Raw genomic sequence first — 56,668 nt, forward strand, 5'->3', positions numbered from 1 at the left:
ATAATCGTTATCAGCGTAGGCTCTCACTGTTGCGAATAACTCCAAGGTTGGGGAGCGCGAGTGGGTGGTAGAGTGTCTTCCGGGACCGTCAAAAGCCATGGATGGCTTTTGCCGAGCGTACAGGGACCTATTTACAGCGTGTCCCGGAAGTCACTACCACCCACTCGCGCTCTACCCGGATGTATGATAGGTCCTGTTGGAGAACAAATCGTATGGTTGCCAGAGTCTACAGCAGCCGGCACTCAGGAGGCACATCATCAGAACCCGTCACCGCAAGGCCCTGAAACTGGTTATTGGATTTATCAGCCCCTACCGCCGAGCCGTGGCCGGTGCTCTGGTGGCGTTGATTTTCACTGCGGGAATTACTCTGGGTCTTGGTCAGGGTTTACGAATCCTTGTGGATCAGGGATTGGCCACCGAATCCCCTGAGAATCTGGCAAAAGCTATCGGTCTGTTCTTTGTGCTGGTGCTGGGCCTGGCATTCGGCTCGTTTACCCGGTTCTATCTAGTGTCGTGGATCGGCGAACGGGTGGTGGCGGACATTCGCAAGAAGGTATTCAACCACCTGATTGATCTTCATCCCGGCTTCTTTGAGCAGAACCGTGCCCTGGAAATCCAGTCGCGGTTTACCGCGGATACCACGGTGCTGCAGTCGGTGATTGGCTCCACTGTGTCCATTGCCCTGCGCAACGCCCTCATGCTGGTTGGGGGTTTGCTGCTCCTGTTCATTACCAACGCCAAACTGGCCAGTATCATTCTGCTGGGGTTTCCCCTGGTGATCGCACCGATCCTGTTTTTCGGCAGGCGGGTGCGGGCGCTGTCCCGTCTCAGTCAGGACCGGGTCGCGGACGTCGGCAGCTACGTGGGCGAGAACCTGACCCAGATCAAGACCGTTCAGGCCTTCAATCACCAGCCCCATGACCGGCGCTTTTTTGCCGGGGTTTCGGAAAAGGCCTTCGAGATTGCCCGGCAGCGTATCCGTCAGCGCGCCTGGCTGACCACTCTGGCCATTTCCCTGGTGATGGGGGCCGTGGGCATCGTCATCTGGATTGGCGGGCTGGATGTCATTCATGGCCGCATCAGCCCCGGTGAACTGGCGGCGTTTGTATTCTACAGCCTGCTGGTGGGGGTGGCGGCAGGCGCCATCAGTGAGGTGATTGGTGAACTTCAGAGAGCAGCAGGCTCGGCGGCGCGGCTGTTCGAACTGCTGCAAACGGAGCCGGAATTTGTTCGAAAGAATGCGGGCAAAGCCCTTCCGGATCCCATCAAAGGCGAGATCCGCATTGAGCACCTGGGCTTCAGTTACCCTGGGCGTCCGGAGCAGCCTGCACTCTCTGACTTTACCCTGGAGGTGAAAGCCGGAGAAACCCTGGCACTGGTGGGCCCGTCTGGCGCGGGCAAATCGACCCTGTTCGATCTGTTACTGCATTTTTACCAGCCCGATCAGGGCCGGATTCTGATTGACGGGATAAATACGGCTGACCTGTCTCTGGAATCCTTGCGCCGGTGTTTTGCCCTGGTGCCCCAGAACCCGGCGCTGTTTCATGGCACGGTGGCGGACAACATCCGCTATGCCCGTCCGGATGCGAGCCAGGGGGATGTCGAGCAGGCCGCACGGATAGCCTACGCCCATGACTTTATCCAGAGCCTGCCCAAGGGCTACGGGACATCCCTGGGGGATGCCGGCCTGGGATTGTCCGGCGGGCAGAAGCAGCGCCTTGCCATCGCCCGGGCCTTGTTGGCCGATGCCCCGATTCTCCTGCTGGACGAAGCCACCAGTGCGCTGGATGCGGAGAGTGAAAATCTCATTCAGCAAGCCATGCCAGCACTCACAACCGGGCGCACCACGCTGGTGATTGCCCATCGACTGGCGACCGTCAGAGACGCAGATCGCATCGCGGTTCTCGATCAGGGCCGCCTGCTGGCCGTGGGTACCCACGACGAATTAATGCGCCATAATGGTCTCTATCGGCGGCTGGCAAAACTGCAGTTTCGGGAAAACGCCGCCTGACAGCGACAATAGTCGGTTTGTTTCCTGTCACCGTACTACTTACACTGGTAGGTGAAACTTCTGAACCTGAACCCAGGGAGAATGGCAAAGTGAGCAATAAAGAATTGCAGGCACTCAAAGAACGCTACGTTGCAGCGGGCGCGGCAAGTCCCAATGAACAGTTTGCCGACCATGCAACGAATGCGGAGCTGTGGGATGCAGACGGCAAACGCATGATCGATTTTGCCGGCGGCATCGGCGTACTTAACATCGGCCACCGCCACCCGAAAGTGGTAGAGGCGGTAAAGGCCCAGCTGGACAAGCTGATGCACACCTGCCAGACGGTGATGCCCTATGAGGGCTACGTAAAGCTGGCGCAGAAGCTCAGCGAAGTGGCTCCGGTCAAGGGCCACGCCAAGGTTATGCTGGCCAACTCCGGTGCGGAAGCCCTGGAAAACGCAATGAAGATCGCCCGGGCAGCCACTGGCAAAACCAACGTGATCTGCTTTGATGGTGGTTATCACGGCCGTACCTTCTACACCATGGCCATGAACGGTAAAGCGGCGCCCTACCAGACCGATTTCGGGCCGATGCCAGGCACGGTTTACCGCGCACCATACCCGGTGCCGTATCACGGGGTCAGCGAAGACGAAGCACTTCGTGGTTTGAAGATGACCATGAAAGCGGACTCACCGGCCAACAATACGGCGGCCATCGTGATTGAGCCGGTACTGGGCGAGGGCGGTTTTTACGCCGCACCGACCAGTTTCCTGAAGGAAATCCGCAAGATCTGCGATGACAACGACATCCTGATGATTGTGGACGAAGTTCAGAGCGGCTTTGGCCGTACCGGCAAGATGTTTGCCATTGAACACAGCGGTATTGAGCCGGACCTGATAACCATGGCCAAGAGTATGGCCGACGGTATGCCAATTTCGGCCATCGTGGGTACGGACAAGCACATGGATGCTTCCGGACCAAACTCTCTGGGCGGTACCTACACCGGCAGCCCGACCGCCTGTGCTGCAGCTTTGGCGGTATTCGATGTGTTCAAGGAAGAGGACATCCTTGGCAAGGCCCAGGCACTCGGCGAAAAGCTGAACAAGCGTTTCAGCCAGTGGCAGGAGCAGTTCGAGCATGTGGATAACGTCCGCAACCTCGGTCCCATGGCGGCTTTTGAGCTGGTAGAAAGCAAATCCAGCCATACGCCGAAGCCGGAATTGGCGGCTGCGGTGACCAAGAAGGCCAAGGAGAAGGGGCTGATTCTGCTGAGTTGTGGTATGTACGGCAATACCTTGCGGTTCCTGATGCCGGTGACCATTGGGGACGATGTGCTGGAAGAAGGGCTCGCGATTGTGGAAGAGAGCCTGAAGGAAGTTGGGGCTTAAAACCCTTTAGACTTTCTGTGAAGATCAAAGCCGGGCTCAAGGGCCCGGCTTTTTTGTGCGCCTACGCAAGCCTTCGGATTCATCGTATACTGCGGTGAGTTCTCCGGCAGTGCCGTTCGGCCTGCTGTTGTTTCACCAACCAGGCTAAACCATGACCTCTCCGAGTTCCTCCAACATTCCGGACCACAAACCAAGGCCCTGGGTCGATCTGCTGGTCAGTATCATTATTCCTTCCGTGATCCTGATGAAACTCAGTGGCGATGAGCACTTGGGCAGTGTGAATGCCTTGCTGATCGGGCTCGCCTTTCCCCTGGGCTGGGGGCTGTTCGAGCTGGTTAAGTACCACAAGAAGAATTTTATTGCAGTGCTGGGTCTGATCAGTGTGGGGCTCACAGGAGGCATCGGATTACTGGAGCTGGATGCCGGCTGGCTCGCCATCAAGGAAGCAGCGATTCCTGCCATCATTGGTCTGGCCGTACTGATATCCACATGGACGAAGTACCCGCTGGTCCGGACCCTGCTGTATAACCCGAACGTACTGGATGTTGAGAAGATCCAGCGCTCTCTGGAAGAACACAATCAGGTCGACGAATTCGAACAACGGCTACAGAAGGCCAGCTACTTTTTTGCAGGCACGTTTCTGTTCTCGTCGATCATGAATTACGTGCTCGCCAAGTGGATCGTGGTCAGCCCCTCCGGGACCGAGGCCTTCAACGAAGAGCTTGGCCAAATGACGCTGGTCAGCTATCCCATGATTGCCGTTCCCTCGATGGTGATGATGGTGCTCATTTTTTACTACCTGTGGCGCACCATTCGCCGACTGACCGGGTTTACCCTGGAAGAGGTTATGGCGCCGCACCTTGCTGAAAAGGAAAAGTCCGCGGAATCGACATCAAGGAAATAGAACAACGCTGATAACGGTAAATCCTGGACGAAAAAAAGCGGCGAAGGTTAGTAACCTTCGCCGCTTTTTTTATTCATCAGAACGTTGACGAATCAAATGTCCAGGTTGGTGACTTCCAGAGCGTTGGTCTGGATAAAGTTACGCCGCGGCTCCACATCGTCACCCATCAGGGTGGTGAATATCTGGTCGGCCGCGAAGGCATCTTCAATGGTCACTTTCATCATGCGACGGGTTTCCGGATCCATGGTGGTTTCCCACAGCTGATCCGGGTTCATTTCACCGAGGCCCTTGTAACGCTGAATACTCAAGCCACGCTGGGCTTCCTTCATCAACCAGTCCAGAGCGCCTTCAAAGGACAGAACCGGCTGCTTGCGCTCACCACGCTGGATATAGGCACCCTCTTCAATCAGGCCATCCAGGGTTTCGCCCATGCGGGCAATAGCGCCGTAGGAAGACGACTCAAAGAATTCATGGCTGAAGACGTGCTCATGGGGAATCCCGTGAACATAGATGGTGACCTTCGGCAGGTACAGATCCCGCTCGGGATCCTTAGTGACCGAGAACGTGTACTTGGTGCCGGTACGGGTATCCAGATCCAGCCCCTCGCCCAGGCGTGCGACCCAGCGGGTCACCGTTTCTTCATCCTTCAGGTGCTCTGACTTGAGAGTGATGTTCTGAAGCATCTGTTCCAGCACCTTGGCGGGATACGCCCGGGACAGCCTTCCGATCATGGCCATCACGGCCTGATAGTCCTTAACCATGGTTTCCAGCGCGGAGTCCTTGATCGCCGGTGCTTCAGGGTTTACGTACAGCTGTGCGCCTTCCAGAGCCGTCTGGGTGAGGTAGGCCTCCTTGGCTTTCTCATCCTTCAGGTACTGTTCCTGTTTACCTCGCTTGACCTTGTACAGCGGCGGCATGGCAATAAAGACATGGCCACGTTCGATGATTTCGCGCATCTGGCGGAACAGGAAAGTCAGCAGCAGGGTACGGATGTGGGAGCCGTCCACATCCGCATCGGTCATGATGATGATGGAATGGTACCGAAGTTTGTCCGGGTTGAATTCCTCCCGGCCGATTCCGCAGCCAAGGGCGGTGATCAGGGTACCGACCTCTGCTGAGGACAGCATCTTGTCGAACCGGGCTTTCTCCACGTTCAGGATCTTGCCCTTCAACGGCAGGATCGCCTGGGTCTTGCGGTCCCGGCCCTGTTTGGCACTGCCACCGGCCGAGTCACCCTCCACAATGTACAGTTCTGAAAGTGCCGGATCCTTCTCCTGACAATCCGCCAGTTTTCCAGGCAGGCCGGCAATATCCAAAGCGCCCTTGCGACGGGTCATATCACGGGCCTTGCGCGCCGCCTCACGGGCCCTGGCCGCTTCAATCATCTTGTTGACGATCAGCTTGGCTTCGTTGGGCTGTTCCTGAAGGTAATCGGCGAAGCTCTGATACAGCTCCTGTTCGACCGCAGTTTTCACTTCCGACGACACCAGCTTGTCTTTGGTCTGGGAAGAAAACTTCGGATCTGGGACCTTGACGCTGACAATCGCGGTCAGGCCTTCCCGGGCATCATCACCAGACGTAGCGACCTTCGCTTTCTTACCGAGGCCTTCGTGCTCGATATAGTTGTTCAGGGACCGGGTCAGGGCGGCGCGGAAACCGGCCAGGTGAGTACCACCATCCCGCTGGGGAATGTTGTTGGTGAAACAGTAAAGGTTTTCCTGGAAGGCATCGTTCCACTGCATCGCCACTTCCACGGCGATGCCGTCTTCACGCTCACGGTTGAAGTGGAACACCCGGTTAATCGGCGTCTTGTTGGTGTTCAGATGCTCAACAAATGCCCGCAAACCGCCTTCGTATTCAAACACTTCTTCTCTGCCGCTGCGCTCGTCTGTGAGACGAATGCGCACACCACTGTTCAGGAACGCAAGCTCCCGCAGGCGCTTGGCCAGAATGTCGTAGTGGAATTCGATATGGGTGAAGGTCTCCGGTGACGGAATGAAGTGAACCTTGGTACCGGATGCGTCGGTTTCACCAACGGGGCCCAAAGGGGCGTCCGGTACACCGTGGGTATAGGTTTGCTCGTAGACCTTGCCATCGCGACGAATGGTCAGGGTCAGGGTAGAGGACAAGGCATTAACAACCGACACGCCTACGCCATGCAGACCACCGGAGACCTTGTAGGAATTATCATCAAATTTACCACCGGCGTGCAGAACCGTCATGATAACTTCGGCGGCGGAGACGCCTTCTTCCTCGTGCAGGTCCACCGGAATACCACGACCATTGTCTTTTACCGTTACCGATTCATCGGGGTGAATAACAACGCCGATCTCGGAGCAGTGGCCCGCCAGCGCTTCATCGATGGAGTTATCCACCAATTCAAAGACCATGTGGTGCAGGCCTGTGCCATCATCGGTATCACCGATGTACATGCCGGGCCGTTTTCGCACCGCATCCAGTCCCTTCAAGACTTTGATACTGGAGGAATTGTAGTTCGATTCACTCATTCGGAAACTCCTGAAGCGTGATTAGGCCGGGGCATCTTAGCGTTCCGCACCGGTCTTATTCTTCCATCAATTTGCCATGTTCCACGTGGAACATTCTGTATTCTGGTGCCTTCCCGTCCGGCCAAAGCTGACCAACCCGAGGCCGTTCGATCGACGTAATAAACACCTGACAACGCAATGCCTGTAACCTGCGGGCCAACATCGCCCTGTGCCCTTCATCCAGCTCGGCATTAATATCGTCAAGCAAAAAGGTCACCTGTTTGCCCATGTCACTCAACACCATGCCTTGGGCAATCTTCATCAAAATTACCAGGGTTTTCTGCTGGCCCCGGGAGAAGGTTTCCGCAACGGGCCGTCCCTGAAACCTCAACCGGATATCCGCGCGGTTGGGCCCATAAAGGGTGTGCCCCATTTTACGCTCCTGCTCCCGATGGCCTACCAGTACGTCCACCAGGGATTGAGTGGCATCCCACCCGGCGTAAAATTCGAGCTTCAACCCTTCGGTCCACTGCACTTCAACTTCCCTGACCAGCGCTTCGAATGCGGCCTTGAAGCGGACAAACGTATTGATTCGGGCGTCATTGATCCGGTCACTCAAGGCAGCGTACTGGCGGTCCCAGACCCGCAATAAGGATTCGTCCAGTCTACCATTTCTGAGCGTTTGATTCCGCTGTGATGTCACTCTCTGACATTGCTGCCACACTGACGCAAATGAAGGTTCCACGTGGAACACTGCCCAATCGAGGAACTGCCGTCGTTTCCCCGGCCCCCCGGCAACGACATCGAAAACGCCCGGATCAATCACCGATACCGGTAAATGCATTGCAAGCGAGGACAAACTACGAACGCCTTCGCCGTCGACCCGCAACGCAGTCTCTTTCTGCACCACATCGCGGGAGATACCCAACCGATGTACCAGACCATTACCGCTTTTCCTGGCATCGTCCGTCAGTCCGTGATCGAGTCCGCCAAACACGGTGAATCGCTGCTCACCATGGTGCACTACCGCCTGATGCCGATTTACCCGGAACGATCTCCCCAACCCCAGATAACCAATAGCTTCCAGAACGCTGGTTTTGCCACTGCCGTTCTCTCCATACAGGAGGTTAAAGGAAGGAGAAAAGGTCACGGGCGCCGACGACAGATTGCGGAAGTTTTCAGTCTGGAATTTAACTAACGCCATAGACAAGAGAACTCGAAGCGGAAAGGAAGGAGCCGAAAAAAGAATCCGCACAATGAAAAAGGCAGCGTTACCGCTTCCGGTAACGCTGCCTTAGTGTACAAAAGCCAATGCCTGAAGGCGACCGCCTCAATGAAGCATATTCAGCCGCTCATCCATGAACACATCCATTTCCGGCGCGAGGATGTGCACATAGCGATCAAAATACAAAAACTGTTTCAGTAACAAGGCAAATTCCCGGGGGAAGTGGAGTCCATGGCTTTCCCCGATTTTTACCATATCCATCAGAATATGATTCACATCGTCTTCGGCCTTATCGGCCTCGTAAGGAACCTCGTCGGGTACCATCTTGTCCATCTGTTGGTAGAGCCTGCGAAGATCGCCGGCAAGCTCGTCCACCCGGACAGTCTTATGGGTAATTCCAATACGGATCATGGCGTCGGCCATGCCCTCGAAATTTCCAACCATCACCGCAGAAATAAAATCACTGACCGCCTGCCAGGTATCCGGCTTTATCCGGCCCACGATTCCGAAATCGATAAACCCGACTCGCCCATCTTTCAGGACCATCAGGTTTCCGGCATGAACGTCCGCGTGGAAAAATTCACACTGGGTCAGACTCGCAAACCAGGTGTTCATCGCCGTGATCAACGTCCGCTCCGGATCCCGGGCATAACCCCTGATGCTTTCCAGATCGGTCAACGGCACCCCGTGAAAACGTTCCATGGTCAGGATTCGACGGGTACTGCAATGTTCGAAAACCCGGGGGACGGCCGCATCCTGGTTATGAGTATCGTGCAGAAATTCCCGGAACACCTTCAGGTTGTTGGCTTCCTTGATGAAGTCACATTCCTCCATCATGGTCCGCTGGATTTCTTCGACAATCCCGGACATGGAGGTCCAGGACAATTTCGGCGCCAGTGTTTCCAGAATCCGCGCAGACAGATACAGAAAGTTCAGATCCGTCAGCAGGATATTCTCAACACCCGGCTTCTGTACCTTGATGACCACGTCTTCACCGGTCACCAGTCTTGCGGCATGTACCTGCGCAATAGAGGCGGACGCCAGGGCTACAGGATCAATGTCCAAATAGACTTCGTCCAGCGGACGCCCCAGTTCCTCAGTAATGATCTTCCGGATCACGCCAAAGGGGAGGTTGGGTGTCTTATCCAGGCAGTTCTGGAATTCCTCAACGTACTCCTTGGGGAAGAACGTCGGTGAGCTGGCGATAAATTGCCCGAGCTTTATGTAGGTGGCACCCAGTGATTCAAATGTCTGCCTCAGCAGCCGGGGTGTCGGGGGACGATCTCCCCGAACCCAGTTGATCCCTGTGCGCCCGAGTACCGACACAGTCTGCCCAATCCGGAAAGCTCCTTTGATTCCATTCGTTACGGCACTCATCAGTCTCATCCTCCTACAGCCTCATGGGCATAACCACGTAAAGACAACGGGCATCGTTCTGCGCTTCGATCAACGCACTGCTGTTGGGGTTGGACAGGGTCATCTTTACCTGATCCTCATCCAGTGCGTTCATCACGTCCACCAGGTAGCCTACATTAAAACCGATCTGCAGGGATTCGCCCTGATAATCCACAGGCAGCGCGTCTTCGGCCTGTTCCTGATCCGGATTATTGGCGAATACCTGGAGTTCGTTAGGGGCAAGATTCAGGCGCACACCCCGAATATTCTCGTGAGACAGAATCCCCGCCCGTTGCAGCGTATTCCTGAGCGTGGCGCGGTCTGCCAGTACCACTTTGTCGCCGCCCCGGGGAATCACCCGGTTATAGTCCGGGAATTTGCCCTCAATCAGTTTTGAGGTGAAGGTGTAAGCGCCCACGGTCGCGCGCAGGTGATTATCGCCAATCACCAGGGTGACCGGTGATTCCACATCCTCAAGCAACCGTGCCAGTTCCAGCACGCCTTTACGGGGCACAATAACCTGGCGAAGTTCCGGACAATTCGTCGGCAGGTCCAGGTGAGCCATAGCCAGACGGTGACCATCGGTGGCAACCGTCCGCACATGATCCTTATCCACTTCCAGCAGCAACCCGTTCAGGTAGTAACGAACGTCTTGCTGAGCCATGGCAAAGGCGGTTGTATCCAGCATTTGACCCAACTCTTTTTGGGGCAGTTCCAGCCGGAAACTTTCCGCTTCGTCTTCCACATTGGGGAAGTGCTCAGCTGGTAACGTGGACAGAGTGAAATGACTTGCACCACAGCGCAGATGCAAACGATCGCCTTCCAGCGACAGCTCCATCGGTGCCTCATCACCCAGGGCCCGGCAGATGTCGGACAGCTTGCGGGCCGGAACAGTAATCCGGCCAGGCTGATCCACATGCACCGGTGTTACCCGGGCAACCAGTTCCACTTCCATGTTGGTCCCGGTCAGGGTCAGGGTATTGTCTTCCGCCACCAGCAATACGTTGGACAGCACGGGCATGGTCTGTTTCTTTTCCACGACGCCCGCAATGCTTTGCAGCGGGATAAGCAGGGATTCACGGCTGATCGTCAGTTTCATGGCACTCAGCTTTCTTTATGTTGGAAGGGTGAATGTTGTTCGCCAACGCCCGGCATCAGGTTGTCAGCAGTCTCATAAAATTCTGATAATCCTCGCGGATGCCCGGATCAGTCTCCTGCAACTCCACGATTTTCTTACATGCATGCAGCACGGTGGTGTGGTCGCGACCGCCGAAAGCATCACCAATCTCCGGGAGGCTGTGATTGGTCAGCTCCTTGGACAGAGACATGGCAACCTGCCGTGGCCGGGTCACTATGCGGGTCCGCCGTTTCGACAGCAGATCCGCCACCTTGATCTTGTAATATTCCGCGACGGTGCGCTGAATATTATCAATACTCACCTGCTTCTCATGAAGTGCCAACAGGTCTTTCAGACTTTCACGGATAAACGGGGGAGTGATTTCGGAACCCGTGAAGTGAGCATTCGCTATCACCAAACGCAGCGCTCCTTCAAGCTCCCGAACATTCGATCGGATTTTCTGGGCAATAAAAAAGGCCGCTTCACTGCTCAGCTTGACGTTGGCCTGCTCCGCCTTTTTCATCAATATGGCTACCCGGGTTTCAAGCTCCGGAGGCTCCACCATGACCGTTAACCCCCAACCAAACCGGGATTTAAGCCGTTCTTCCATGTCGACGATTTCTTTCGGGAAACGATCACAGGTCACAATGACCTGCTGGCCGCCCTCAAGCAACGCATTAAAGGTATGGAAGAATTCTTCCTGGGAACGCTCCTTGCGGGCAAAAAACTGGATATCATCGATGAGCAGGGCATCCACCGACCGGTAATAGCGCTTGAATTCATTAATGGCATTGAGCTGTAACGCCTTGACCATATCGGCCACAAAACGCTCTGACCTGAGGTATGCCACTTTTGCCTTGGGATTGCGACGGACAATCTCGTTCCCAATCGCATGCATCAGGTGGGTTTTACCCAGACCCACGCCACCGTAGAGGAAAAGAGGATTGTAGGCGCCACCCGGATTTTCAGCCACCTGCATGGACGCCGCCCGCGCCAACTGGTTGGACTTACCCTCTACAAAGGTTTCAAAGGTGAAGCCTTCATTGAGAAAACTCTGGTGCTTGATATCCCCTTCAATCTGAACCGGCCGGCGCTCACTATAACTTTTGGGTCGCACAGACGTTGATCCGGGCACCGTCGCGGCGACGCCTCTTTCCTCTTCCGTGACCCGACTCCCGGCTTCCTCCAGCACCTGGCCGTTCAGCCGGGCAGGCATTTCCGAGCGCTTGACCGGATCACTTTCCCGGGGCGCCGATCCCACCTTCATGTTAACCCGGGGCGCCTGACCACCGTTCAGATCCTTGAGAACCTCTTCAATGCGCCGAAGGTACTTTTCGTTTACCCAATCCATCACAAAGCGGTTGGGCGCGAACAACATCAGCTGCCCCTCCCGGTGATCGGATTGCAGGGGCCTGAGCCAGGTATTGAACTGTTGTGCGGGAAACTCGTCCCGAAGTACTTCAAGACATTGATGCCACATACTATTTGGCACGACAGCCTGCTCCCGATAACCCTGAAATGTCGCTGAACGGATAAAGGACATCCTGTCCAGAGAGATGACCCCGGATTCTAACCCGCCAGGGCCCGCAGTGAAAGTGCTAAAGCCAGTTCATGAACAGCCTGTGGAAATTTATTCCCTTATATTTCAATTTTGTACGAACTTACCTACAACCTTGTGTACAGAAAATTTCCGCTTCCAGGGTTATACACAGCCCTGTGTGTACAAGCATGGACGAACCCTGTTAGGAACCATGGGACGCAACCGGGGATAACTCGATCGGATTCAACAATACCGTGTTACCCACATTCCGCCCTTGCGTCGTCCACAGACTTCAGGGCCCATTGTCAATACCCTTGTCAACCAACCAACATGTTGTTTTTTCGGACTTAGTTTTGCTTATCCACAGAAAACGTCGTCTCTAATAACAGTAATAATTAATCCTTAAAGAAATTCTAAAAAGACTTACTGAATTTATTACCTGGTCGAACCTGTTCCGGATTTCAGCCATTGGCATAACCCCGTAGCAATAAACATTGAATTCCCGCCGCTATTTGCATAGAATGCCGCTCCTGTTTCGGCTGTACAATTTCCGGCCAGTTACTGAATTTCCAACTTACGAATTGTGAGACCATCACCATGAAAAGAACGTTTCAACCAAGCGTCCTGAAGCGTAAGCGCGTTCACGGTTTCCGTGCCCGTATGGCAACTGCCAACGGCCGCAAGGTTATTTCCCGTCGTCGTGCCAAAGGCCGCGCACGTCTGTCCGCGTAAGCTTTGTCCGCCGAATGAAGGCTTTGGGTTTCCCGAAATCAAATCGTCTCCTGCGACCTGCTGATTACGGTAAAGTCTTCGATGACGTGCAGCTGAAAGTTCCGCACAGGAATTTTCTGATCCTGGCGACACCGAATAATCTCGGTCACGCCAGGATCGGTTTGATTTTTTCCAAGAAAAATCTGAAGCTCTCGGTCCAGAGAAACCGGATAAAACGCCAGGTCAGGGAAAGCTTCCGACTTCAGACGGACCTCCCGGGGCTTGACGTTGTGGTACTGGGAAGACAGGGCCTTGTTTCCCTGGACAACCCAACCGTTCGCGCATCCATGGACGACCTCTGGCGACGGCTCAGGAAAAAATACACTCAATCTCAGCCATCCCGGGCAGCACCATCGGAGACTGCCGGTCGAGGAACGGGTTAATGCGCAAACTTTTGCTCCTGCCCATCCGCTTCTACCAGTATGCCATCAGTCCCATGATGGCCAGCCATTGCCGCCATTACCCCACCTGCTCACAATATGCCGTTGAAGCCATTACTCATCATGGCGCCCTGAAAGGGTTATTTCTCGCAATCCGGCGTCTGTTAAGGTGTCATCCCTGGGCGGAAGGCGGGTATGATCCGGTGCCGGGCACGGAAAAATCCGTGGGCCTGGAATCCGGAACACCCTGCGTGCACGCTGATCATCCCCACACAACAACCCAGACCAGACAGTAACTCTATGGATATTCAACGCATCGTATTATTTGCCGGCCTGGCTATTGTCAGTTATCTGATGGTGCTTGCCTGGAATGAGGATTACCACCAGCAACCGGAGGCCGCCCAGGTTTCTCAATCCGCTCCGTCACAAACCACGGTTGGCCCGGGCAATCCAGATGATATGGTGCTGCCGGAAAACAGTACTGGCTCATCCGTGCCAAACCCTGGCTCTGAAGAATTTGCCACTCCCGAAACCGGAAAGTCCGTTGTCAGCCAGACCGAAGCTGGTACCACCGTCACGAATCAGTTCGTTAAGGTTCGGACTGATGTTTACGAGCTGACGATTGACCGTGTCAGTGGCAATCTTGTCCGCGCCCAGCTTCTGGATTACGACAAATCACTCCACAGCAAAGAACCTCTGACACTGCTCAATAACACCGAAAACCGGTTGTATGTTCTTGAGAGTGGGCTTATTGGCCGTGACGGTCCGGACAGCCGTAAAAACGGCACAGCCCCCCTGTACCAGACCGAAGCGTCGAGCTATGAACTGGCCGAAGGTGATAATCAGCTAACCGTCGACCTGACCTTCACAACCGACAAGGGCGTCCGGATCACCAAGCGCTATCAGTTCGAACGCAACAGTTACGAAATTGCTGTGAAATACCTGGTTGAAAACCAGTCCAGTGAGAACTGGCAGGCCAATTTCACCGGAAAAATTGTACGTGACCAGTCTCCCGACCCCACATCCCAGGCCAGCATGGGTATTAAGGCCTTCCTCGGTCTGGTTGTCAGTTCTCCGGAGGATCCGTACCAGAAATTCAAATTCGACGATCTTCAGGAAAACCAGCTCAACCGGTCCGTCACCAACGGCTGGCTGGCCTTCCTCCAGCACTACTTCATTTCAGCGTGGGTTCCCGAGCGCGACCAGGCTGCCCAGTTCCAGACTACCCGTCGCGGGCCCTATTACGTAATGGGCTTTGTCTACCCGGCGACAACCGTTGAGCCTGGCCAGACCGCTGAAATCGGTGCCCGTGCCTACGTTGGGCCTAAAATTATTGATCGTCTGGAAAACATGGCGCCCAATCTGGATCGCACCGTCGACTTCGGCTGGCTGTTCTTTATTTCCCTGCCACTGTTCGTCATCCTGGAGTGGTTTCACAGCATTGTCGGGAACTGGGGTGTCTCCATTATCCTGCTGACCGTTCTGGTGAAAGCCGTGTTCTTCCATTTGTCCGCCACCAGCTACAAGTCCATGGCCAAAATGCGTGCGGCGGCGCCGCAACTGACCCGGCTCAAGGAACTCTATGGCGATGATCGCCAGCGCATGTCCCAGGAAATGATGGCGCTGTACAAGCGTGAAAAAATCAACCCGCTGGGTGGCTGCCTGCCAATCCTGGTGCAGATGCCGGTGTTCATATCCCTGTACTGGGTTCTGTTTGAGAGCGTACAGCTGCGACATTCCCCCTTCGTGCTGTGGATAAATGATCTTTCTCAAATGGACCCGTACTTCATCCTGCCGATCCTGATGGGTGCAAGCATGTTCCTGCAGATGCACCTGAACCCGACGCCACCGGATCCGATGCAGGCCAAGATCATGAAGCTGATGCCGCTGGTCTTTACCGTGTTCTTCCTGTGGTTCCCGGCAGGTCTGGTGCTGTACTGGCTGACAAACAACATTCTGTCGATCAGTCAGCAGTGGTACATTACCCGCAAAATTGAAGCAGACGCGGCAGCCAAAAAGCACTGACCCGTGCAATTGATCTGACCCAAACAGAGGCTCCTTCGCGGAGCCTCTGTTGTTTCCGCCCCGAGGAACAACCAACATGAGCCAGAATTCTGACACCATCGCCGCCATTGCCACGGCACCCGGCCAGGCCGGTGTTGGCATTGTCCGGGTATCCGGCCCGAAGGCTTCGGAGATTGCCGGACAGATGTTGGGTTTCCGCCCCAAACCACGCTATGCCCATTACGGCCCCTTCCTGGACAGCGACGGTGAACTGATCGATGAAGGAATAGGACTGTTTTTCCCCAATCCCCACTCCTTTACCGGAGAGGACGTGTTCGAGTTGCAGGGCCATGGTGGCACGGTGATCCTGGATCTCCTGCTCCGTGAAGTCTGTAGCCGGGGCGCAAGACTGGCGAGGCCCGGTGAATTCTCCGAGCGGGCGTTCCTGAACGACAAGCTGGATCTGGCCCAGGCCGAGGCGATTGCCGATCTGATCGAGAGCAGTTCGGAACAGGCCGCCCGCTGTGCCGTGCGTTCCATGCAGGGGGTGTTTTCCCGGCAGATTGAGGACCTGGTGGAGGCGGTAACCCACCTGAGGATCTACGCTGAGGCGGCCATCGATTTTCCGGAAGAGGAAATCGATTTTCTCGCCGATGGCAAGGTGGCCAGTGACCTTCAGGCCCTGCTTGACCGGCTTGAGCGGATTCTTGCCGACGCCCAGCAGGGCACCATTTTACGGGACGGCATGAAAGTAGTGATCGCCGGGCGGCCAAACGCGGGCAAATCCAGTCTGCTCAATGCCCTGGCCGGTCGCGAAGCGGCGATTGTAACGGCCATTGAAGGTACCACCCGGGATGTCCTCAGGGAACATATCCACATCGATGGCATGCCGCTGCACATCATTGATACCGCTGGCCTGAGGGATAGCCCGGATGAAGTGGAACAGATCGGGATCGCCCGGGCGTGGGATGAGATCCGTCAGGCCGATCGCATCCTGCTGATGGTGGATGCGACCACCACCGATAAAACCGAGCCCCATGAAATCTGGCCGGATTTTATCGACCGGTTGCCAGCGAACGCTCCGGTTACGGTCATCCGCAACAAGGTGGATCTTTCCGGTGAAGGGGTTGGTATCAGCGCGGAGCCTCACCAGAGTGCTCCGGTCATCCGTCTGGCAGCGAAATCTGCCGGAGGGCTGGAGATTCTCCGGGACCATCTCAAGCAATGCATGGGGTTTGCCAGTACCACCGAAGGCGGATTCCTGGCCCGCCGCCGGCATCTGGATGCCCTTGAGAGAGCTCTGGAACTGCTGGTTCAGGGCCAGAGTCAACTCGAGGGCTTCGGTGCCGGTGAATTGCTGGCCGAAGACCTGCGCGCTGCCCAGGATGCCTTGGGCGAGATTACCGGGCATCTGACACCCGATGAATTGCTCGGCAAGATCTTCAGCAGTTTCTGTATTGGCAAATAGTTTCGGTTCTACCCATGATGTTTAGCATGCAGGCAATAACTGCGGAGATTTTTCACCATGCGTATAACGGCAACTCATCTCGCACAGTGGTCAGACAAGCGTGAAGCCCAAGGAACGCTTCCTGTATTTGTGAGAAGGTTGATCTCGGCAACAGCTCGCACCACGGCGCTTGCCATGCCGGGCGGCGACTCGGTGAACCTACCAGGCTGGGATGGCGTTATAGAAACGGTGGAGGGAAATCCTTGAAGCCTGGCTGGAAACTTCTCCTGCAACCGCTTTGTGGTTGGGCATTCAGTTGGGTATCGCCGGTCACGGCATAGAGGCTGTAGAGAATCACTGGGCGCACTGGAGCAACCAATCCAAACCGGCCGTAACAGCCTCTAAGTTGTTTGCCGGGCGAGAGGAATCCAGGGGTTCACTCAAGAACAGCATTCAGCAGCGCGAACCTTTGATTTCCATTATGGCAGACAGCCAGTCCGAAGCTGTTGCCTTTGTATGCGCACTATTGATTGAAGAAGGCTATTCTCCACGCGCCGCCTGCGTGACCTCAGAAGAGGGCTGGCAGTTTGTGGATGCCAACCCTGGCATTGACTTGGTGGTCATCACCGATAACCGACTTGGCAACCGTCGTTCTCCCCGTGAAGGAATCAGCCTATACAATTCACGAGGTGTTACTTCTCGCATGCCATACGATGGCGGGAAGCAGGAACGCAAGGTTTCAGACGAATTCAGGCGTTTTTCTACCCATTGGAAAGACTCGAAACCCAACCTTGCGGCAATGATCGAAGACCTTGCGAAATCTTACGAGCTAGACGCCCGAAGACAGGATGAAGACGGCTTATGGGCTCAAGAGTGGTGACGATGTATGGATGCTCGCTATCCCAGCACAAACTGGGCTTCTAGCTGATTCAAGAGCTGGAAAGTGGTGATATAGGGTACACCGAAGACGTCGCAGATATTTGGAATTTTGACCTTGGTACTGTTTTGGGGAACTGGTATTTCGTGAGTAACGACAGTACCACCGACAACAGCCGCAGTTGCTATCAGCCAAGGATCAGCCTTGCTGAGGAACTCCGCTACAAATTCTTGCTTTTTTCCTTCCAGCTCAGCTACATGCTGAGCTACTTCTGCGAACTTTTTCTGGATATCGTCGTCTGAAACCGGGATGAACTGGTCCTTCCTATCCTTTACCCAATCCGAAAGCTCGTCATCTCCATCAGACAATTCGTCATAGACTGTGCGGATGCTCGCCAGCGCTGACATCGCGTACTGTTGGTCGAGCCACGCCCAGTAAGCCGGACAGAATGACATTTGGTAGTGGAGATTCTTTGCCTGGATATAGGTGTTGGCGTCCAGCAAATACATCAGATCCCTAATTCTTTGGCATAGTTGGTTATTTTGTGGGGTTTCATATTCAGTAAGCTACCCGCATCCCGAAGAAGAACGCGCCCACTGAGAGCTTCACTGACCAGAGCCTTAGAGAAGGTTTCGCTGATCTGCCCTCGTTGAGTTCTGTAGAACGTAGGGCCACCTTGAGTTCGTTCACGGTTCCGGTAACGTTCCTGAAGATCGTCGACGTAATTCCGGTACTCATCCCGGGAGATTTTCCCGAGTGTCAGTGCCCGCCTTGCGATTACCCATGTGCTGACGCGGAAATGAGCTTCCAATACTGGAAGGTTTTCTTTCCAATCTTCCGCATCTTGCCAGTGGGTATCAAATTCCGCCTCAGGAACCAAAAATTCCGCCGCTACAGCGTTACAGAAAATCTCTTCTCTTTGGTGAGTATCGGGACTTGCGTCAGAAACCCCGCTTTTGCCAAGCCAGATATGCACCAATTCATGGATCAAGGTGAACAATCGTGCGGCCGGGGCGTCGGCTTGGTTGACGAAAATCACCGGTGCCAGAGGATCGGAAATCGCAAAGCCGCGAAATTCTTGAACAGACAGCGGGCGAGAGTGATGACGGATGAATCCCTGCCGCATGACCAGGATGCCCGCCTCTTCGATCTTGCGGATGAGTAGGCGCCAGTAATCTTCCCAGTTACCTCGCTCGGGATGAGCTGGTATGCCGAGCACCTGCCGCATGTTCTGAACCACATCCAGGATATTGGAACGAGCAGTGAACCGACCAACATATGGGTTGCGCTCCACACCTTGGTCTCGGAGATACTCCGCGTACCATTCCTGCCGTCGCAGAACGATCTGGGCCATTTCGATAAGCTCGGAAGAAGGTCGGTTAGGATGATGCCCCCCGACCGTTCGAAGATCTGGTAGCGGTAACGTCTCTTCCGGCGGCTGCTTCAGATAAAGATAGCCAAACGGAATATGGGTTTTGGCGGCAAAGTCTTGAGCCTGCTTGAAGGTCGGTGGTTTCTCCGCTCGCTCCCAGGCGTCAAGTTTATCGTTTGGCACCCCCAGTTTGGATGCCAGAGCAGACACACTAAGCTGTGCCCGCTCCCGGGCCCAGGTTAGGATATCTGCATTGATTCTGGCGTAGGTGGTGGCCATGACTGCTGCTCGGAACAAAATTTATCAGGGCGTAGTGTAAGCTTAGACGGTTTAGGAGCCAACTGATGCCCTTGGCCGTGCGTGCGTCGAACTATCGGCAAGTGAAACGCGAAAAGGCGCAAAATTTACGATTTTCTGCACATTCCCCGAGCGAACCCCGGAAAGCTATTATATGATTGATAACGAAGGGTAGTAGCCACCTAGTGTAATCAGTGTCTGCTGTCCCAGCACGTCCTGCTCCACTTGAGCACGCAATGCCAGAATCTCCCGGAACAGATCACGCCCACGAGTGGCGGTTTCCGACACCCCATTCAGGAAAAACCGCAGCATTATTATTGGTTCGTACCTGCATCAGCGCATCGTAGTAACTGGCGCGGTTGCGCTCAAAAAAGTCCGACAGGTACAGCGATGGCTTATTCAGCAAGCCATGACTTACCAGGTAAAGTGGAATCAGCAAGCGCCCGATACGGCCATTACCATCAAGAAACGGGTGAATGGTCTCAAACTGGTAGTGGCTCAAGCCAATACGGATCGGTTGGGGCACCTGAATCTGATCGTTATGCCAGAACAATTCCAGATCGCCCATCATTGCCACCACACCTTCATAATGGGGTGGGATGAAACTGGCATCGGCTAGGCTGGAACCACCAATCCAGTTCTGGCTGCTCCGAAACTCCCCGGGCAATTTGTGTTCGCCATGCACCCCTTGCAGCAACAGTTCATGAGTATGTTTCAGCAGACGATTGGAAAGGGGGGGGGTACTGGCAAGTTGGGTAATCGCAGAGTTGACGGCCTCGATGTAATTACGCACCTCTTGCCAGTCATCACGTTTTCCGGAGAAATCTGCTCTGCTGGCAGGAGGACTTCATCAATGGCGGTCTGCGTGCAGTTTGGCCATTCCGAGCAGCAAACCCGGCTACTGTAGATTTTGAGAAGAACAGGGAAAACACGTCAGCCCGAGATGTTCTTCAGGCCTGCTTCAGCGGCAGCACGTGAGGCTTCACGCGCTGAACTTTTTGTTGAGCGATCACTCAATAACCGATAGAGTACTGGACAGGTAAAAACCAACAGCAATTGTCCAGGAGTCGAAAGCGATGAGTCCCAGGATTGATTATTACTTCACCAGCATTTCACCGTTCACCTACCTTGGACATCAGGCATTCCTTGAGACCGCCGGGCAGGCGGGGGCTGAGGTCAACTTCAAGCCAGTAAAACTGGCAGAGGTGTTTGCCAACTCCGGCGCGAAACCCGTCCCTGAACGCCCGGCATGCCGTCAGGCGTACCGCCTGCTTGAGATTGAACGATGGGCCAGGAAACGCGGTTTGGCCGTCAACCTCAAACCTGCGCATTTTCCGACAGACCCCGGCTTGGCAGATCGTTGTGTTATTGCACTGCAGCAGGCCGGCCACAATCCTGGCGAGTTTGTGCAGCGGGTGCTGGCAGCCTGTTGGGCCGAGGAGAAAAACATTGCGGATGAAGCGGTGATTCGTGACATTCTGAACGCCCTTGAACTGGACGCCGACGGGTTGATCCAGGCCGCCCAGTCAACGAATATTACGGACCAGTACGACCGCAACAGCGAGGATGCCGTCCGGCAGGGCGTTCTCGGTGCTCCTGCCTATGTGTTGAATGGCGAGCAGTTCTGGGGTCAGGATCGGGTGGAGTTGTTGGCCGAGACTCTGGAATTAATGCCTGGAGCTGAATGATGATCGATCTCTATTATTGGCCGACGCCCAATGGCCACAAGATCACCATTTTTCTGGAGGAGACCGGCCTGGATTACCGGATTCATCCGGTGGATATCAGCGCTGGAGACCAGTTCAAGCCGGAGTTTCTTGCCTTCTCACCCAACAATCGCATGCCGGCCATCATCGACCACGACCCCGGCGATGGTGATGGACCGATCACAGTGTTCGAATCCGGCGCCATCCTCCTCTACCTGGCGGAAAAAACCGGGCGGCTCCTGCCTGTTGATCTGCGCGGGAGAAAAACGGTCATGGAATGGCTGATGTGGCAGATGGGAGGGCTGGGGCCGATGGCGGGGCAAAACCATCACTTCGCGCAGTACGCACCGGAACAGATCCCTTACGCGATCAATCGTTACGTCAATGAAACCAACCGCCTGTACGGTGTACTCGATCGCCGCCTGAGTGGTCGGGACTGGGTTGCCGGCGATTACTCCATTGCCGATATCGCCATCTATCCCTGGATCGTCCCTCATGAGCGGCAAAAGCAAACCCTGACTGACTTCCCCCACCTCGAGCGCTGGTTCCGCTCGATGCAAGAGCGTCCGGCGGTGATTGCTGCCTATGAAAAAGGCGCGCCTTGGTCTGGTCGCCCGACGGTCACCGACGAAGGAAAAAAACTGCTGTTTGGCCAAACAGCAGGTGGCGACAAACAGGATGGCGCCGATTCGTGACGCGTTCGACCAAAGCTTACAAAGCAATCATTAGGCACTGGCGCCTATGGAGCCTGTACCAAAAAAAGGAAGCCAGCCGACTTCCCTCGTCTGGAGAGCTTATCCGGTAAAGGCCAGATCCTCGGCATCCAGTTGCATCAGGTTCTTGCTGGGGCTGAGCATGCTGGCCCCGTGGCTCTGGGCCCGGGGCAACAACCGCTGGAAATAGAACTCGGCGGTGGCCAGCTTGGCCTGGTAGAACCCGGCCGATTCCTCGCCGCCGCTATCGAGCCTAGCCACAGCCACGGCGGCCTGGCGTAGCCAGATATAGGCCATGGTGACGTAACCGCTGTACATCAGGAAATCGTAGGCGGCGGAGCCGACCACATCCCGGTCCTTGCGGGCGGCCAGCATGATCCGCACGGTCAGCAGATTCCATTGGCCAGTCAGCTTGAGCAGCTCCAGGGCATAGGGCCGCAGCCGTTTATCGGTCAGGTGCTTGCGGGCAAAGTTGGCAATGTTCAGGGTGAATTCACGCACCGCGCCGCCCCGGGTCATGAGCAAGACCTTGCGGCCAAGCAGGTCCAGGGCCTGGATGCCGGTGGTGCCTTCGTACAGGGTGGCAATGCGGGTATCCCGGACAATCTGCTCCATGCCATGTTCACGGATATAGCCATGGCCGCCGAACACCTGCACGCCCAGGTTAGCCGCCTCGTAACCGAGTTCGGTCAGAAAACCCTTGAGGATCGGGGTGAGGAAACCGAGTTTGTCGTCGTACTTCTCCGCCTTTTTGTGATCCCCATCGGTAAAGCCCTCCACCATATGATCCGCCAGACGGGCGGCGTAGTAGAGCATCGCCCGTCCGCCCTCGGCAATGGCCTTCTGGGTGAGCAGCATCCGGCGTACATCGGCGTGGTGGATCAGGCGGTCGGCTACCTGGTCCGGTTCCTTCTTGCCCGAGAGCGCGCGCATGGAGCGGCGCTCCTTCGCGTAGGCCAGGGCCCACTGATAGGACAGCTCCGCGGGCCCGACACCCTGAATCGCGGTGCCGATGCGGGCGGTGTTCATGAAGGTGAACATGCAGTTCAGGCCTTCGTTCTCCGGCCCAATCAGAAAGCCGGTAGCCTCGTCGAAATTCATCACGCAGGTGGCGGAGGCCTTTATGCCCATTTTCTTTTCCAGGCTGCCGCACACCACAGAATTGCGTTTGCCTGGGCCACCCTCGTTGTCTGGCAGGAACTTGGGAACGATAAACAGGCTGATACCCCGTGTTCCTTTCGGCGCGTCCGGCAGTCGGGCCAGCACGATATGAACAATATTCCCGGTCAGGTCGTGGTCGCCGGAAGAGATGAATATCTTGGTGCCGGTGAGCCGGTAGCTGCCATCGGCCTGGGGTTCGGCTTTGGTTTTCACCTGTCCGAGATCGGTGCCGCACTGGGGCTCGGTCAGGCACATGGTGCCGCCCCAGCGTCCTTCCGTCAGTGGCGGCAAGTAGGTCTGTTTCTGGTCGTCCGAGCCGTGCAGGAAAATCGTGTTCATGGCGCCCAGGGACAAACCGGGATACATGGAAAACGGCCAGTTGGCGGTGCCCATCATTTCCTGTTTCAGCAGGCCCATGGAAGCGGGCAGACCCTGGCCGCCAAATTCCTCCGGGGCCGAGAGCCCCTGCCAGCCAGCCATGGCGTATTGCTGATAGGCTTCCCGGTAGCCTGCCGGTGTGGTTACCTGACCATTCTCAAGCTTGCAGCCTTCTTCATCTCCCGAGAGATACAGGGGGCTCAGTACCTGCTCGCAGAATTTTCCACACTCAGAGAGTATGGCTTCCACGATGTCCGGCGTGGCGCTTTCACCGCTGGCCAGAGTTGCGTAATGGCGCGGGTAGTCGAACACTTCGTTCAGCAGAAACTTCATGTCGCGCAGGGGCGCCTTGTAAACCGGCATGGCGGAATCCTCTGTATCTGTCCCGGAATCAGTCTGGGGCGACAACCGCCCGTTTCTGTTGTTGTACGCCATTCCCCAGGCACTGCCATTGACGAAAACCACTGACAGGAATGTCAGAACGGACAATTGGCCGAACTGACGGAACCGGCATCGGTGGTTTCAGGGAATGGTCGTTACCGACCGGGCCGGCGTATCTCTCAGCACCCATGCCATCCCAAAAACCGATCAGGGAGTGTAAAAGTCATGCAAAGCCTGCTAACTGTGATTTCGAAGTGCCTACCGGCACCTATACTCTGGATAGTAGCTTCAGCTCTGCTGCTGAGCGGCTGCGCCGGTCCATCGCTCGATGATTACGCGGACAGGACCCCTGAACTGGTACCTGAAGCCTTCTTCACCGGCGAACTTTCGGCCCGTGGCGTGGTCAGGAACTTTTCCGGGGAGGTCATTCGCACCTTTGATGCGGACATTACCGCTACCTGGGATGACGACGGGGTGGGAACCCTGGGTGAAGTGGTGCTTGTTATCCGGTAAATGTGATAACGAATAACTGATAAACCGTAACCGGGAAGAGCCTGGAAATTCTATGTGGAAACAGTGGTTGATTGCGTTGGTGATGGTGGCTTTAGCTGTCGGCGGCGCCGTTATCTACCAGAAGCTGGACGAGGGCACCCTAGCTCAGGACGGTGGTGAGCGTCCGGCCAGTGCGGTCAATACGATCCTGCCACGGCTGCAAACGGTTCAGGATGTGGTGAGGGCTGTTGGCAGCCTGAAGGCCCTGAACGCGGTGGAACTCACTACCGAACTCAGCGGCAGGGTCGTGGCCCTGAATCTTGGGACAGGTCGCCGGGTAGAGCAGGGCGAGGTGTTGTTGCGCCTGGATGATCGCCAGGCCAGGGCCGATCTGCAGGTGATCGAAGCCCAGCTGGCGGATGCCCGCCGGCAATATGAGCGGGCGCAGCGGTTGCGCTCCAACAACAGTATTTCCCAGTCCCAGGTGGATGCACTGAGGACAGCGGTGGATGTGGCCGAGGCCCAGCGTCAGTCGGCACGGGTCCGTCTGGAAAATCACCGTATTGAAGCGCCGTTTACCGGCGTGGTCGGCCTGAGTGATATCAGCGTAGGCGCCTATATTACCTCCGGAACTACGGTAACCTCCCTGGACACCACGGATCGGATGGAGCTCGGCTTTTCGATTCCCGAACGCTTTCTCGGCCAGGTAAGTCTCGGGCAACAGGTAAAGGGCACGTCCCCAGCCTATCCGGACCGACCATTTTCCGGACAACTGGTTGAACTTGGGTCGCGGGTCAGTGAGCTGAGCCGGTCGTTGCCGGTACGCGCGCTGATTGATAACCCGGACGGGCTGCTCAGGCCGGGTCAGTTCATGTCGGCCACGCTCACCCTTCGGGAACGGCAGGCCCTGGTGATTCCGGAGCAGGCGGTGATGGTCCGGGGTGATGAACAGTATGTTTTTGTCGCGGAAGACGGGGTGGCCCGGCGGGTCTCTGTTATTTTGGGTTCCCGTATGCCGGGCCTGGTCGAGATTGCCAGTGGGCTTGGGGAAGACGATCCGGTCATTGTCACCGGCCAGGACCGCCTCAGCAGCGGTGACCGGATTCGGGTATTGGAGGATGACAAGGCCATTCCCGATAACCGTTTTGTTACCGCCAGGGAGTCATAATTCGTGATTCTCTCAGACCTTTCCATCAAGCGACCGGTTTTTGCCACCGTACTCAGCCTGCTGATTGTGGTGTTCGGACTGGCGGCATTGCTGGGTCTGCCGGTGCGAGAGTACCCGGATATCGACCCGCCCGTGGTGTCCATATCCACCGATTACACCGGCGCGGCGGCGGAGGTGGTGGATACCCAGATCACTCAGGTGATTGAAGGTGCGATCAGTGGTATTGAAGGCATCCGTTCCATTGAATCTTCAACCGAGCAGGGCGAGTCCCGGACCAGTATCGAGTTTTCCACCTCCCGGGATGTGGATATCGCCGCCAACGATGTGCGCGATGCGGTATCACGGGTTGCCAACCAGCTACCGGACGAAGCGGATCCCCCGGTGGTGCAAAAGGCAGATTCCGACGCCCGGCCGATGATGTGGGTCACCCTGCGCAGTGATGTCTGGGACAGCGCCGAGCTGAGTGATTTTGCCGACCGCGTGCTGGCAGACCGGTTGTCGGTTCTTGACGGCGTCGCCGATGTCCGCATTGGCGGTGAACGCCGGTATGCCATCCGGGTCTGGCTTGACCGGGAGCGGCTGGCTGCCCGTGAAATCACCGTGGCGGAGGTGGAGCGGGCGTTGCGAGCCAATAACGTTGAGCTGCCAGCCGGTTCGGTGGATTCCTCCACCCGCAATTTCACGGTTCGGGCCGAGGGGCGTCTGTCGAATGTTGAGGAGTTCCGGGAACTGGTGATTCGCCGGGATGGCAACGATCTGCTGCGCCTGGGTGAGGTGGCGAACGTGCAGATGGGCGTTGAGTCCGATGTCAGTCGCTTGCGTGCCAACGGCCAGACCGCCATCGGGATGGGCGTTATCCGGCAGTCCAAGGCCAATACCGTAGCGGTATCCGATGCCGTTCGGGCCGAGCTTGAGAAGATCCGGGAAATCCTGCCGCCGGAAGTGACCATTGCCGAAAGCTACGACGAATCCATCTTTATCCGGGCCTCCATAAAGGAGGTGGTCACCACCCTGGCGATCGCTGTATCTCTGGTGATCCTTGTGATTTTCCTGTTCCTGCGTTCCTGGCGGGCCACCCTGATTCCGGCGGTGACCATTCCGGTCGCGGTTATTGGTGCTTTTATTGGTCTGGGCTTTCTCGGATTCTCCATCAACGTTCTTACCCTGCTGGCAGTGATTCTTGCCATTGGCCTGGTGGTGGACGATGCCATCGTGATGCTGGAGAACATCCAGCGCCGGATTGATGAGGGGGAGCCGCCTCTGCTCGCCGCGTACCGGGGCGCAAAACAGGTCGCTTTTGCGGTCATTGCCACCACACTGACGCTTGTGGCGGTGTTTGTTCCCATCTCGTTCATGGGGGGCAACATCGGCCGGTTGTTCGCCGAATTCGGTTTTACCCTGGCGGCGGCGGTGGTTTTCTCCAGTCTGGTGGCACTGACCCTGGCACCGATGCTGTGCTCCAGGTGGCTCAGGCACAGCCCGGAATCGGCCGAGGGGCACCGTCTTTGGGCCGCCAGTGAAAAAGTCCTGAACGGGCTTACCAACGGTTATAGAAGGCTGCTGCAGTTTTCCCTGAACCAGCCCGGACTGCTGCTGGGGATTGGCATGGTCGGACTGGTGATTGCGGTGGTGGTTTTTCCGAAGCTGCCCCAGGAACTGGCACCCACGGAAGACCGTGGCGTGATTATCATGCCCACCAGCGCCCCGAGGGGGGCGACGGTCGAGTACACTGATCACTATGTCCGCCAGGTAGAGCAGCAGCTTCTTCCCTATCTGGACGAGGGCATCGCCAATCGGCTGCTGGCTATCGTCGGGTTTCGGGACGAAGAAGACGCTGCGTTCCTGATTATGGGCCTGGTGCCCTGGGAGCAGCGGGACATCAAGCAGCAAGAGGTCGCCAGTGAAATAAGAAAGAAGCTGGCTGACGTTTCAGGTATCCGGACTGTGGCGGTAAACCCGCCGGGTCTGGGTCAGCGAGGATTCAGCCAGCCGGTTGAGTTCGTGATTGCCGGCCCGGACTACGAATCGGTCCAGGCCTGGAGTGACGAGATTGTCGAGCGGGCCAGAGAAAACCCGAATCTTCAGAACCTCGACACGGATTTTGAACTTACCCGGCCGGAACTGAGGGTCTCCATTGACCGCGAACGGGCCGCCGATCTGGACATCACCATTGAGGATGTGGGGCTGACACTCCAGACCATGTTGGCGTCCCGACAAGTCACCACTTACCTCAACCGTGGCCGTGAGTACGATGTCATCATCCAGGCAGAGGATGCCAACCGTGCGACGCCGGAAGACCTCGGGCAAATCTTTTTGCGGCCCCGTGAGGGTGGCAACCTGATCCCGCTGCAGGCGCTGGTTTCGGTGCAAGAGATTGGTGCCAATCCGGACCTGCGCCGTATTGACAGGCTTCCGGCGGTAGTTATCAGTGCCTCTCTGGCTGACGGCTACGATCTCGGCTCTGCCCTCACGTATCTGAACAACCTGGCTGTGGATAACCTACCTCCGGAAGCGCGGGTCAGTTACAGGGGCCTGAGTCGGGAATTCCAGGAGTCCTCCGCCGCGATTTATGTCACCTTCGCTCTTGCGTTTGTCATCGTTTTCCTGGTGCTGGCGGCGCAGTTTGAAAGCTGGATTCATCCGCTGATCATCATGCTCTCGGTGCCCCTGGCGGTCACCGGTGCCCTGCTGGCGTTGTGGTGGACGGGGATCAGTCTCAACATCTACAGCCAGATCGGAATCATCATGTTGCTGGGGCTGATGGCCAAGAACGGCATATTGATTGTGGAATTTGCCAACCAGCTCCGGGACAGGGGCTACGAGGTGAGGGATGCGATTCTTGAGGGTGCCTGCCTGCGGTTCCGTCCGGTGCTGATGACTACCATCTCAACCGTGTTCGGTGCGATTCCCCTGGTGATTGCCACCGGTGCCGGGGCCGAGAGCCGGGCGGCCATCGGGATGGTGATTCTCGGTGGCCTGACCTTCGCCACCACACTGACCCTGTTCATCATTCCGGTGCTGTACAACTTGCTGGCCCGGTTTGCCCAGTCCTCCAACGCCGTGGAAAAGGAACTGGAACGCCAGGCCGCAGGCCGGGCCGGTGGCACCGGGCTGGCAGCAGCACCCCGGAACCGTGCTGACGATTTCTGAGGGCGCCGGCCTTGCAAGCTGCACCAAAACAGGATTCTTCATGGCAACACACAGTCAGTTCCGTTTGCTCGGTCAGCGCCGGTTTCTGCCGTTCTACCTGACCCAGTTCTCCGGTGCCTTCAACGACAACCTGTACAAGAACGCCCTGTTGCTGCTGATTACCTACAGCGCCGGCGACCTGATGGGCCTGTCGGTGAATGTCGTGGTCAATCTCGCGGCCTTCCTGTTCATACTGCCGTTCTTCCTGTTCTCCGGTATCGCCGGGGAAATGGCGGATCGCTATGAAAAAGCCCGGATCATCCGGAATGTGAAACTGGCGGAAATTGTGATCATGTCGGTTGCGGCACTCGGGCTCTGGTTTGGATGGTACGAACTGCTGCTGGTCCTGCTGTTCCTGATGGGCGCCCAGTCCACGTTTTTCGGCCCGGTAAAATACGCCATCCTGCCCCAGGTACTGGCAGACGACGAACTGGTGGGTGGCAACGGTCTGGTGGGCATGGGCACCTTCGTGGCGATCCTGCTGGGCACCATTGCCGCGGGCCTGCTGATGGGTTTTGAGACTGCCGCCAGGCTGACGGCGATTGCCGTGGTGGTGATGGCGGTGTTGGGGTACCTGGCGGCGCGCCAGGTTCCGGCAACCGGGCCCGACGTTTCCGGCATTACGGTTCGCTTCCGGCCGGTGCTGGAAACCCGGAATCTGATGATCGTGGCGGCGGAGCGACGTCAGGTTCTGCTGGCGGTACTGGCGATTTCCTGGTTCTGGTTTCTTGGCGCCGCCTACCTGACCCAGTTTCCCAACTTTGCCCGCACCAGTCTGCTGGGCGATGAAACGGTGGTGACGCTGCTGCTGGCCATGTTCACTATCGGTATCGCCATCGGTTCCATGCTGTGCGAACGGCTCACCAAACACCGGATTACCCTGGCCCCCGTGCCCTGGGGCGCCCTTGGCCTGAGTCTGCTGGGGATTGATCTGTTCTTCGCGGTGCCGGACGATCCGGTTGCCTCCACCTGGTGGACCCTGGTGACCGACCCGGTTTACCTGAGAGTCCTGCTGGATCTGGCCGGCATCGGGGTATGCGGCGGTCTGTTCATCGTGCCCCTGTATGCCTTTATCCAGCATGAAACCCCGCGAACCAAACGCGCCCGGATCATCGCTGCACTGAATGTGATCAACGCCCTGTTCATGGTGGTGAGTGCCCTGGCCGGGATTGTAGTCCTTGGCCTGCTTGAAGTGAGCATTCCGGGCTTTTTCCTGTTGTTGTCAGTGCTGAACGGGGTGGTTCTGGTGGTGGTATGGCAGCTGCGGCGCAAAACCGCGGCTCATTCTGTGGATAATTAGTTGGACAACCTACGGACAAACTCTGGATTACCTGTATGTATATTAATTAAAACAATAGGTTAAGGTGTTATTTTGGGTGGTTGACAAGTAGCCTTGCATGTGGATAACTTTCTTGAAAACTTTTCTGAGAAGAGCAATCCAAGCCTATGAAAAGCCGGAAATTTCGGTTTTCCACTACCCACTGAATCGTGAAAAAAGCGGTTTCCGGCCCCCTGTGACAACCAGCCGGCTTTCAATGGCGATTTTATCTGGTTAAAATTTGCACATTCCGACTGCATTTTCCCAGGTGAGGCGTTATACTCGCCGCCCTGTTTTTATACCTTTTTTTCAGCCCGATTTCCGAGGTGAACTGTGGATTTTCCGACCCGTTTCGATGTCATTGTCATTGGTGGTGGCCATGCCGGTACCGAAGCCGCGCTGGCGGCTGCACGCATGGGTTGCCAAACCCTGCTGCTGACCCACAACATTGAGACCCTGGGCCAGATGTCCTGCAACCCGGCCATCGGTGGTATCGGCAAGAGCCATCTGGTGAAGGAAATCGACGCGCTGGGCGGCGCCATGGCAGAAGCCACGGACCAGGCTGGCATTCAGTTCCGGGTGCTGAACAGCCGCAAGGGACCGGCGGTCCGTGCCACCCGCGCCCAGGCGGACCGGGTACTGTACAAGGCGGCCATCCGCCATACCCTGGAGAGCCAGCCGAACCTGACCCTGTTCCAGCAGGCGGCGGACGACCTGATTGTGGAAAACGATCAGGTGACCGGTGTCGTCACTCAGACGGGCATCCGATTTAACGCGAAGACAGTGGTCTTGACCACAGGGACCTTCCTCGGCGGGGTTATCCACATCGGTATGCAACACCATGCCGGCGGCCGTGCCGGCGATGCCCCGGCTAACGCCCTGGCCAAACGCCTGCGGGAACTGCCGTTCAATGTCGGCCGCCTGAAAACCGGCACACCGCCGCGGATTGATGCCCGGTCTGTGGATTTCTCGGTGATGCAGGAGCAGTGGGGTGATGACCCGGCTCCGGTGATGTCGTTTATCGGCAGCCGCAGTCAGCATCCGGAACAGGTCTGCTGTTACGTCACCCGCACGACTGAAGAAACCCACGACATCATTCGCAGCGGTTTTGACCGTTCGCCGATGTTTGCCGGCAGCATTGAAGGTGTGGGCCCTCGCTACTGCCCCTCCATCGAGGACAAGGTGAACCGCTTTGCCGACAAGGATTCGCATCAGATTTTTGTGGAACCGGAAGGGCTGACCACCAACGAGCTGTACCCGAATGGCATTTCCACCAGCCTGCCGTTTGATATCCAGCTGGCGGCGGTGCGTTCGATTCCGGGGTTCGAGAAGGCCCACATAACCCGGCCGGGTTATGCCATCGAATACGATTACCTGAACCCCCAGGACCTGCGACACACCCTGGAAACCAAGTTCATCCAGGGTCTGTATTTCGCCGGCCAGATCAACGGCACCACCGGCTATGAAGAAGCCGGTGCCCAGGGTCTGCTGGCGGGGATCAACGCCGCCCTGCGGTCCCAGGACAAAGACGAGTGGTACCCGCGCCGGGATGAAGCCTATCTGGGCGTGCTGGTGGATGACCTGATCACCATGGGCACCTCCGAGCCCTACCGCATGTTCACCAGCCGTGCCGAGTACCGGCTGATCCTGCGGGAAGACAACGCCGATCTGCGCCTGACCGAAACCGGCCGCAAGCTGGGCCTGGTGAACGATGAACGCTGGCAGAAATTCAATGGCAAGCGTGAGGCCATTGCCACCGAGCGCAGCCGTCTCGAAGCCACCCGGATTCATCCGAACACCGAAGCCGGTGCGCGGGCCAACGGCTTTCTCAAGCAGCCGATGACCCGGGATCAGTCCCTGGCGGAGCTGCTGCGTCGCCCGGAAATCGTTTACAGCCACATTGCCGAGATTGGTGCTGAGCAGGCAGAAGACCCGGTGGTGGCGGATCAGGTGGAAATCGAGATCAAGTACGAAGGCTATATCTCCCGCCAGACCGATGAGATCGAGCGTTTACGCCGGAACGAAAACACCGCCCTGCCGGTGGATCTGAACTATGACGTGATTGGCGGCTTGTCCAACGAGATCAGGCAGAAACTCCAGACCGTTCGTCCGGAAACCGTGGCCCAGGCCTCCCGCATCCAGGGCGTGACCCCGGCGGCGGTGAGCCAGATCCTGGTGCATCTGAAAAAGCGCGACCTGCTGCGCAAGCAGTCCGCCTGATCCGTGGCCATGACCAACACGCTCTGGCAGGGTCAGCTCCGGGACGGGCTGGCGGCAATGGATCTCTCCCTGAACGACGGCCAACAGCAACAGCTGCTGGCCTTTCTTGGCCTGCTCAACAAATGGAACCGGGCCTACAACCTCACTGCGGTTCGTGATGAGCGGGAAATGGTGTCCCGGCAGCTGCTGGACAGCCTGAGCATCCTGCCCTGGGTTACCACGGATCATCTGCTGGACGTGGGTGCCGGCGGCGGCCTGCCCGGAATTCCCCTGGCCATCGCCCTGCCCGCAAAGCGGTTTACCCTGCTGGACAGCAACGGCAAGAAAACCCGGTTCCTTAATCAGTGTGTGCTGGAGCTGGGCCTGGATAACGTCGAGGTGATTCACGGCCGGGCGGAAGATTGTAGCCCTGACGAACCGTTTACCCGGATCAGCAGCCGCGCCTTCACCGCGCTGGAGAATCTGGTGAACTGGTGCGGCGATTTGCTGGCAAATGAGGGTGAGTTCCTTGCCATGAAAGGTCAGTTTCCGGATGATGAAGTGGCGGCCCTTCCGGCTGGCTGGCAGGTAAGATCCAGCCATTCCCTGGATGTCCCCGGCGCCGACGGCGAACGCCATCTGTTGGTGATCGCCCGGGCAGAGAATTGGCGATAGTTCGGCAGTCGAGTTTCTGAACCGGTAACCCATAAACAAGGAGGCAAGACATGGCGCGCGTGATTGCAGTGACCAATCAGAAAGGCGGTGTGGGCAAAACCACCACCTGCGTCAACCTTGCCGCCTCCCTGGCCGCCACCAAACGCCGGGTGTTGCTGGTGGATATGGATCCCCAGGGCAATGCCACCATGGGCAGCGGTGTGGATAAGAACGCCCTGGAACGGTCCGGTTACGACATGCTGACCAAACGGGCCAGCGCCGCCGAAGTCATCATTCCTGCAGAAGCTTCCGGCTTCGATATCCTGCCGGCCAACGGCGATCTCACTGCTGCCGAAGTGGAACTGATGAACGAAATCGGCCGAGAGCACCGTCTGCGCCTTGCCCTCAATACCGTTCGCGACAACTACGATTACATCCTGATCGATTGCCCGCCCTCGCTCAGTCTGCTGACGGTGAATGCCCTGTCCGCTGCGGATGCGGTACTGATTCCGATGCAGTGTGAGTACTACGCGCTGGAAGGCCTGGCCGCGCTGATGAACACCGTCGACCAGATCCAGGAGACCGTGAACCCGAATCTCGAGGTGGAGGGTATCCTTCGGACCATGTACGATCCGCGGAACAGCCTGACCCTGGATGTGTCCGGCCAGCTCAGCGAGTACTTCGGCGACAAGGTCTACCGTGCGGTGATTCCCCGCAATGTCCGCCTTGCCGAGGCGCCAAGCTACGGCATGCCGGCGCTGAAATACGACCGGGCCTCCAAGGGTGCCATCGCCTATCTGGCCCTGGCCGGCGAGATGGTACGCCGCCATGGCTCGAAAAAGACATCCGCGCCGGTTGCGGTGTAACATACCGCCCTGTCACTCACTGAAGCACAACGATTTTCAACGGGAAGAATGACTGACACCATGGCGGCTAAGAAACGAGGATTGGGTGAACGCGGACTGGGCGCCCTGCTGGCGGGCTCCAGGGTCAATCTGGACCAGGAGCTGAAAGACCACGACGGTGAGCTCCGCGAAGTCCCGGTCGACCTGATCCAGCGTGGCCGCTTCCAGCCCCGGCGCGATATGGATCCGGCCGCCCTGCAGGAACTGGCCGATTCCATTCGTCAGCAAGGGGTGATGCAGCCGGTGGTGGTTCGCCCCATCGCCGAAGGCCGCTATGAACTGATTGCCGGAGAGCGTCGCTGGCGTGCCACCCAGATGGCCGGTCTGGACAGCATCCCCGCCATCGTCCGGTATGTTCCGGACGAAGCCGCCATCGCCATGGCGCTGATCGAGAACATCCAGCGCGAAAACCTCAATCCCATTGAAGAAGCCTTTGCCCTGCAGCGTTTGCAGGACGAGTTCGGCCTGACCCAGGCCCAGGTTGCCGAAGCCGTCGGCAAATCCCGGACCACCATTACCAACCTGCTGCGCCTGATCGGGCTCTCCGAAGATGTCCGTATCATGCTGGAGCATGGCGATCTGGAGATGGGCCACGGCCGGGCGATGCTGACCCTGGCGCCGGAATTGCAGATGCAGGTGGCGAAACAGGTGGTGGCGAAATCCCTGTCCGTTCGCCAGACCGAGGCCCTGGTGCGCCGGGTCCAGCAGGAAACGCCGGACAGTAAATCCCGGAAAAAAGGCGCGCTGGATCCCAACATTCGGGCGTTGCAGGATGATCTGGCCGAACGGCTTGGAGCCCGAGTGTCCATTGACCATGGCCAGCGTGGCAAAGGCAAGCTGGTGATCGAATACAGTTCCCTGGACGAACTCGACGGCATTCTGGGCCACATCAAATAAAATCGTTGGGCTTTTGTGGGTCTTCCGACCCCCCTACGAAAGTTCGTATCTGGTTATGTACACAACATGTAGTGGTGAAAAACTGAACGGCCGTCTATTTGTGACGAAAATTGCCAAAACCCAGTTATTACGCCACTTCTGACGGGCCAGCTGGCACCGGGTTTTGTTGATTCGTGCACATTGAACACATATAATCTGCGGCGCTCGTATCGGTGTATTTGCTTACTTTTTAAACTGCACCGGGCGAAAAGCACCGTACTTTCGGGACAAACATGACGAAGGCAGCTTCGGGGGGTATCGGCCGCCCGCCCATCGCACGATGGTTTGTAATAGAAAGTGTGATACTTGCCGTCGTCAGCCTGGCGTTTCTCTTGCGAGGCCAGGTGGCCGGTTATTCTGCGCTGCTGGGCGGACTTATCTTTCTGATCCCCCATGGTTATTTTGCGTTCAAGGCATTCCGCTACGCCGGCGCGCGGTCTGCCAGAAAGATCATGAGCTCTTTTTACCAGGGTGAGGCCGGCAAGCTCATCCTGTGCGCCATCCTTTTCACGATGGTGTTCAAATGGATTCAGCCGCTCGACGTAGCGGCACTTTTTCTAACATTTGCGATCATGCTGGTCACCAACTGGTTGACACCGCTTCTGGCGGGCAGCAATACGCAGCAAAGCTAACTGGACCTGGGAAACCGTTATGGCAGGAAATGCATCCGAATATATCCAGCATCACCTCCAGAACCTGACGTATGGCAAGCTGCCTGCGGGTTATGAACGTGCCGACGGCACGGTACTGCAGGAAGCGCAGTGGACTATGGCCCACAATGCGGCTGAAGCATCCGATATGGGGTTCATGGCACTGCACGTCGATTCCCTCGGCTGGTCCGTCGCCCTGGGTGCGATTTTCCTGTTCATTTTCCGTCTGGCGGCCAAACGCGCCACATCCGGTCAGCCCGGTGGGCTGCAGAACTTCGTTGAAGTCATGATCGAGTTTGTCGATAACAGTGTTAAGGAAACCTTCCACGGCAAGAACAAGGTCATCGCGCCGCTGGCACTGACCATTTTTTGCTGGGTGTTCCTGATGAACCTCATGGATCTGGTGCCGGTGGATTTCCTGCCCCAGCTGTTCCACCTGATGGGTCTGGAATACATGAAGGTGGTTCCGACCACAGACGTGAACGTGACTCTGGGCATGTCCCTGTCCGTATTCGCGCTGATCATCTACTACAGCCTGAAGGTGAAGGGCGTGGGTGGCTTCCTCGGTGAGCTGACCCTCCACCCCTTCTCTTCCGACAACCTGTTCCTGAAGATCCTGCTGGTGCCGGTAAACTTCCTGCTCGAGGGCGTGAGCCTGATCGCCAAGCCGATCTCACTGGCTCTGCGTCTGTTCGGTAACCTGTATGCCGGCGAGCTGATCTTTATCCTGATTGCACTGCTGCCGCTCTGGGCGCAGTGGACACTGTCTGTACCCTGGGCGATCTTCCACATTCTGGTTATCACCCTGCAGGCATTCATCTTTATGATGTTGACGATCGTGTACCTGAGCATGGCTCATGAGGACAGTCACTGATCGGACACCATTAAGCCGTAGTTCTAAACCCTAAACCCTAAACCCTTAAACTGAAAAACCTAACTGAAAACTGGGAGTTATCATGGAAACTGTAGTTGGAATGACCGCTATTGCCGTTGCACTGCTGATTGGCCTGGGTGCCCTGGGTACTGCGATTGGCTTTGGTATCCTCGGTGGCAAGTTCCTGGAAGGCGCTGCGCGCCAGCCGGAAATGACCCCGATGCTGCAGGTTAAAATGTTCATCGTTGCAGGTCTGCTGGACGCCGTAACCATGATCGGTGTTGGTATCGCTCTGTTCTTCACTTTCGCCAACCCGTTTGTCGGCCAGATCGCCGGTTAATCGAGTCGCCAGCCGGGGGCTACACTCCGGTCAGATGATTCTTAACAAAACAGGCGAGAGGTGAAGACGTGAACATTAATTTGACGATGATTGGTCAAGCCATCGCGTTCTTTATCTTTGTCGTCTTCTGCATGAAATATGTGTGGCCGCCTATCATGGCCGCACTGCAGGAGCGTCAAAAGAAGATCGCTGACGGACTGGCTGCCTCAGACCGCGCTTCGCGCGATCTGGAACTGGCTCAGGAAAAGTCAGCTCAGGAACTGCGTGAAGCCAAGCAGCAAGCTGCTGGTCTGATTGAACAGGCCAACAAGCGTGCGGCCCAGATTGTGGAAGCCTCCAAGGATGACGCCCGCAAGGAAGGCCAGAAGTTGGTTGAGCAGGCCAAGGCCGAAATTGAGCAGGAGCGGAATCAGGCCCGTGACGCGCTGCGTGCAGAAGTTGCCGCTATTGCTGTCGCCGGTGCTGAGAAGATCCTGGAAACCTCTGTCGATGCCTCCAAGCACAACGAGATGTTGGACAAACTGGCGGCAGAACTTTAAACGACGAGGTTCATCATGGCAGAACTGAGAACGCTGGCCCGTCCATACGCAAAGGCAGCATTTTCTGCCGCTCAGGAGCATAAGCAGCTGGCTGAGTGGTCACAGGTGCTGACGGTTGCCGGACAGGTCACCGCGAACAAAGACATTCGACAGCTTCTCGCGAATCCGGGTCTCGAAGAGCAGAAGAAGGCGGAGTTGATTCTGGAGGTCGCCGAAGAAGGCGTCACCGAACAGGTCCGGAACTTTTTCGCTGTACTGGCTGAAAACCGCCGGCTGACTCTTCTTCCTGAGATTGCAGCGCTCTTCAACATGTACCGGGCTGATCTGGAGCGCACTGTTGATATCGAAGTTACCGCGGCTTTCGAGCTGACGGACGAACAGCAACAGAAGCTCGCCCAGGCACTCTCGAAGAAACTCGAGCGGCAAGTGTCACTCGCAGCGTCACTGGACAAGTCTCTGATTGGCGGCGTGATTATTCGCACCGGTGATCTGGTCATTGACGCTTCTGTACGCGGAAAGCTGACCAAGCTGGCCGACGCTCTGGGCTCCTGATTTCAGCACAAGGTTTGAGGATATTGGCATGCAGCAACTGAATCCATCCGAGATCAGTGACATCATCAAGAAGAGAATCGAGAAACTCGACATCTCTTCCGAAGCAAAGAACGAAGGTACGATCCTGTCGGTTTCCGACGGTATCGTGCTGATCCACGGTCTTGCCGACGTTATGTACGGTGAGATGATTGAATTTGCCAACGGCACCTTCGGTATGGCTCTGAACCTGGAGCGTGATTCCGTTGGTGCGGTTGTGCTGGGCGACTACGAAGATCTGGCCGAAGGCCAGAAAGTTCGTTGCACCGGCCGCATCCTGGAAGTACCGGTTGGTCCGGAACTGATGGGCCGCGTTGTCGACTCTCTGGGTAACCCGATTGACGGCAAGGGCGACCTCGGTACCGACCTGACCTCTCCGGTTGAAAAGGTGGCACCGGGCGTTATCGCACGTCAGTCCGTTGACGAGCCGGTCCAGACCGGTCTGAAAGCAATCGACACCATGGTGCCGATCGGCCGCGGCCAGCGTGAGCTGATCATCGGTGACCGCCAGATCGGTAAGACCGCGGTGGCCATCGACGCGATCATCAACCAGAAAGACACCGGCATCAAGTGTATCTACGTTGCCGTTGGCCAGAAGCAGTCTTCCATCGCCGCGGTTGTGCGCAAGCTGGAAGAGCACGGTGCCATGGACCACACCATCGTGGTTGCCGCCGGCGCCGCGGATCCTGCAGCGATGCAGTTCCTGGCTCCGTACTCCGGTACGTCCATGGGTGAATACTTCCGTGACCGTGGCGAAGACGCCCTGATCATCTATGATGATCTGTCCAAGCAGGCCGTGGCTTATCGCCAGATTTCCCTGCTGCTGCGTCGTCCGCCAGGCCGTGAAGCCTACCCGGGTGACGTATTCTACCTGCACTCGCGTCTGCTGGAGCGTGCGTCCCGTGTTAACGCGGATTACGTTGAGCAACTGACCAACGGTGAAGTGAAAGGCAAAACCGGTTCCCTGACCGCTCTGCCGATCATCGAAACCCAGGCCGGTGACGTTTCCGCGTTCGTACCGACCAACGTAATCTCCATTACCGACGGCCAGATCTTCCTGGAAACCAACCTGTTCAACTCCGGTATCCGTCCGGCGATGAACGCCGGTATCTCCGTATCCCGGGTAGGTGGTTCCGCCCAGACCAAGATCATGAAGAAGCTTGGCGGTAACATCCGTCTGGCCCTGGCCCAGTACCGTGAACTGGCCGCTTTCGCCCAGTTTGCTTCCGATCTTGACGAAGCAACACGGCAGCAGCTTGAGCACGGTCAGCGGGTAACGGAACTCATGAAACAGAACCAGTACAGCCCGATGTCCGTGGCTGAAATGGGTACGGTTCTGTTTGCAGCCAACGAAGGCTTCCTGGACGACGTTGATGTCGACAAGGTAGTGAAGTTTGAAGCGCAGATGCTCGACTGGATGCGCTCCGAGCAGAAAGACCTCCTCGACAAGATCAACGAGAAAGGCGATTACAACGACGAAATCGCTGCCGGCCTCAAAGCTGCACTTGAGAAATTCAAGACCACTCAGAGCTGGTAAGAAAACGGGCCTGCGGCGTGTGTCGCGGGCCGCTTTTCATAGCAACGAGTGTCTAACTTGAGAAGGCAGTGAGTTATGGCCGTCGGCAAAGAAATACGTAACCAGATTTCAAGCATCAAGAGCACGCAGAAAATCACCAGCGCCATGGAAATGGTGGCTGCGAGTAAGATGCGCAAGGCTCAGGAACGCATGCAGGCGACTCGCCCGTATGCCGACAAGATGCGTCAGGTGATCGGGCACATTGCCAAGGCGAACGCTCAGTACAAGCACCCGTTCATGCTCGAGCGCGACGTTAAGCGCGTGGGCTATATCGTGGTGTCAACTGATCGTGGCCTCTGCGGTGGTCTGAACATCAACCTGTTCAAAGCGCTTGTCCGTGAAATGAAAGCGTGGAAAGAAAAAGGAGTGGAAACCGATCTGTGCGCCATCGGGCAGAAAGGGGCTTCCTTTTTCCGGAGCTATGGCGGTAATGTCATTGCGGCATTGACCCACCTGGGTGACAGCCCGAGCTCTGAAAAACTCATCGGCAACGTCAAGGTCATGCTGGATTCGTTCTCCGAGGGCAAGATTGATCGCCTGTACGTGGTGAGCAACGAATTCGTCAACACCATGACCCAAAGCCCGAAGGTACAGCAGCTTCTGCCCCTGCCTCCGAGCGAAGACGAAGAAGAGATCAAGAACCAGTGGGATTATCTCTACGAGCCCGATGCCAGGCAGATCCTCGATGGCCTTCTGCCACGTTTTATTGAATCCCAGGTGTACCAGGGTGTGGTAGAAAATCTGGCATGTGAACAGGCAGCCCGGATGATCGCCATGAAGAGCGCAACTGATAACGCCGGTAGCATTATCGACGAACTTCAGCTGGCTTATAACAAGGCGCGTCAGGCAGCCATTACCCAAGAGATATCGGAGATTGTGAGCGGCGCCGCTTCGGTCTGATCCGGCCCACAATCCAACTGGTTTTATTGACTATCAAGATAACGAGGAACCGAGCATGAGTAGCGGACAAATCGTTCAGATCATTGGCGCGGTTATCGACGTGGAATTCCCACGTGACTCCGTACCCAAAGTATATGACGCACTGCTGCTTGAAGGTGGCGAAACAACTCTGGAAGTCCAGCAGCAGCTGGGTGACGGCATTGTACGTACCATCGCCATGGGCAGCACCGAAGGCCTGAAGCGTGGCCTGAAAGCAGAAAACACCGGTAAGGCAATCTCGGTACCGGTCGGTACCAAGACCCTTGGTCGTATTATGGATGTTCTGGGTCGTCCCATTGACGAAGCCGGCGAGATCGGCGAAGACGAACGCTGGGCCATTCACCGCAAGGCACCGAGCTATGCAGACCAGGCCGCTTCGGCTGACCTGCTGGAAACCGGTATCAAGGTTATCGATCTGATCTGCCCGTTCGCCAAGGGTGGTAAGGTTGGCCTGTTCGGTGGTGCCGGTGTTGGTAAAACCGTAAACATGATGGAGCTGATCAACAACATCGCGAAAGAGCACTCCGGTCTCTCCGTATTCGCGGGTGTGGGTGAGCGGACCCGGGAAGGTAACGACTTCTATTATGAAATGAAGGAGTCTAACGTTCTCGACAAGGTTGCCATGGTCTACGGTCAGATGAACGAGCCTCCCGGAAACCGTCTGCGTGTGGCCCTGACCGGTCTGACCATCGCTGAGAAGTTCCGTGACGAAGGTCGTGACGTACTGTTGTTCGTTGACAACATCTACCGTTACACCCTGGCCGGTACCGAGGTATCGGCACTGCTGGGCCGTATGCCTTCCGCGGTAGGTTATCAGCCGACGCTGGCCCAGGAAATGGGTGAGCTGCAGGAACGGATTACCTCCACCAAGAACGGCTCTATCACCTCTATCCAGGCGGTCTACGTACCGGCGGATGACCTGACGGACCCGTCGCCTGCGACCACCTTCTCGCACCTCGATGCGACCGTGGTACTGAGCCGTGACATCGCTTCAAAGGGTATCTACCCGGCGATCGATCCCCTGGATTCCACCTCCCGTCAGCTGGATCCGCTGGTGATCGGCCAGGAGCATTACGAAGTGGCCCGTGGCGTGCAGACAAACCTGCAGCGCTACAAGGAGCTGAAAGACATCATCGCCATCCTGGGTATGGACGAACTGTCAGAAGAAGACAAGCTGACCGTTGCCCGTGCCCGTAAGATCGAGCGTTTTCTGTCCCAGCCGTTCCACGTTGCTGAAGTTTTCACCGGTTCGCCTGGTAAGTACGTTTCCCTCAAGGAAACCATCAGCAGCTTTAAGGGCATCCTGAATGGCGACTATGACGAATTGCCCGAGCAGGCGTTCTACATGGTTGGTACTATTGAGGAAGCGGTCGAGAAAGCGAAGGAAATGAAGAGCAAGGCAAAGAGTTAATCTGAGCCGAAGCACTTGTTTCCGGATCGATCAAAGAGGCAACTGACATGGGTATGACCGTGCATTGTGATGTGGTAAGTGCCGAAACAAAGATCTATTCCGGATTGGTTGAAATGCTGATCGCTGCGGGCTCTGAAGGTGACCTGGGTATTGCCCCGGGTCACACCCCGCTGCTGACCGAGCTGAAGCCGGGTCCCATTCGGATCATCAAGCAGGGCGGTGAAGAAGAGATTCTTTACGTGTCCGGCGGATATCTGGAGGTCCAGCCCAATCTGGTCACTTTGTTGGCGGATACTGCGGTTCGTGCAAAGGATGTGGACGAAGCAGCCGCACTTGAGGCTCAGAAAGAAGCCGAGAAAGCACTTGCCAACAAGACCGGTGAATTCGAGTACTCCCGTGCCGCTGCAGAGCTGGCCGAGGCTGTTGCCCAGCTTCGCACCATCCAGCAGCTGCGTAACAAAATGCGCTAAGCATTTCTGTTTCGGGTGTGCCGAACACCGAAGCCGCATCCTGAGCGGCTGGAAGACCAACGCCCGGCGTTGGGCCTCCGGTCCCGAGGGGTGCGGTTTTTTTATTTTCCGATTCAAGACATTCCATACACCGGGAGCCTGACCATTCCATGAGCCCGTTACACGTTGTCATTCTGGCCGCTGGCCAGGGTTCCAGAATGAAATCCGCCCTGCCCAAGGTTCTCCACCCGGTGGCCGGTCGCCCCATGCTTCATCATGTGATTGCCACGGCCAAACAGCTGGGCGCCGAAAAGATTCACACTGTGATCGGGCATGGTGCCGACAGGGTTAGGGAAACCACCACCGGGGCCTCGGTGAACTGGGTGACCCAGAGTGAGCAGCTGGGTACCGGCCACGCCGTTGCCCAGGCCCTGCCCGATCTTCCGGACGAGGCCAGGGTTCTGGTGCTTTATGGCGATGTCCCGCTTACCCGTCACGATACCCTGGACGCACTGGTTGGCACCCTGGATGACAACACCCTTGGGCTTCTGACGGTGACCATGGACAATCCCCACGGTTACGGCCGCATTGTCCGCGATGCCAATGGCGCGGTGCAGTCCATCGTGGAGCAGAAAGACGCTTCGCCGGAACAGCAACAGATCCGCGAGGTCAACACAGGCATTCTTGCGGTTTCGGCGAAGCATCTGAAAACCTGGCTGCCGGCGCTGTCCAACAGCAATGCCCAGGGCGAGTACTACCTGACCGATATTATTGCCATGGCGGTGGAGCAGGGCCTGAACGTTTCGGTTTCCCAGCCCAAGGACCCCTACGAGGTACAGGGCGTCAACAACCGCCTTCAGCTGGCTGAACTCGAGCGCTGGTTCCAGCGTAGGGAGGCAGACCGGTTGATGGCCGAAGGCGCCACTTTGGCTGATCCGGCGCGGGTTGATGTGCGCGGAGAGCTGACCATCGGCAACGATCTGTGGATTGATGTGAATGTGGTTTTTGAGGGCAGGGTCACATTGGGCAGCAACGTGTCGATCGGGCCCGGCTGTGTGATCAAGGATGCCACCATCGCTGAGGGCGCTGAAATCAGGGCCAACAGCGTGATTGAAGGTGCTACGATCGGTGCCAACGCCCAGGTCGGGCCATTTGCCCGTATTCGTCCCGGCACTGAACTGGCCGCCAACACCAAGGTGGGAAATTTCGTTGAAACCAAAAAGGCCGTGGTCGGCGAGGGCAGCAAGATCAACCACTTGAGCTACGTGGGCGATGCCTCACTGGGCCGTAATGTGAATGTGGGTGCAGGAACCATCACCTGTAATTATGATGGTGTGAACAAGTACCGGACCGTGATCGGTGACGGCGTTTTTGTGGGTTCCAATACCTCCCTGGTAGCGCCGGTGACGGTCGCGGCAGACGCCACCATCGGAGCCGGGTCCACCATTACCCGGGATGTGGCGGACAGCGAACTGGCCGTGGCCCGTGGCCGCCAGCGGAATATCTCCGGCTGGGAAAAGCCGAAGAAACACTGACTCAAACGATCAACAGACAGGTAGAACAGTATGTGTGGAATTGTAGGCGCGGTTTCGGAACGGGACGTTCAGGGCATCCTTCTTGAGGGTCTGCGCCGCCTGGAATACCGGGGATACGACTCCGCCGGTATGGCCGTGATCGGTGGTGACCACGGCGTCCAGCGCGCTCGGGAAGTGGGCAAGGTCGCCTCACTGGCAGACGCCATGAAAGCCAACCCCCTCGCGGGCCATCTGGGCATTGCCCACACCCGCTGGGCCACCCATGGCGAGCCGTCCCAGCTCAATGCCCACCCGCACATGTCGGGTGACCGCCTGGCCATCGTCCATAACGGCATTATCGAGAACTATCAGGAACTTCGCGAAGAGCTGCGTGCCGAGGGTTTTGAGTTCACCTCGCAAACCGATACCGAAGTGATCGCGCACCTGATCGAAAAGAACTACCGTTCCCTGGGTAACCTCCAGGACTCGGTCCGGGCGGCCATCGCTCGCCTCCGCGGCGCCTATGCCCTGGCAGTGGTCCACGGGGATGAGCCTGATCATCTCGTGGTATGCCGCGAAGGCAGTCCCCTGGTGATCGGTGTCGGTATCGGCGAGAACTTTATTGCCTCCGATCAGCTGGCTCTGCTGCCGGTCACCGACCGGTTCATGTTCCTCGAAGAGGGGGACATTGCTGATATCCGCAAGGATGGTATTGCCATCCTTGATCGGGACGGGCAGAGCGTGGAGCGGGAGATTACCCGATTCGAGCACGGCGCCGATTCCGCCGACAAGGGCGAATACCGCCACTTCATGCTCAAGGAAATCTACGAGCAGCCCAGGGTCATCAAGGCCACCATGGAAGGCCGGGTAACCAACACCCGGGTACTGGAACAGGCCCTGGGTACCGATGCGGCGAATCTGCTCGAAAACGTTCGTCATGTCCAGATCATTGCCTGCGGCACCAGCTACCACGCCGGAATGGTGGCCCGCTACTGGATTGAGGAGTTGGCCGGCGTGCCCTGCTCTGTAGAGGTGGCTTCCGAGTTCCGCTACCGCAAGCATGTGATCCAGCAGGACACCCTGTTCCTGTGCATTTCCCAGTCCGGTGAGACCGCCGACACCCTGGCCGCCCTGCGTCAGGCCAAGAAAGCCGGTTTCCGTGCCGCCCTGGCGATCTGCAACGTACCCGGCAGTTCCCTGGTGCGGGAATCGGACCTGGTGATCATGACCCAGGCCGGGCCGGAAATCGGCGTTGCCTCCACCAAGGCCTTCACCACCCAGCTGACGGCATTGCTGATCTTTACCCTGGCACTGGCCCGCCACAACGGCCTGCCTGAAGACCAGGAGACAGAGATCGTGGAGGCGATCCACCTGCTGCCCGGCCAGGTGAGTGATGTGCTGGCCCTGGATGGCGAGATTGCCGAGATGTCCAAGGCGTTTATGGACAAACACCACAGCCTTTTCCTGGGTCGTGGTTCCCAGTTCCCGGTTGCCCTGGAAGGTGCCCTGAAGCTGAAGGAAATTTCCTACATCCACGCCGAGGCCTACCCGGCCGGTGAGCTCAAGCATGGCCCCCTGGCTCTGGTAGACAGTGAGATGCCGGTCGTCACCGTAGCGCCGAACAACGACCTGGTGGAAAAGCTCAAATCCAACCTGGAAGAAGTCCGCGCCCGGGGTGGTGAGTTATTCGTGTTTGCCGATAAAAAGGCGGACGTGAAGCCGGAAGAGGGCATCCATGTGATGCAGCTTCCTTCAGTGCATCCGATTACTGCCCCGATCGTTTATACGGTTCCGCTGCAGCTGCTGTCCTATCATGTGGCGGTGCTCAAGGGCACGGATGTGGACCAGCCTCGAAATCTGGCCAAAAGTGTGACGGTAGAATAAACCGCCATTGGTCAGGCAAGAGGAGTGTCAGAGGACATTAAAGTTTGAAAAATAACATTAATGTTTGATAATTTACATTAAAGTTTGATCAAAAAAAGCCCCCTGCTATTCTCAACATAGCAGGGGGCTTTTTTCATGACAGATGCCAACAAACCGCTTGATCCAAAACACGAGAAATTGTTGAAAACTCGTGGATTGGGATCAGGCAAAGACTATGAACCTTTCATCAAGGTTCATGAACTCAGCAGTTCAGGTGAGAGCGTAAGAATCCGCAGTGCCTCGGTAGGACGGATTCATCATCTGCTGTCCGGTATAGAACTACTAGCGTTCCTCGTATTCGATCAGTTCGAGCAAACGACCGATATCCGTGAACAATACCCCCTGCCAATAGACGATACCCTCGACATTTGTGCTCGACTGGGAATCCGTCATCCCCAGATGCATGGCAGTTTAACGGTGGTTTCAACGGATCTATTAGTCGACTTCTCGTCGGGCCATCGGTTGGCGATTGCAGTGAAATCGTCGTCGGAGCTATCCAAGCTGAGAGTGATGGAGAAGCTCCAGATTGAAAAAACCTACTGGGAAACTCGTGATGTGGAATGGAAGATTTTCACAGAGAGAGAAGTCACAGATGGGATGCGAGAAAACCTTTTGTGGATCCAGCCCTATCTATCCCCGGATATGGCGGCACATCAAGAGGTGGATTATTCAGATGTGCAGGATCTTTTCCATCGGCTTCAGTCGCATCCACAAACCAAGATCACACGGCTTTGTGCGAAGCTTGATGACCAATATAACGTCGATCGCGGATTCCATTTGAGTATCTTTCGATACGCTGTAGCTCACCGTTTCATAAAGGCTCCTCTGAACAACGCATTTCACAGCTGGAAATTCGGAGACCTGACTCTACGAAAGCCAGAGTTCGCCAGCGAGGTGAACAATGCTTCTTAATCAAGTATTCCAGGATCCCTCGACAGGCAAGCGATATCGTGTGGTTCTTGAGCACCTCTCAGATTTGATGCTAATCGACGTCGACAGTGACAAGGCCTGGCCTTTCCCAATGTCAGAAGACGAGCTACGTTCGGTTGGGTATGACTCCATTTCCGACCCTTATCCGATGCCGAGTGTCGAGGATGGCAGCATCGGCGCCCAAAGACGTGATGAAGCCTGGGCCACGATCAGTCCATTGTTGGAACACTATCAATCACTTTTGGTTAAAAACGAACGCAATCGGCTGATAAAAGAACTCCTTAAATCCACCGATAAGCCAAGGTTATATATCACTAGACAACTTCGTCGATATTGGCAAAGGGGAATGGCTCCGAATGCCCTGGTACCCGATTACCACAAATGCGGGGCCAAAGGGCGTCCCAGACGTGAGGTGGAGCAAAAGGTTGGTCCAAAACGTTCAGTTACGCCCGGAGTGGGAGTGCCAGTCACAGAGGAAATTGCTGAACTGTTTCGGATGGCACTCGATGGTTTTTATCTAACCAGTGAGAAGGTTCCTTTGACTGCCGCAAAAGACAAGGCAGTCGGTCTTTTTAAAGCGCGCTATCCCTCGGCAACACAGAAAAGTATGCCCACGATGAGACAATTCCGGTACTTCTATGAAACGAATTACCGGAAGTCTGATGTGGTAAGGACACGGACTCCAAGCCGCATTTATCAAAAAGATAAACGGGCTTTGACCAGCACTTCAGGCAATCTCAACTTCGGCCCGGGAGCCCGGTATGAAATAGACGCGACCATTGCGGATCTCTATTTAGTAGCAGAAGACGATCCTGCTCTCATCATTGGCCGTCCGGTTTTGTATTTCGTTAAAGATGTATTCAGCCGTATGGTTGTTGGAATGTATGTGGGTCTTGAGAATCCCTCATGGGTTGCAGCAATGTTAGCTCTTAGTAACGCTTTCAGCGATAAAACAACGTATTGTCGAGGTTATGGGATAGCTATCGGTAAAGAAGACTGGCCAAGTTTCGGCCTTCCCGCGTCTATCATGGCTGACCGCGGTGAGCTTCTTTACAAACAAGCGGATGTGCTGGTTAACAGATTCAACATTCAATTGAGCAATTCACGCGCCTATCGCGGTGATGACAAAGCGATCTGTGAGCGATTTTTCAACACTATTCAGAGTAAGTTTCGGCCCTATGTTGGCGGGGTAGTCGAGCCAGTGAATGGGAAAAAGCGTACCGGAAAACGCTTCGAGCTGGATGCTGTACTTAACCTCTCTGAGTTCACAAAAATGTTGATTAACCTCGTCATCATCTACAACACCCAGCATGTTGTTGAAGGTTATGATTTCGCACCTGATATGCCAACGGACTTGCCCGCAGTGCCGCGTGAACTATGGAACTGGGGAATTCAAAACCGTACCGGCCAGCTTCGCTCCTGTGATGAAGACTTGGCCCGCATTAATCTCCTGCCCTATGAGAGTGGAACGGTGTCACAGGTTGGCATCACCTTCAAAGGAATTGTGTACACCTGTCAGGAGGCGCTGGCGCAAGGCTGGTTTGATCGCATTCGCCCGAACCGCCCTTCAAGAGTAGAAATCGCTTTTGACCCGAGACGGACTGACACTGTTTATCTGAGACCTGATTCCAAATTCGAAAGCTACTGGGTATGCGAGCTTTCGGACCGAAGTAGGCGATATAAAGGCATGAGCTTCGTGGAGGCCGCAGGAATACTGAAAGAGATGAATCGCACCAAAGCCACAGCCAAACAAGAGGAGGATTATCAGAAGCCGGATGCCTTATCCGCGGTTGAGGCGATCGTTTCGAACGCGAAGAAGCGGCAGAAAACCAGTGAACCGTCCCTTACTGACTCTGAGCGACTTCGGGGCATACGGCAGAACCGAGCCACAGAAAAAGAGGTTGAGCGAAATCGCAGCGGAATCAAATCCAAGAAACGTTCAAAGCGTGACCGTCCGGCGGATGTAGTGCCGTTCCGCTCTAATAAGATCCAATCAAACGACAGTCTCGATTACCCGGATATGGATGCCTTCTTGGAGGACGACGATGATTAAACTGCCACTGGCACAATATCGGGAAGCAGAAATCCGGGAATACGAAGGACAGCCCTTAATCAATGCCCTGCCACCCATTAATTCGCCGCAGGATACAGCGAGGATGCTGGCTCGTTTCCCAAAAGTCGACGAGGCTGAAAAGGCATTGCCAGCCCACATTCGTCGCCACGCCATGATGAGGATTCTGGATCAATTCCTGTACCCAACGAAATCCCATCTCCAATTAGAGCAGATGATTTCCGGCATGATTCGTCGCGGCTACCTTAGCCGAAATATTGCGACTCCGGACTATCAACGCAACCTGGACGACGTTGGCCATACCGATTTTAATGCGATCGTTCGAAATGCCGGAAATGAGGCCCTCGTGAGTTCCGTTATCGGGTGTTCCGGCACCGGCAAATCCACGGCTGTAGAAGCAATCCTGAAAACCTACCCGCAAGCGATTTATCATCCAGAATACCAGCATGCCCAATTGGTCTGGCTGAAGGTGGAGTGCCCTCATGATGGCTCGGTCAAGAGTCTATGTACCAATTTTTTCCGGGCTGTCGATGATGCGCTGGGTACGGATTACCAGGCGCTCTACGTAAAAAGCCGGTCTTCGGCGGAGTCCATGCTTGGGGATATCGCCCGAGTATCAGCATTACATTCAGTTGGTGTTCTTGCCATTGATGAAATTCAGCACTTGGAGAAGTCCCGATTTGGCGGGGCGGTAAAGATGCTAAATTTCTTCGTGACGCTGACTAACGTCATCAAGGTTCCGGTTCTTTTCATCGGAACGCCAAAGGCTTTGGAGCTTTTCCAGCCAACCATGAGATCGGCAAGGCGAGCAGCGCAATTTGGTAGTTTGGACTGGGGACGGTTTGCACGGGCTGAGAATGAGGGGGCTGATGGAGAGTGGGAGCGATTTTTCAAACGGTTATGGAAGCTTCAGTGGTTTGAAAGCCCCACTCCCCTGAGCCAGGAAATAATGGATTTGTTCTGGGAGTATACGCAAGGAATTGCGCACATCGCTGTTGCTCTTTTTTACCTCAGCCAGGCGCGAGCTGTCGTCGCTGGCAGGGAAGTGATTGATCGGACTCTTGTAAACAAGGTCTATCAAGAAGAGCTTGCCATGATTCATCCAATGATTGCCGCTTTGCGGAGTGGTCTTGAGGCAACGATTCTCCAGTATGCCGATCTCGATGTTCCCCGAGAGTCTCTCCGGGCTCAAAGCTCGTTGCAGTCTGCAGCTCATCTTGAGTCATTTGATCAGGAAAGCCCCGCTGAAGCTAAAGGCTCCAAGCGGGATAGCCTGGTTACAATATTGGTCCAGATGGGTATCGGAGAGGACATCGCTCCTACTGTTGCAGACCAAGCTCTGTCGGAGTGTCCAAATGATGATTTATTTGAGTTGGTGGCTCATATAAAACACCTGGAAGAGAGAAAGCCGGCCGCACCATCACCGAAGGTTCGTTCGCGAACAAAGGAGAAATCAGCCCCGGTCTATCTGGAAGATGATCTGCGTTTGATAAGGGATGATGATTCGGAAGAATGCTACCAGACCTTGAAAGCGAGGGGGGTGATCATTGAGATTTCCTCATACCTATGAGGATGCGAGATCGATTCTGCGCTCTTTAGATTTTCAGCAGTGCCGCAAGGCGATCCTCGGCTAGATGCCCTTACGTGGTCCTTACAGCAATGCGCCTCTTTTTGATGACCACCCAGTTCCAAAATAAGTCGGATATGGCACAATGAGGTCCTGCCCATAAGGGTACAAATTGACTCCTAGACGGAAGAAAAATGCCCCGAGATGGACTGGAAGACATCAGCCAGGCTCAAAGAGAGCGGCTTTTTCACATAGACTTCAAGCTCAGATTTTTGGGCGAAGTTTCCCGCGCTGATCTCGTCAATCGGTTTGGAATTAAAGCGGCGGCTGCAACGCGAGATCTATCGCTTTACAAAGAAGTAGCTCCTGGAAATCTCGAATATGATACGAAGGCTAAGGTCTATACCGCCGCCACTAAATTCTCTCCGTTGTTTTCCTGTTCACAAAGCCAGGCATTGTCGGCACTGAGCCAAGGTCTGGGTGATGACTACCTTGGGACTCATCAGGCTCTAATCCCAACTGACACACCGACCCAGCTTAACCTGCCACACCTGGATAAGATTTCTGCCGTCAGTCGAGCGATTTATCACAGAATCCCACTACAGATTGACTATCGGTCTCTTAGTAGCGGAGTAACCCAGCGGGAGATTATTCCTCATGCGCTTGTGGACAATGGTTTGAGGTGGCACGTTCGCGCTTATGATCGCTTCCGTGACAAATTCAGCGACTTTGTTATCAACCGAATCAGCGATGTCTGCCCACTGGTAGATACAAACTTCGGATCCAAGGAGACGAAAGACGCTGATATCCAGTGGAATCGAATAGTGGACATGCATCTGGTTCCCCACCCAAAACTGACGCACCCGGAAACGATTGAATACGAGTATGGTATGCAGGGTGGACAACTAAACGTTCAGGTTCGTGCTGCCGTTGCAGGGTATGTTTTGCGCCGGTGGAATGTAGATTGCTCGGCAGAACATAGTTTAGAAGGACCTGAATATCATCTTTGGCTGAGCAATCAACCAACATTGTACGGTGTGGAAAACCTGAATCTGGCCCCTGGCTATGACTCATCTGCGACTAACCTACCGGCAAGTAGAGAGAGAAGAACTACCGGCAAAACTACCAGGGACTGGGGAGACATTGAATGATCAAACTGGAAGACATCAAGAAAGACGCCCAAATCCGAGGCATCCAGGGCGAAGAGATCGTCCGCATCGTGCAAACGGAGCCTGTTGGCGAGCATGCTCTGACCATCTACTACAAAGACAGCCAGGGCCGCCTCAACGAGCAAATGCTGTTCCGTTCCGATGAAGCCCGCCTGGAGATGGCAGAGGCTGGTCGCCCTTGGGCATTTGATGCGCCCGGGGCAGACTTTAAGCTCGGCCTGGAAGCCTACCGAATAACCCAGGCAGCCCTATTCGACCCCATGATGGCGGTTCACACATCCAATGTAGAACCATTGCCACACCAGATCTCAGCAGTCTACGAGTCAATGCTCCCCCGCCAGCCTCTGCGGTTCGTGTTGGCCGATGACCCGGGGGCAGGCAAGACCATCATGGCGGGCCTGCTCATTCGCGAGCTGCTAATGAGAGCTGATGCCAAGCGGGTGCTGATAGTCTCCCCGGGTGGGCTAACCGAACAGTGGCAAGACGAAATGCTGGAGAAGTTCGGCGTTCAGTTCGAGATCTTCAGCCGCGAAAAGCAGGAACAGTGCGCCTCTGGCAACTACTTCGACGAAGCTGACCTGCTTATCTGTCGCCTTGACCAGCTATCCCGCAACGAAGACTTCCAGGAGAAGCTCAAGAACACTGAGTGGGATCTGATCATCGTAGACGAAGCCCACAAGCTCTCGGCCAACTACTATGGCAGCAAGGTCAATAAAACCAAGCGCTTCCAGCTTGGAGAGCTTCTGGGCTCGATCACCCGCCATTTCCTGCTAATGACAGCCACCCCTCACAACGGCAAGGAAGAAGACTTCCAGATTTGGCTCTCGCTGCTGGATGGCGACCGCTTCTACGGCAAATTCCGCGAAGGTGCACACAAAGTTGACGTCTCAGACATGATGCGCCGCATGGTCAAGGAAGAGCTGCTCAAGTTTGATGGCACCCCCCTGTTCCCGGAACGTCGTGCCTATTCTGCCAACTATCAGCTGTCTGATGCTGAGGCAGAGCTCTACGCACAGGTCACCGACTACGTCCGCAACGAAATGAACCGGGCGGATAGTCTGGATGGTAAACGCAGAGGCACCGTAGGCTTCGCTCTCACCCAGCTCCAACGTCGGCTGGCCTCCAGCCCTGAAGCCATTTACCAGTCCCTTAAGCGCCGGCGCAAACGTTTGGAATCCCGGCTGGAAGAGATGAAGCTCGTTGCCCGGGGCCAGTCGGCTTCACAGGCCAAAAACAACGGCATTGCTGAGACTCTTGGAGAGTACCAGGTCACCAAGAAGCTCGACATTCCGGACAACATCGACGAACTGGAAGACGATGAACTCAGCGCAGAAGAATACGAAATCCTCTCTGAGCAGGTCGTAGATCAGGCCACAGCTGCCGAGACCATTCCAGAGCTGGAAGCTGAAATCGTGATCCTCAAGGACCTGGAATATCAGGCAAGGACGGTAGTGCAGTCTGGCAACGACAAGAAATGGGAAGAGCTCTCCCACCTGTTGCAAGACCGTCCCGAGATGTACACCTCCAGTGACAGTCGCCGCAAGCTCATTATCTTCACCGAGCATAAAGACACCCTGAACTACTTGGTGCACCGCATCTCCGGCATGCTGGGAGACCCTGGTGCCGTGATCACCATTCACGGCGGAACCAACCGGGATGACCGCCGCAAGGCCCAGGAAGAGTTCCGTAATAACCCCGAGGTGTTGGTGTTGGTAGCTACCGATGCCGCAGGGGAGGGCGTTAACCTGCAAAACGCGAACCTCATGGTCAACTACGACCTTCCCTGGAACCCCAACCGCTTGGAACAGCGCTTTGGTCGTATTCACCGAATCGGACAAACTGAGGTCTGCCATCTTTGGAACCTGGTGGCCAACGAAACCCGTGAAGGCGAGGTTTTCAAAAAGCTCTTCGACAAACTGGAGGTCGAGAAACAGGCGTTGGGTGGCAAGGTATTCGACATTCTTGGCGAAGCCTTCGAGAACCAGTCCCTCAAGGATCTATTGGTCGAGGCCATTCGCTACGGCGAGTCCGCCGAGGTTAAAGCCAAGCTCAATCAGGTCATTGATGGTGCCTTGGATACCGAACACCTCAAGGAAATCCTCAAACGCAATGCGCTGGTCGAGCAGCACATGTCCTTGCAGGATCTCTACGCGGTGAAAGAAGAAATGGAAAAGGCTGAGGCGCGCAAGCTCCAGCCCTACTTCATCCGAGCCTTCTTCACCGAAGCGTTCCAGACGTTAAGTGGTGAGATGCGCCAACGAGAGTCGGGGCGCTATGAAGTACGTCATGTGCCCGCAGCCATCCGCGAGCGAGACAGGATTATCGGGGAAAGCCGCACACCCGTACTCAAAAAGTACGAGCGCATCTGCTTTGAAAAGCAGCTGATCCGTATGTCTGGCAAACCAATGGCTGACCTGATTCACCCCAACCACCCGCTAATGGCTGCTACTACAGACTTGGTTCTGTCCGCCCATCGAAGCAAACTGAAACAGGGTGCCGTGCTGGTAGATCCCAATGACGACGGGATCGAACCGAAAGTCCTGTTTATGGTGGACCACAGCATCCGCGAGGGTGAACATCAAAGTAGCGGTGGGAAACCTGTCATTGCATCCCGCCGCTTGCAGTTCGTTGAAATTGACGAGAAGGGCGGTACCCACCATGCAGGCTGGGCGCCACACCTGGATCTTCAGCCAATCGATAACTACGACCACAAACTGATCCAGGACATTCTCAATGCCCCTTGGATAACGGATAACCTTGAAGCGCTGGCCCTGCACCATGCATCTCAAAAGCTGGTTCCGGAGCACTATCAGGAAGTAAAAACTCGCCGTGAGCGACAAGCAGACAAGGTTATGGCCGCTGTTAACGAGAGACTGGTTAAGGAAATCAACTACTGGTCAGATCGCTACATCAAGCTCAGTGATGATGTAGCCGCCGGCAAGCAGCCCCGCATGCAGCCCGAAATGGCTCGCCGCCGAGTGGATGAACTTACCGAACGCCTTGCCCAGCGAAAGCGAGAGCTGGAAGCCATGAAAAGTGTTGTTTCCAGTACACCAGTCGTTATCGGCGGTGCGCTCGTCATACCCCAAGGGCTGTTAGCTATGCGCAAGGGCGAAACCACAGTCACGGTTGATGCCCAGGCCCGCGCTCGTATTGAGCAAGTTGCCATGCAGGCTGTCATTCGGCATGAGGAATCCCTTGGTCACGCCACCAAAGACGTATCTGCGGAGAAATGCGGCTGGGACATCACGGCTCGCCCCGCCACCCTACCCGATGGCTCATTGCCGCAAGACCGGCACATCGAAGTAAAAGGCCGAGCGAAGGGCCAGGAAGTGATCACAGTGAGTCGCAACGAGATTCTCTATGCCCTCAACCAGGCAGACAAATTCTGGCTGGCCATTGTGCTGGTTGATGGGGACGATTACGAAGGCCCTTACTACGTAAAGAATCCATTTACGACCGAGCCAGATTTCGGGGTGCCGTCTGTGAATTATGAACTGAAGTATCTGCTCGGCAAGGCCGAAAAAGGGGCGAGCCAGTGATTCTGGGAATCTTTCGTTTGGGGGGTATAGAAAGAAGAACGCCACCTCAAGGGTGGCGCCGGGCCAGCGATGCTCTCGCTAGCGGGGTTTACGAGGCAAACTCTAGTTACCCCACCCAGCTTTGTCAAGTCTTTTCCAACTCAGCCTGGAGCGCTTTATGAGCCGGGTTATCAGTTACATCGACGGCTTCAACCTGTATTTTGGCCTGAAAAACAAGGGCTGGAAGCGCTACTACTGGCTCGATCTTGAGGCGCTCTCAACGGCACTCATGATCCCCGGCCAAATGCTGGAAGCCACCCACTATTTTACAGCTCGGCTGAGACTGGTTGGAAACAACCACGCCGATAAACAGCGGCAAGACGACTATCTTGATGCGTTGCTCACGCGCAACAACCTGCAGATTCACCACGGACACTACTTGAGGAAAACCCGCCAATGTCGGAGCTGTGGGGCCAGCTGGCCCGACTATGAGGAAAAGATGACCGATGTAAATATTGCGGTTCAGCTTATCGCCGACGCCTTCGATGACAACTTTGATACCGCCTTGATCATCTCTGCAGACAGCGACCTGACCACGCCCGTTCAGCTTGTACGTGAGCGCTTTCCTAACAAAAAAATCGTGATTGCCCAGCCGCCGGGCAGAAACTCCAACCAGCTCAGCCAGGCCGCTACCACTGCTTTTCAGATAAGCAGAAAAAAGGTACAGACTAGCCAGCTGCCTGAGACCGTTACCACTGCCGACGGCGTTACTCTGCAGCGCCCGGCAACCTGGAAGTAGGAATATTCATGATCAGCATTAAAACGCCCAAAAAACTCATCGAAGTGGCCCTACCACTGGATGACATTAACACCGCAGCGGCGCGCGAGAAATCCATTCGTCACGGCCACCCCAGCACCCTCCACCTTTGGTGGGCACGCCGACCCCTTGCCGCTGCACGCGCGGTACTCTTTGCCCAGCTAGTGAACGATCCCGGGTATCAGCGCGAGCTGGGGTATGGGGTAAACAAGAAAGAGGCGGAGATCAAGCGGGAGAAGCTGTTCCAGATCATCCGCGATCTGGTGAAATGGGAAAATACCAACAACGAAGAGGTGCTGAACCGCGCCCGCGCAGCGATTTGGGAAAGCTGGCGTGAAACCTGCCACCTTAATCGTAATCATCCGCAGGCTGCTGAGCTGTTTAATCCAGACAAGCTGCCAGCCTTCCACGATCCCTTTGCCGGGGGAGGTGCCATTCCGCTGGAAGCCCAGCGGTTGGGACTGGAAAGCTATGCCAGCGACCTGAACCCGGTGGCGGTAATGATCAACAAAGCGATGATCGAGATTCCGCCTAAGTTTGCCGGGCAGGCGCCAGTTGGCCCGCTGCCGGAAGGTGAAAAGCAGCAGAACATGATGGAAGACTGGACCGGTGCTAAAGGCCTTGCCGAAGACGTGCGACGCTATGGCCACTGGATGCGCGACGAGGCCTTTAGGCGCATCGGTCATTTGTACCCTAAAATCAAGGTCACTTCAGATATGGCCGCCGAGCGGCCCGACCTGAAAGCCTATGAAGGTGAGGAACTGACCGTCATTGCCTGGCTTTGGGCCAGAACCGTGAAAAGTCCCAACCCGGCATTCAGTCATGTAGAAGTGCCACTATCATCCAGCTTCGTGTTGTCCAGTAAAAAGGGCAAAGAGGCATACGTAGAGCCGGTTATTGAGGGTGATCAGTATCGGTTTGAAATCAAAGTAGGAATCCCTCCTGTTGAAGCAAAGCAAGGAACCAAGGCTGCAAGGGGCGCCAACTTCACCTGTTTGATGTCAGGAACCCCGATATCAGGTCCGCATATCAAAGGTGAGGGTGAAGCAGGCCGGCTAGGCGTTCGCTTAATGGCCGTCGTTGTTGAAGGGAAACGCGGCCGCCTGTATTTATCACCTACCCAGGAAGCCGAAGCAGTTGCGAAGAGTGCCAAACCTGAATGGAGGCCCGAAACCCGCCTGCCAGATGACCCAAGAAACTTTTGGACCATTCCATATGGGCTGAGAACTTACGGTGACCTCTTCAGCCAACGCCAACTAGCCCGAATTATTCATAAAAAAAGGCGAACCTTGCTCAACCCATTGATATAATGGGAGTTACACCAATAACGCTTCGGAAGAAGCTAAACAAGGTTCGCCCATGTCCAATTCTATCCCAACTCAACTGCGCTTTCCTCC

At 56.0% G+C, this 56,668-nt stretch carries 47 protein-coding genes (1 of these 47 cut by a window edge); 37 read left to right on the plus strand and 10 right to left on the minus strand.

What is annotated here, in order from left to right; genetic code table 11:
- On the minus strand, positions 1–27 hold the 5' end (the start) of the coding sequence (locus AC13C0_RS20750) for an ABCB family ABC transporter ATP-binding protein/permease (protein ID WP_117620392.1). The gene continues 1,785 nt to the left of window position 1, outside the view; 27 of the gene's 1,812 nt are visible here — the first part of the coding sequence; it begins with the start codon at positions 25–27; its stop codon lies beyond the left edge, outside the window.
- Between the two features lie 253 nt (positions 28–280).
- On the opposite strand from AC13C0_RS20750, the gene AC13C0_RS20755 reads away from it, so the two are divergent.
- The 3 genes from AC13C0_RS20755 to AC13C0_RS20765 all read left to right on the plus strand — a co-directional run bounded on the left by AC13C0_RS20755 (position 281) and on the right by AC13C0_RS20765 (position 4,282).
- Positions 281–2,011: an ABC transporter transmembrane domain-containing protein gene (locus AC13C0_RS20755; protein ID WP_117620393.1), complete on the plus strand. Its 1,731-nt coding sequence runs from the start codon at positions 281–283 to the stop codon at positions 2,009–2,011.
- Positions 2,012–2,100: 89 nt separating this feature from the next.
- On the plus strand, positions 2,101–3,378 hold the full coding sequence (gabT, locus tag AC13C0_RS20760; RefSeq protein WP_117618936.1) for a 4-aminobutyrate--2-oxoglutarate transaminase: 1,278 nt from the start codon (positions 2,101–2,103) through the stop codon (positions 3,376–3,378).
- 151 nt (positions 3,379–3,529) lie between these two features.
- Positions 3,530–4,282, plus strand: a complete 753-nt coding sequence (locus AC13C0_RS20765) for a VC0807 family protein (RefSeq protein WP_341580941.1) — start codon at positions 3,530–3,532, stop codon at positions 4,280–4,282.
- Between the two features lie 92 nt (positions 4,283–4,374).
- On the opposite strand, the gene gyrB is transcribed toward AC13C0_RS20765, so the two are convergent.
- From gyrB to dnaA, 5 genes are all read right to left on the minus strand, one after another.
- Positions 4,375–6,789: a DNA topoisomerase (ATP-hydrolyzing) subunit B gene (gyrB, locus tag AC13C0_RS20770; RefSeq protein WP_117618938.1), complete on the minus strand. Its 2,415-nt coding sequence runs from the start codon at positions 6,787–6,789 to the stop codon at positions 4,375–4,377.
- Between the two features lie 55 nt (positions 6,790–6,844).
- Positions 6,845–7,972, minus strand: a complete 1,128-nt coding sequence (recF, locus tag AC13C0_RS20775) for a DNA replication/repair protein RecF (RefSeq protein WP_117618939.1) — start codon at positions 7,970–7,972, stop codon at positions 6,845–6,847.
- 126 nt (positions 7,973–8,098) lie between these two features.
- Positions 8,099–9,370 carry an ABC1 kinase family protein gene (locus AC13C0_RS20780; RefSeq protein ID WP_117618940.1) on the minus strand — a complete coding sequence of 424 codons (1,272 nt, stop codon included), beginning with the start codon at positions 9,368–9,370 and terminating at the stop codon, positions 8,099–8,101.
- 13 nt (positions 9,371–9,383) lie between these two features.
- Entirely contained in the window at positions 9,384–10,487 is a 1,104-nt protein-coding gene (dnaN, locus tag AC13C0_RS20785) for a DNA polymerase III subunit beta (RefSeq protein WP_341580942.1), read from the minus strand.
- A 55-nt stretch (positions 10,488–10,542) separates the two neighbouring features.
- Entirely contained in the window at positions 10,543–11,997 is a 1,455-nt protein-coding gene (gene dnaA / locus AC13C0_RS20790) for a chromosomal replication initiator protein DnaA (protein WP_341580943.1), read from the minus strand.
- 645 nt (positions 11,998–12,642) lie between these two features.
- Here dnaA and rpmH point away from each other — a divergent pair.
- From rpmH to AC13C0_RS20820, 6 genes are all read left to right on the plus strand, one after another.
- Complete coding sequence (gene rpmH, locus AC13C0_RS20795; protein WP_008172542.1) at positions 12,643–12,777, plus strand: 50S ribosomal protein L34; 135 nt, start codon at positions 12,643–12,645, stop codon at positions 12,775–12,777.
- 14 nt (positions 12,778–12,791) lie between these two features.
- Entirely contained in the window at positions 12,792–13,199 is a 408-nt protein-coding gene (rnpA, locus tag AC13C0_RS20800) for a ribonuclease P protein component (RefSeq protein WP_117618942.1), read from the plus strand.
- Complete coding sequence (yidD, locus tag AC13C0_RS20805; RefSeq protein ID WP_117618943.1) at positions 13,199–13,492, plus strand: membrane protein insertion efficiency factor YidD; 294 nt, start codon at positions 13,199–13,201, stop codon at positions 13,490–13,492. Before rnpA ends, yidD begins: the two co-directional genes overlap by 1 nt.
- A gap of 4 nt (positions 13,493–13,496) precedes the next feature.
- Complete coding sequence (gene yidC / locus AC13C0_RS20810) at positions 13,497–15,221, plus strand: membrane protein insertase YidC (RefSeq protein ID WP_117618944.1); 1,725 nt, start codon at positions 13,497–13,499, stop codon at positions 15,219–15,221.
- A gap of 76 nt (positions 15,222–15,297) precedes the next feature.
- A complete protein-coding gene (gene mnmE, locus AC13C0_RS20815; RefSeq protein ID WP_341580944.1) occupies positions 15,298–16,668 on the plus strand; it encodes a tRNA uridine-5-carboxymethylaminomethyl(34) synthesis GTPase MnmE in 1,371 nt (456 codons plus the stop codon).
- 277 nt (positions 16,669–16,945) lie between these two features.
- Positions 16,946–17,527, plus strand: a complete 582-nt coding sequence (locus tag AC13C0_RS20820) for a hypothetical protein (RefSeq protein ID WP_205422198.1) — start codon at positions 16,946–16,948, stop codon at positions 17,525–17,527.
- Between the two features lie 17 nt (positions 17,528–17,544).
- Here AC13C0_RS20820 and AC13C0_RS20825 read toward each other — a convergent pair whose 3' ends face one another.
- From AC13C0_RS20825 to AC13C0_RS20835, 3 genes are all read right to left on the minus strand, one after another.
- Positions 17,545–18,033, minus strand: coding sequence for a DUF4411 family protein (locus AC13C0_RS20825; RefSeq protein WP_227539290.1), 489 nt, complete (start codon positions 18,031–18,033; stop codon positions 17,545–17,547).
- Entirely contained in the window at positions 18,033–19,175 is a 1,143-nt protein-coding gene (locus tag AC13C0_RS20830) for an XRE family transcriptional regulator (RefSeq protein ID WP_117618947.1), read from the minus strand. Before AC13C0_RS20830 ends, AC13C0_RS20825 begins: the two co-directional genes overlap by 1 nt.
- 277 nt (positions 19,176–19,452) lie before the next feature.
- Complete coding sequence (locus tag AC13C0_RS20835; RefSeq protein WP_341580945.1) at positions 19,453–19,986, minus strand: Fic family protein; 534 nt, start codon at positions 19,984–19,986, stop codon at positions 19,453–19,455.
- A 283-nt stretch (positions 19,987–20,269) separates the two neighbouring features.
- On the opposite strand from AC13C0_RS20835, the gene AC13C0_RS20840 reads away from it, so the two are divergent.
- Together AC13C0_RS20840 and AC13C0_RS20845 are read left to right on the plus strand one after the other, a co-directional pair.
- Positions 20,270–20,881, plus strand: coding sequence for a 2-hydroxychromene-2-carboxylate isomerase (locus tag AC13C0_RS20840; protein WP_117618948.1), 612 nt, complete (start codon positions 20,270–20,272; stop codon positions 20,879–20,881).
- Positions 20,881–21,594 carry a glutathione S-transferase N-terminal domain-containing protein gene (locus AC13C0_RS20845; RefSeq protein WP_341582805.1) on the plus strand — a complete coding sequence of 238 codons (714 nt, stop codon included), beginning with the start codon at positions 20,881–20,883 and terminating at the stop codon, positions 21,592–21,594. The genes AC13C0_RS20840 and AC13C0_RS20845 overlap by 1 nt, the downstream gene beginning before the upstream one ends.
- A 99-nt stretch (positions 21,595–21,693) precedes the next feature.
- Here the strand turns inward: AC13C0_RS20845 and AC13C0_RS20850 are convergent, their stop codons facing one another.
- On the minus strand, positions 21,694–23,514 hold the full coding sequence (locus AC13C0_RS20850; RefSeq protein WP_117618950.1) for an acyl-CoA dehydrogenase C-terminal domain-containing protein: 1,821 nt from the start codon (positions 23,512–23,514) through the stop codon (positions 21,694–21,696).
- Between the two features lie 243 nt (positions 23,515–23,757).
- Here AC13C0_RS20850 and AC13C0_RS20855 point away from each other — a divergent pair, with 243 nt between their 5' ends.
- From AC13C0_RS20855 to AC13C0_RS20980, 26 genes are all read left to right on the plus strand, one after another.
- A complete protein-coding gene (locus tag AC13C0_RS20855; protein WP_341580946.1) occupies positions 23,758–24,045 on the plus strand; it encodes a DUF3833 family protein in 288 nt (95 codons plus the stop codon).
- A gap of 52 nt (positions 24,046–24,097) precedes the next feature.
- Positions 24,098–25,192: an efflux RND transporter periplasmic adaptor subunit gene (locus AC13C0_RS20860; protein ID WP_341580947.1), complete on the plus strand. Its 1,095-nt coding sequence runs from the start codon at positions 24,098–24,100 to the stop codon at positions 25,190–25,192.
- 3 nt (positions 25,193–25,195) lie between these two features.
- Positions 25,196–28,342: an efflux RND transporter permease subunit gene (locus AC13C0_RS20865; protein ID WP_117618952.1), complete on the plus strand. Its 3,147-nt coding sequence runs from the start codon at positions 25,196–25,198 to the stop codon at positions 28,340–28,342.
- 40 nt (positions 28,343–28,382) lie between these two features.
- Positions 28,383–29,681 (plus strand): MFS transporter, encoded by a 1,299-nt coding sequence (locus AC13C0_RS20870; protein ID WP_117620395.1) that lies wholly within the window; start codon positions 28,383–28,385, stop codon positions 29,679–29,681.
- 351 nt (positions 29,682–30,032) lie between these two features.
- The gene (gene mnmG / locus AC13C0_RS20875) at positions 30,033–31,919 is read left to right on the plus strand and encodes a tRNA uridine-5-carboxymethylaminomethyl(34) synthesis enzyme MnmG (RefSeq protein WP_341580948.1); all 1,887 of its coding nucleotides are present in this window, start codon (positions 30,033–30,035) and stop codon (positions 31,917–31,919) included.
- Between the two features lie 9 nt (positions 31,920–31,928).
- The gene (rsmG, locus tag AC13C0_RS20880) at positions 31,929–32,573 is read left to right on the plus strand and encodes a 16S rRNA (guanine(527)-N(7))-methyltransferase RsmG (protein WP_341582806.1); all 645 of its coding nucleotides are present in this window, start codon (positions 31,929–31,931) and stop codon (positions 32,571–32,573) included.
- A 50-nt stretch (positions 32,574–32,623) separates the two neighbouring features.
- Positions 32,624–33,418, plus strand: a complete 795-nt coding sequence (locus tag AC13C0_RS20885; protein ID WP_117618955.1) for a ParA family protein — start codon at positions 32,624–32,626, stop codon at positions 33,416–33,418.
- Between the two features lie 60 nt (positions 33,419–33,478).
- A complete protein-coding gene (locus AC13C0_RS20890) occupies positions 33,479–34,354 on the plus strand; it encodes a ParB/RepB/Spo0J family partition protein (RefSeq protein WP_117620396.1) in 876 nt (291 codons plus the stop codon).
- Positions 34,355–34,626: 272 nt separating this feature from the next.
- Positions 34,627–35,025 (plus strand): F0F1 ATP synthase subunit I, encoded by a 399-nt coding sequence (locus AC13C0_RS20895; protein ID WP_117618956.1) that lies wholly within the window; start codon positions 34,627–34,629, stop codon positions 35,023–35,025.
- 19 nt (positions 35,026–35,044) lie between these two features.
- Positions 35,045–35,917: a F0F1 ATP synthase subunit A gene (gene atpB / locus AC13C0_RS20900; RefSeq protein ID WP_117618957.1), complete on the plus strand. Its 873-nt coding sequence runs from the start codon at positions 35,045–35,047 to the stop codon at positions 35,915–35,917.
- An 82-nt stretch (positions 35,918–35,999) separates the two neighbouring features.
- Entirely contained in the window at positions 36,000–36,257 is a 258-nt protein-coding gene (atpE, locus tag AC13C0_RS20905) for a F0F1 ATP synthase subunit C (RefSeq protein WP_012138088.1), read from the plus strand.
- Between the two features lie 68 nt (positions 36,258–36,325).
- Entirely contained in the window at positions 36,326–36,796 is a 471-nt protein-coding gene (locus AC13C0_RS20910; protein WP_205422201.1) for a F0F1 ATP synthase subunit B, read from the plus strand.
- 15 nt (positions 36,797–36,811) lie between these two features.
- Complete coding sequence (locus AC13C0_RS20915; RefSeq protein WP_117618959.1) at positions 36,812–37,348, plus strand: F0F1 ATP synthase subunit delta; 537 nt, start codon at positions 36,812–36,814, stop codon at positions 37,346–37,348.
- Between the two features lie 28 nt (positions 37,349–37,376).
- Positions 37,377–38,921 (plus strand): F0F1 ATP synthase subunit alpha, encoded by a 1,545-nt coding sequence (atpA, locus tag AC13C0_RS20920; RefSeq protein ID WP_117618960.1) that lies wholly within the window; start codon positions 37,377–37,379, stop codon positions 38,919–38,921.
- Positions 38,922–38,996: 75 nt separating this feature from the next.
- A complete protein-coding gene (gene atpG / locus AC13C0_RS20925; protein ID WP_117618961.1) occupies positions 38,997–39,860 on the plus strand; it encodes a F0F1 ATP synthase subunit gamma in 864 nt (287 codons plus the stop codon).
- A gap of 55 nt (positions 39,861–39,915) precedes the next feature.
- A complete protein-coding gene (gene atpD, locus AC13C0_RS20930) occupies positions 39,916–41,310 on the plus strand; it encodes a F0F1 ATP synthase subunit beta (RefSeq protein ID WP_117618962.1) in 1,395 nt (464 codons plus the stop codon).
- A gap of 47 nt (positions 41,311–41,357) precedes the next feature.
- The gene (locus AC13C0_RS20935) at positions 41,358–41,780 is read left to right on the plus strand and encodes a F0F1 ATP synthase subunit epsilon (protein ID WP_117618963.1); all 423 of its coding nucleotides are present in this window, start codon (positions 41,358–41,360) and stop codon (positions 41,778–41,780) included.
- A gap of 149 nt (positions 41,781–41,929) precedes the next feature.
- Entirely contained in the window at positions 41,930–43,294 is a 1,365-nt protein-coding gene (glmU, locus tag AC13C0_RS20940) for a bifunctional UDP-N-acetylglucosamine diphosphorylase/glucosamine-1-phosphate N-acetyltransferase GlmU (RefSeq protein WP_117618964.1), read from the plus strand.
- Between the two features lie 30 nt (positions 43,295–43,324).
- The gene (gene glmS / locus AC13C0_RS20945; protein WP_482954929.1) at positions 43,325–45,157 is read left to right on the plus strand and encodes a glutamine--fructose-6-phosphate transaminase (isomerizing); all 1,833 of its coding nucleotides are present in this window, start codon (positions 43,325–43,327) and stop codon (positions 45,155–45,157) included.
- 135 nt (positions 45,158–45,292) lie between these two features.
- Positions 45,293–46,108: a TnsA endonuclease N-terminal domain-containing protein gene (locus AC13C0_RS20950; protein WP_341580951.1), complete on the plus strand. Its 816-nt coding sequence runs from the start codon at positions 45,293–45,295 to the stop codon at positions 46,106–46,108.
- Positions 46,098–48,179 (plus strand): Mu transposase C-terminal domain-containing protein, encoded by a 2,082-nt coding sequence (locus tag AC13C0_RS20955; protein WP_341580952.1) that lies wholly within the window; start codon positions 46,098–46,100, stop codon positions 48,177–48,179. Before AC13C0_RS20950 ends, AC13C0_RS20955 begins: the two co-directional genes overlap by 11 nt.
- Complete coding sequence (locus tag AC13C0_RS20960) at positions 48,172–49,767, plus strand: ATP-binding protein (RefSeq protein ID WP_341580953.1); 1,596 nt, start codon at positions 48,172–48,174, stop codon at positions 49,765–49,767. The genes AC13C0_RS20955 and AC13C0_RS20960 overlap by 8 nt, the downstream gene beginning before the upstream one ends.
- 191 nt (positions 49,768–49,958) lie before the next feature.
- The gene (locus AC13C0_RS20965) at positions 49,959–50,915 is read left to right on the plus strand and encodes a WYL domain-containing transcriptional regulator (RefSeq protein WP_341580954.1); all 957 of its coding nucleotides are present in this window, start codon (positions 49,959–49,961) and stop codon (positions 50,913–50,915) included.
- Positions 50,912–54,475: a helicase-related protein gene (locus AC13C0_RS20970; RefSeq protein ID WP_341580955.1), complete on the plus strand. Its 3,564-nt coding sequence runs from the start codon at positions 50,912–50,914 to the stop codon at positions 54,473–54,475. Before AC13C0_RS20965 ends, AC13C0_RS20970 begins: the two co-directional genes overlap by 4 nt.
- Before the next feature lie 157 nt (positions 54,476–54,632).
- Positions 54,633–55,253, plus strand: a complete 621-nt coding sequence (locus tag AC13C0_RS20975; RefSeq protein WP_341580956.1) for an NYN domain-containing protein — start codon at positions 54,633–54,635, stop codon at positions 55,251–55,253.
- Between the two features lie 8 nt (positions 55,254–55,261).
- A complete protein-coding gene (locus AC13C0_RS20980) occupies positions 55,262–56,581 on the plus strand; it encodes a DUF1156 domain-containing protein (RefSeq protein WP_482954930.1) in 1,320 nt (439 codons plus the stop codon).
- Positions 56,582–56,668 lie beyond the last annotated feature (87 nt).

The organism is Marinobacter sp. B-21 (genome assembly GCF_056857895.1).

What these genes read in the sequence shown, in the direction of transcription:
- AC13C0_RS20885 (WP_117618955.1), top strand. Translation starts at nt 32,624, where the DNA reads ATGGCGCGCGTGATTGCAGTGACCAATCAGAAAGGCGGTGTGGGCAAA.
- glmS (WP_482954929.1), top strand. Translation starts at nt 43,325, where the DNA reads ATGTGTGGAATTGTAGGCGCGGTTTCGGAACGGGACGTTCAGGGCATC.
- AC13C0_RS20840 (WP_117618948.1), top strand. Translation starts at nt 20,270, where the DNA reads ATGAGTCCCAGGATTGATTATTACTTCACCAGCATTTCACCGTTCACC.
- AC13C0_RS20780 (WP_117618940.1), bottom strand. Translation starts at nt 9,370, where the DNA reads ATGAGTGCCGTAACGAATGGAATCAAAGGAGCTTTCCGGATTGGGCAG.
- dnaN (WP_341580942.1), bottom strand. Translation starts at nt 10,487, where the DNA reads ATGAAACTGACGATCAGCCGTGAATCCCTGCTTATCCCGCTGCAAAGC.
- AC13C0_RS20870 (WP_117620395.1), top strand. Translation starts at nt 28,383, where the DNA reads ATGGCAACACACAGTCAGTTCCGTTTGCTCGGTCAGCGCCGGTTTCTG.
- atpG (WP_117618961.1), top strand. Translation starts at nt 38,997, where the DNA reads ATGGCCGTCGGCAAAGAAATACGTAACCAGATTTCAAGCATCAAGAGC.
- mnmE (WP_341580944.1), top strand. Translation starts at nt 15,298, where the DNA reads ATGAGCCAGAATTCTGACACCATCGCCGCCATTGCCACGGCACCCGGC.
- recF (WP_117618939.1), bottom strand. Translation starts at nt 7,972, where the DNA reads ATGGCGTTAGTTAAATTCCAGACTGAAAACTTCCGCAATCTGTCGTCG.
- rnpA (WP_117618942.1), top strand. Translation starts at nt 12,792, where the DNA reads ATGAAGGCTTTGGGTTTCCCGAAATCAAATCGTCTCCTGCGACCTGCT.
- AC13C0_RS20765 (WP_341580941.1), top strand. Translation starts at nt 3,530, where the DNA reads ATGACCTCTCCGAGTTCCTCCAACATTCCGGACCACAAACCAAGGCCC.
- atpA (WP_117618960.1), top strand. Translation starts at nt 37,377, where the DNA reads ATGCAGCAACTGAATCCATCCGAGATCAGTGACATCATCAAGAAGAGA.
- rpmH (WP_008172542.1), top strand. Translation starts at nt 12,643, where the DNA reads ATGAAAAGAACGTTTCAACCAAGCGTCCTGAAGCGTAAGCGCGTTCAC.
- AC13C0_RS20830 (WP_117618947.1), bottom strand. Translation starts at nt 19,175, where the DNA reads ATGGCCACCACCTACGCCAGAATCAATGCAGATATCCTAACCTGGGCC.
- atpE (WP_012138088.1), top strand. Translation starts at nt 36,000, where the DNA reads ATGGAAACTGTAGTTGGAATGACCGCTATTGCCGTTGCACTGCTGATT.
- atpD (WP_117618962.1), top strand. Translation starts at nt 39,916, where the DNA reads ATGAGTAGCGGACAAATCGTTCAGATCATTGGCGCGGTTATCGACGTG.
- atpB (WP_117618957.1), top strand. Translation starts at nt 35,045, where the DNA reads ATGGCAGGAAATGCATCCGAATATATCCAGCATCACCTCCAGAACCTG.
- AC13C0_RS20915 (WP_117618959.1), top strand. Translation starts at nt 36,812, where the DNA reads ATGGCAGAACTGAGAACGCTGGCCCGTCCATACGCAAAGGCAGCATTT.
- AC13C0_RS20950 (WP_341580951.1), top strand. Translation starts at nt 45,293, where the DNA reads ATGACAGATGCCAACAAACCGCTTGATCCAAAACACGAGAAATTGTTG.
- AC13C0_RS20850 (WP_117618950.1), bottom strand. Translation starts at nt 23,514, where the DNA reads ATGCCGGTTTACAAGGCGCCCCTGCGCGACATGAAGTTTCTGCTGAAC.
- AC13C0_RS20975 (WP_341580956.1), top strand. Translation starts at nt 54,633, where the DNA reads ATGAGCCGGGTTATCAGTTACATCGACGGCTTCAACCTGTATTTTGGC.
- AC13C0_RS20825 (WP_227539290.1), bottom strand. Translation starts at nt 18,033, where the DNA reads ATGTATTTGCTGGACGCCAACACCTATATCCAGGCAAAGAATCTCCAC.
- AC13C0_RS20970 (WP_341580955.1), top strand. Translation starts at nt 50,912, where the DNA reads ATGATCAAACTGGAAGACATCAAGAAAGACGCCCAAATCCGAGGCATC.
- rsmG (WP_341582806.1), top strand. Translation starts at nt 31,929, where the DNA reads ATGACCAACACGCTCTGGCAGGGTCAGCTCCGGGACGGGCTGGCGGCA.
- AC13C0_RS20965 (WP_341580954.1), top strand. Translation starts at nt 49,959, where the DNA reads ATGCCCCGAGATGGACTGGAAGACATCAGCCAGGCTCAAAGAGAGCGG.
- AC13C0_RS20845 (WP_341582805.1), top strand. Translation starts at nt 20,881, where the DNA reads ATGATCGATCTCTATTATTGGCCGACGCCCAATGGCCACAAGATCACC.
- yidC (WP_117618944.1), top strand. Translation starts at nt 13,497, where the DNA reads ATGGATATTCAACGCATCGTATTATTTGCCGGCCTGGCTATTGTCAGT.
- AC13C0_RS20855 (WP_341580946.1), top strand. Translation starts at nt 23,758, where the DNA reads ATGCAAAGCCTGCTAACTGTGATTTCGAAGTGCCTACCGGCACCTATA.
- AC13C0_RS20890 (WP_117620396.1), top strand. Translation starts at nt 33,479, where the DNA reads ATGGCGGCTAAGAAACGAGGATTGGGTGAACGCGGACTGGGCGCCCTG.
- AC13C0_RS20860 (WP_341580947.1), top strand. Translation starts at nt 24,098, where the DNA reads ATGTGGAAACAGTGGTTGATTGCGTTGGTGATGGTGGCTTTAGCTGTC.
- AC13C0_RS20980 (WP_482954930.1), top strand. Translation starts at nt 55,262, where the DNA reads ATGATCAGCATTAAAACGCCCAAAAAACTCATCGAAGTGGCCCTACCA.
- AC13C0_RS20960 (WP_341580953.1), top strand. Translation starts at nt 48,172, where the DNA reads ATGATTAAACTGCCACTGGCACAATATCGGGAAGCAGAAATCCGGGAA.
- AC13C0_RS20955 (WP_341580952.1), top strand. Translation starts at nt 46,098, where the DNA reads ATGCTTCTTAATCAAGTATTCCAGGATCCCTCGACAGGCAAGCGATAT.
- AC13C0_RS20895 (WP_117618956.1), top strand. Translation starts at nt 34,627, where the DNA reads ATGACGAAGGCAGCTTCGGGGGGTATCGGCCGCCCGCCCATCGCACGA.
- glmU (WP_117618964.1), top strand. Translation starts at nt 41,930, where the DNA reads ATGAGCCCGTTACACGTTGTCATTCTGGCCGCTGGCCAGGGTTCCAGA.
- AC13C0_RS20935 (WP_117618963.1), top strand. Translation starts at nt 41,358, where the DNA reads ATGGGTATGACCGTGCATTGTGATGTGGTAAGTGCCGAAACAAAGATC.
- yidD (WP_117618943.1), top strand. Translation starts at nt 13,199, where the DNA reads ATGCGCAAACTTTTGCTCCTGCCCATCCGCTTCTACCAGTATGCCATC.
- gyrB (WP_117618938.1), bottom strand. Translation starts at nt 6,789, where the DNA reads ATGAGTGAATCGAACTACAATTCCTCCAGTATCAAAGTCTTGAAGGGA.